Below are 57,671 nucleotides of genomic sequence, written 5' to 3'. Positions count from 1 at the left end.
GAAAGTATACGAGAGCCACATCAGATTACAGATTATCATGCGCTGAATGCAATGCTTAATCTGTATGATGAAAGTGGACAGATTCAATTTGATATGGATCGCCTTGCTGCGCGGCAATATTTTCTGCAGCATGTGAACCAAAATACGGTTTTTTTTCACAATCTAAAAGAAAAAATAGATTACTTGATAGAGGAATGCTATTACGAAAAAGAACTCTTTGAGCTTTATGATTTTTCTTTCGTCAAGAAGCTTTTTAAGCGCGCTTACGCATACAAGTTTCGCTTTCCTACTTTTTTGGGTGCGTTCAAATATTACACCAGTTATACATTGAAAACTTTTGATGGAAAACGCTATCTTGAACGTTATGAAGACCGTGTTTGCCTTGTGGCTTTATACTTAGCACAAGGAGATAAGGTTCTTGCTGAGAGTCTTGTTGATGAAATTATAACAGGACGGTTTCAACCTGCAACGCCGACATTCTTGAATGCAGGAAAAAAACAACGCGGTGAATTGGTTTCATGTTTCTTATTGCGCGTTGAAGATAGTATGGAATCGATAGGTCGTTCGATTAATTCTGCTTTGCAACTTTCGAAACGTGGTGGCGGTGTAGCGCTTTGTTTGACAAATTTGCGGGAGGCAGGAGCGCCAATCAAGCGCATAGAAAACCAGTCATCTGGTGTTTTGCCTGTGATGAAGCTGTTGGAAGATTCGTTTTCTTATGCAAACCAGCTTGGCGCGCGGCAAGGCGCTGGTGCTGTTTATTTACATGCACATCATTTAGATATTATGACGTTTTTAGATACAAAGCGTGAAAATGCTGACGAAAAGATCAGAATCAAAACGCTGTCACTTGGGGTGGTTATTCCTGATATTACTTTTGAGCTTGCGCGTAATAATGAGGATATGTATCTGTTTTCGCCTTATGATATTGAGCGAGTGATGGGCAAGCCTTTTAGCGATATTTCTGTAACAGAACATTATCGGTCTTTTGTTGATAATCCAAAGATTCGCAAAAAGAAAATAAGTGCCCGTGTTTTTTTCCAAACATTAGCAGAAATTCAGTTTGAATCAGGTTATCCATACATCTTATTTGAGGATACGGCGAATCGAGCTAATCCGATAGCTGGTCGCATTAGCATGAGCAATTTGTGTTCTGAGATTTTGCAGGTCAGCGAAGCGAGTGAACTAAAAACGGATTTAACATATCGTTCAATTGGAAATGATATCTCTTGTAATCTTGGTTCAATGAATATTGCCAAGGCGATGGAAAGTAGTGATTTTGGGCAGACAGTGGAAACAGCTGTTCGTGCTCTTACTGCTGTTTCTGATATGAGTGATATTGCTTGCGTTCCCTCTATTGCCAAAGGCAATTCTGAAAGTCATGCGATTGGTTTAGGGCAAATGAATTTGCACGGTTTTTTAGCGCGTGAACAGATCTACTATGGGTCTCCAGAGGCAATTGATTTTACCAATATTTATTTTTACACAGTGGCATATCATGCATTGCGTGCTTCCAATTTGATTGCACGTGAACGTCAGAAAACGTTTGTAGGGTTTGAGAATTCCGCTTATGCAGATGGTCGTTTTTTTGAAAAATATATTGAGAAAGAATGGAAACCACAATTCGCATGTGTACAAGAGCTTTTTGCACGGAATAACATCGTTATACCGGATCAAAAAGACTGGCAAGAACTTAAGCAATCGGTTATCCAGTATGGGCTTTATAACCGCAATCTTCAAGCTGTACCACCGACTGGGTCTATTTCCTATATTAATTACGCGACCTCCTCTATTCACCCGATTGCTTCAAAGATTGAGATTCGCAAAGAAGGAAAAATTGGGCGCGTCTATTATCCCGCTCCATATATGAATAATACAAATTTGGATTTCTATCAGGATGCTTATGAAGTCGGACCTGAAAAAATTATTGATACTTATGCCGCTGCGACACAGCATGTCGATCAAGGTCTTTCCTTAACGTTGTTTTTTCCTGATACAGCTACAACACGTGATATTAACCGCGCGCAAATTTATGCTTGGAAAAAGGGCATAAAGAGTATTTACTATATACGGCTGCGGCAAATGGCGTTGAGTGGAACGGAAGTTGATGGCTGTGTTTCGTGTAGTCTTTAAGGAGACGATTAGTAGCTGGTAGGGAGAAGATTATATGACAAAGATTACAACTAAGAATCCTGTTGTGAGTGCTGTCAATTGGAATCGGTTGCATGATGAAAAAGATCTTGAAGTTTGGAATCGTTTAACTGGAAATTTTTGGTTGCCTGAAAAGGTGCCGCTTTCTAATGATATTCCTTCATGGGCAAGCTTGACGGAAGAAGAGCGACAACTGACAATTCGTGTTTTTACAGGGCTAACTCTACTGGATACGGTTCAAAATACTGTAGGGGCTATTTCACTGATGGCTGATGCAGTGACAGAGCATGAAGAGGCTGTTTTGACGAATATTGCCTTTATGGAAGCGGTGCACGCACGTTCTTATTCCTCTATTTTTTCAACATTATGTTCGACGGCAGAGGTTGATGATGCCTTTAGATGGTCGGAAGAAAATGTTCATTTGCAGAAAAAGGCGCGATTAGTTCTTGAGCGTTATGAAGCAAATGATCCACTTAAGAAAAAAGTTGCTTCAACTTTACTTGAAAGCTTTTTGTTTTATTCTGGATTTTATTTGCCCATGTATTGGTCTAGTCGTGCTAAATTGACCAATACAGCTGATTTAATTCGGCTTATTATCCGTGATGAAGCTGTACATGGTTATTATATTGGCTATAAATTTCAATTAGGATTTGCAAAACTTGATGAAGAGAACCAGAAAGAAATAAAGGATTTTGCCTTTAACCTATTGTTTGATCTTTATAACATTGAATGTAAATATACTGAAGATCTTTATGATGCTCTTAGACTGACAGAAGATGTTAAAGTTTTTCTTCATTATAATGCAAATAAAGCGTTAATGAATTTGGGTTTTGAGCCTCTTTTCCCACCGGAAGTTTGTCGGGTTAATCCTGCCATTTTGGCATCTTTGTCGCCGAGTGCTGACGAAAATCATGACTTTTTCTCAGGGTCTGGTTCATCTTATGTGATTGGTAAGGCTGTGGCAACTACGGATGACGATTGGACATTTTAATTGTTGCGTGCAAAGAGAAGTGCGCGAGGTATACCATTTAAATCTTCGCACATTTTTAAACACTTAAATCCACTTTTTTCAAACAAATTGCAAACTTCTTTTTCTTGAGAGTAACCGATCTCAACGGCTATATATCCTTCTTCTTTTAAATAGTTTGCTGATTCACAAGCGAGTTTGCGGTAGAAATCAAGACCATCTTTTCCACCAACCAGAGCGCGCAGCGGATCATGCAGGCGCACTTCTTTTGCAAGGTTTTTGATATCCTTTTCTGGAATATAGGGTGGATTAGAAATAATAAGGTCAAATTGACCTGTAACAGAAGTAAACCAATCACTGTGCAAGGGAGTAAAACGATGTGCAACATTGGCATGTGTTGCGTTTTGTGTTGCTGTATTTAGAGCATCTTCAGAAATGTCGACAGCTATTGCGTGCGTTTGAGGAATTTGTTTGAGAATTGCAATCGCAATGGCGCCGCTTCCTGTTCCCATATCAAGAAATGTTGCTTGTTTTGATTTTTCTATCTGTTTTGTGAGAATTGGTAAAACAAGATCAACGAGTGTTTCTGTATCAGGGCGTGGTTCTAGCGTATCTTGGGATAAAGCGAATGATATGCCATAAAATTCTCGCATCCCAATAATACGATAGACGGGTTCGCCAGCAACACGCCGTTTTATAACTTTTTCTAACTGTATGATTTGTTCAGCAGACAGGCAAATATCTGGCCGAAGAATTCTGTCAATTGAATTCGTTCCTGTTATCCACTCTATGAGTTGCTTTGCATCAAGATTGGCTTCAGAAATTCCTTGAGAACGCAGTTCTTCTTGTGTTTTCTGAATCATATAATTGAGAGAATAATTACTCATCCGTTATTATTGATTTCGGTAAGGAGAGTTGTTTGGTGATCGGAAATAAGAGCATTAATAAGTTCGTCAAGATCTCCTTCCATGACACGATCTAGCTTATACAAAGTGAGATTAATACGATGATCAGTAACTCGTCCTTGTGGAAAGTTATATGTGCGAATACGTTCTGAGCGATCTCCGGAGCCAATTTGCGTTTTACGGGATGTTGAGCGTTCACTTTCTGCTTTTTGCCGTTCGATATCGAATAGACGCGCGCGTAAAATTTGAAGCGCACGGGCTCGATTTTGATGTTGCGATTTTTCTGCTTGTACGACCATAATTCCTGTTGGAATATGCGTGATACGAACAGCTGAATCGGTTGTGTTTACATGCTGTCCACCTGCACCAGAAGCACGCATTGTATCGATACGAATATCTTCTGGTTTAATTTCGATGTCGATTTCTTCGGCTTCTGGAAGGACTGCAACGGTCGCAGCTGATGTATGGATACGTCCACCTGCTTCTGTTTCAGGGATACGTTGCACACGGTGGACACCTGATTCAAATTTGAGTTTAGAGAACACGCCTTTTCCTGAAATGCTCGCAATAATTTCTTTATATCCTCCAACTTCACCATCACTCAGTGAAACAATTTCAACTTTCCATTTATGAGCACTTGCATAGCGTTCATACATGCGGAAAAGATCACCAGCAAAAAGCGCTGCTTCTGATCCACCAGTTCCTGCCCGAATTTCAACGATAGCACTTTTTTCATCAGCTATATCTTTGGGTAAAAGAAGAATTTGGAGTTCTTGTTTAAGTTGTTCAATTTTTTGACATAATAACGGCAACTCTTCCTGAACAAGATTACGCATTTCTATATCTATTTGCGTGTCACTGATGATGATTTCGAGCTCTTCACTTTCTTTATAGAGTGCATTGAGTTTTCGTATAGAGGTGATGATTGGCTGCAATGCTGCATATTCAGAAGCTAGTTTGACATAAGTTTCAGCATTGGGGTTTCCAACCATTTGACTTTCAATTATTTCAAAGCGTTTTTCAAGTTGTTTTATACGATTTTGTGGTAAAGAAACCATGGCGATATCAGCCTAATTATTATAATGTTAACAACTGATGGCATTATACCATCGCATATAATACACGGTGATAAAACAGAAAAGCGTTCTTGCCAATGGAAACTATGGATTTTTAATGCAAATTTGTGCAGGAATTTGGCTTACCTAAAGTAATTTTTTCATTACACGCGAAATCATCAATTTATGAATTGCATTTTTTTCCATAAAGTTCAAGACGGTGATGGATAATATCATAGCCGAGGGAACTCGCAATTTCTTCTTGTATTTTTTCAATGATATCGCATTGGAATTCAATAACTTGTCCCGTTTCTATATCAATAAGGTGGTCATGGTGTTCTCCATCTGCTTGCTCGAAACGGGATGGGCCTCCACTAAAGGCATGGCGATGAATTGTTCCATTTTCTTCCAATGTTTTCATGGTACGGTAAACAGTTGATAGCGAAATATTGGGATCTATTTCGTTGACACGTTGAAAAATTTCAAATGCATTTGGATGATCGTCTGTATCAGTCAAAACATCAAGAATAATACGCCTTTGGCGTGTTACTCTTAAACCCGCCGCGCGCAATTCTTGATCATAATTTTGTTTTTTATCCATCTTGACTGTTTGCTTTATGAAACGAAAGATCCATGACAATGTTTGTATTTTTTTTCTGAGCCGCAAGGACAAAGTTCATTCCGTCCAATTTTTCCCCATGTGGTTGGATCATTTGGATTCCGCTCTGCTGGATGAACAAACCTATTTTCGCGTGTTCGTGTCCATAATGTAGTACTATTTTTTTCATTTTGGTTGTTTTCGAGGTTCTCAGCATTGTTGTTAAAGGCAGGATGCTCAGCTGTAGCTTGTATAGGCGTGGTTTGTATAGGCATTGGTGGTTCTGCGGTATGCTGAATAAGTTCAAAACATAAAATTTTAGAAGAGACATTTCTACGTAGATTTCTAAGCATAGATTGAAAGAGTTCAAATGCTTCTGTTTTATACTCATTCAGTGGATCACGTTGACCATAACCACGGAAACCAACAATAGAACGTAAATGATCTAAATTAACCAGATGCTCACGCCATAACAGGTCAATAGTTTCAAGCAGTAAAGCTTTATGAAAATAAATCATAACCTCTGGAGTATAACGCTCAGTACGTTCATTTTCAAGCTTGGTTACAGCATCTGAAATACGCTCTAAGAATTGTTCTTCAGCAATTCCATCTTCTTTTACCCACTCTTCTAATGGAAGCTTAAGATTGAAAAGCTGGTTCAGTTCTTCTTGTAGAGATTTTACATCCCATTTTTCTGAATATGTTCCGGATGGAATATAGGTTTCTACTAAATCCTCAATGACTTCATTGCGCATATCGATGATTGTTTCCGTTAGATCTTCTGCATTCATCACTTCCATACGCTGTTCAAAAATAACTTTGCGTTGATCATTCATCACATCGTCATATTTTAATAAATTTTTACGAATTTCAAAATTTCGTGCTTCGACCTTTTTTTGAGCTTTTTCGAGTGCTTTATTAATCCATGGATGGGTAATGGCTTCATCTTCCTTTAATCCAAGTTTCTGCAGTATGGTATCCATACGATCGGAGCCGAAGATCCGCATAAGATCGTCTTGAAGAGAAAGAAAGAATTTTGAACGACCAGGATCACCTTGTCGTCCAGAACGTCCACGGAGCTGATTATCAATGCGACGGCTCTCATGGCGCTCAGTGGCAATAACATAAAGACCCCCAGCAGATAATGCTTTTTCTTTCAATTGTTTGACATTTTTCTTAATATCTTCAATTTTAGCGATGCGTTCTGGCCCTTCAGGAACGTTCTTTAATTCCTGTTGAATGCGCATTTCGACATTACCGCCGAGCTGTATATCAGTACCGCGACCTGCCATATTGGTTGCGATGGTCAATGCCCCAGGAACACCTGCTTGTGCAATAATATACGCTTCTTGTTCATGATAGCGAGCATTTAAGACTTTGAAATTAGTAATTCCCTCTTTTCGTAAGCGTTCTGCGAGTTGTTCTGACTTTTCAATAGAAGTTGTACCAACAAGAATAGGCTGTCCTTTTTCGTGTGCTTGACGAATATCACGCACGATGGCACGATATTTTTCTTCTGCTGTTCGATAAACTTCATCATCTTCATCAAGACGTTTCACAGGCAGATTTGTGGGGATCTCAACAACTTCAAGATCGTAGATATTTCCGAATTCTTCAGCTTCTGTTGATGCGGTTCCGGTCATACCGGATAGTTTTTTATACATCCGGAAATAATTTTGGAAAGTAATGGAAGCTAATGTTTGATTTTCTGGTTGAATATTGACTTTCTCTTTGGCTTCTAATGCTTGATGCAATCCTTCAGAATATCGCCGTCCTGGCATCATACGACCAGTAAATTCATCAATAATAACAACTTCACCATTACGAACAATGTAATCTTTATCACGGATAAACAGCTTATGTGCTTTTAAAGCATTATTGATATGATGGACAATTGCAACATTTTCTATATCATAGAGGTTTTCACCTTTAAGGTTTCCAACCTGTTTAAGCATTTCTTCAACTTTTTCGGTACCTATTTCCGTAAAGGTTGTTGATTTTTGTTTTTCATCTATCTCGTAGTCTTCTGGAGTTAGACGAGGGATTAATTGATCAATCAGGTTATAGAAGTCAGTACGATCTTCTAGAGGACCGGAGATAATGAGAGGGGTACGTGCTTCGTCGATAAGAATTGAATCAACTTCATCAACAATGGCATAATAATGTCCTCGTTGAACCATTTGGCTACGGTCAAATACCATATTATCGCGTAGATAATCAAAACCCAATTCATTGTTTGTTGCATAAGTGATGTCACAGGCATAGGCTGCTCTGCGGGCATCACTATCGAGATCGTGTAGAATGACGCCTGTCGTTAACCCCAAAAAGCTATAAATTTTACCCATTGTTTCAGCATCACGACTAGCAAGATAATCGTTTACTGTAACAACATGAACGCCTTTTCCTTCTAATGCATTGAGATAAACTGGCAGAGTTGCCATGAGTGTTTTACCTTCACCGGTACGCATTTCAGCAATGCCTCTACTATGTAGAACCATTCCACCAATGAGCTGTACATCAAAGGGACGCATATCGTAAACACGCTTTGCTGCTTCACGGACAGTCGCAAAAGCTTCTGGCAACAGCGAATCAACGGTTTCCCCTTCGGTTAATCGTTTACGAAATTCATTGGTTTTTTGGCAAAGCTGTGTATCGCTCAATTTTTGGAATTGTTCTTCCAATGCGTTAATTTGTATGATTTTTTGGCGAAGAGCTTTGATACGGCGTTCTTGAGCCGAACCAAACAATTTACGCGCAAAGACGCCTAAACTGACCATTCCTGGTCCTTTCTTTATTATTTGTTGTCACCACTATTGGGTGCTTCATATATTATACCCATTCCTGCATCTTTTATATTTGATACAATAAGATATGGGCGATATCATTACATTTAAGTGCATTCTAAAGTAGAGATAAGAGCCTAAGTTCATCGTGTCAACTTTAGTAATGTTCGTTTGTTGATAAAATATGGAGTCATTGAGAAAATGTCTTTCTATATTATCATGTTCTGTAGCTTTCAAGTGAAATGATGTGTATTAAAAGGGGAAGATCAATTTTATGCCTTTTAAAACGCAAAATTAATTTATTTATTATGTTTAGAGATTAAAATGTTATGATATAAAGAATTTGAGCGTTGAGCACGCATTCAATTCTTAAGGAGTATATATTTATGAAATTCAACTTTATCACGCTGGTTTTGGCATCAACTTTATTGGCAAGCACAAATTTGAGTGCGATTGCACAAGAAAGTGTGAAATCTGCACCAAATGATTTGAAGACTTTAGACAAAGTTGCTGAAAAGTCAGTTGCACCTTCTCACGTTATGGCAGTTATTGATGGGAAGGAGATTACAGCGGGGCAATTGGATGAGATGGCGCTTGAAATCAATCCTAATTTTGCGCGTTTCCCTGAAGAACAACGTCGTATAACGGTCTTAAAAATCTATTTGGATACGCAAGCGTTTGTTAAAGCAGCGGTTGAGAATGGCGTTGATAAGACAGCAGATTATGAGAAACGTATGACTGTAATGCGTGATGTTGCTCTTCAGCAGCTTTATTTTAAAAAAACGGTCGTTGATCAGATTAAGGATGCTGATTTGACAGACCTTTATAAGAAAGAAATTGCTGCTTTGCCTAAAGAGGATGAGGTTAAAGCGCGTCATATTTTGGTAAAAACAAAAGCAGAAGCAGAAGCCATTATTAAGCGTTTGAAAAAGGGTGGAAATTTTGAAGAGATTGCAAAAAAAGATTCAACAGATGGTTCTGCTACTGTTGGTGGGGATCTCGGTTATTTCAGTCAAGGTCAAATGGTTAAACCTTTCGAAGAGGCTGCGTTTGCTTTGAAAGTTGGTGAATACACTAAAAAACCCGTTGAAAGCCCATTTGGTTGGCATATTATTAAAGTAGAAGACCGTCGCGTGAAACAACCTCCTGCATTTGATGATGTTAAAGAAGTATTGCGTACGCAGATTATGAGAGATCGTTATCAAACGCTTCTCAATGATTTACGTGGCAAGATGGATGTGCAATATCCTGATTCTAATGTCGCAAAACTTATGCAATCGCTCAATAATAATGAGCTACCGCTTCCGGATGAAGGATCCACAGGCGGAGAGGGGGAATAATATCTTTTCAAGCTGAGCTATTTGATATATTCATCTTTTCAAAAAGCTCAGTAATAATTTGTTGCATTAAACTTCGTTTATTTTGATAGAAGAACATGGAATGGTTGTAAGGATATCGCCTTTGTCTCCTAAAACGATACAAGGGCTTCCTCCGTTATCTGGAGTGCGGCTGGCTACAGCTAAGGCTGGGATTAAATATAAAAATCGATTAGATCTTCTTTTTATTGTATTTGATGAGCCGGTCAATGTCGCTGGTGTTTTTACACGCTCAAGATGCCCATCTTCTCCTGTAGATCATTGTCGCGCATCATTGTCTCATGGAATTGCTAGGGGCGTTGTTGTTAATTCTGGAAATGCAAATGCTTTTACGGGACATAAAGGCAAACAGACAACAGAGGCAGTAGTTCGTTCTGCAGCAAGCATTTTGAAAGTTCCTGAAAATGAAATTTTTATAGCCTCTACAGGGGTTATTGGTGAACCAATGGAGGAGTCTTGTATCTTAAGGCTTTTACCAGATATGGCAGCTACAGCAGAAGAAGGAAATTGGTTGGAAGCTGCTAAAGCTATTATGACGACGGATACATTTCCTAAATTGGCGACGCGTAGCTTTGATTTGGGGGGAGAAACTGTTACCATTAATGGGATCGCAAAAGGCGCTGGTATGATTGCGCCAGATATGGCTACGATGCTTTCCTTTGTGGTGACTAATGCAGCGATTGCTTCGGATATACTGCAATCGATGTTGTCGGATGCGGTTCAAGGATCTTTCAATTCGATTACTGTTGATAGTGATACTTCGACCTCAGATACATTAATGATGTTTGCGACAGGAAAAGCAAAGGGAAGTTTGTCATGTCTGACGAATAAATCCGATCCACGTTATGAGGTATTTGCAAAGCAGTTGAGAGAGCTTTTACATGAGCTTGCATTGCAGGTTGTTTGTGATGGTGAAGGCGCTCGTCATTTGATTGAGGTGCAGGTGACTGGTGCTACAACGGATCGTGCAGCTAAGATAATTGCTCTGTCCATTGCAAACTCACCCCTTGTGAAAACGGCTATCGCAGGTAAAGATGCCAATTGGGGGCGGGTCGTTATGGCTGTTGGTAAGGCAGGTGTTGAAGCAGATCGTGATCTGTTGGCGATTTGGTTTGGTGAACATCGTGTAGCGATCAATGGAGAGCGTGATCCTTCTTATAATGAAGAAGTTGTTAGCGCTTATATGCAAGGTCAACATATTATGATTCGTGTTGATATTGGTCTTGGGAGTGGTCGGGCGAAAGTTTGGTCTTGCGATTTAACGAAAGAGTATGTTGCAATTAATGGGGATTATAGAAGCTAACGGATGCAGTATAAACGCAGATATTGGGTCTCACTTTTTTGAAGTTCTAAAAGTTCGGATTTCTTCGTTTTTTGGTGGAGGAGTATGATAGAAGAAGTGATTATTGTCATTCTTCCTATTGGAGATCGGTATGCTTATGAAAAATTCACTTCTTCTTGTTGTTGCGTGTGCATTGTTAGATCGAGATAACCGAGTTCTGCTTACAGAACGGCCCCAAGGAAAATCATTGGCTGGTTTATGGGAATTTCCGGGTGGAAAGATTGAACAAGGTGAAACGCCAGAGGTATCCTTGATTCGTGAGTTAGAGGAAGAGCTTGGAATTCATGTCCAGCCAAACCATTTATTGCCTTTAACATTTGCGAGTCATAGTTATGAAACATTTCATCTACTCATGCCATTTTATCTTTGTCGCGATTATGAAGGTATGCCGCAGGGGCGGGAAGGACAAAATTTAAAATGGGTGTTTATCGGTGACCTTGATAAATATTCTATGCCTGATGCTGATAAACCATTGGTTCAAGTATTGAAAAATTTTCTTTTTTAATATGTTTGTAAGAAGAAAAATTATCTGCAAATGATAGATATTTTAGTTTGTTCAATATTTCTGTTAAAGTAATTTGTAGATGGATTTGTTTTCCAAGAAGGGACTTCGTACCTACTACAAGGGTATTTCCATATTTTTGTGCAATCAATCGCTTAATCATTACTGGGAGTGCATTTTTCCATCGTTTTGTATTGCAGGTGCAAGGGGGATGGTTTGTTCCTCGTTAAAAAATATTTTATTTATATGTAGATAATTATTAACCGATGAAAATTATTATATTTTATAGTTATTTCAAGTAATAATTTTGTAAAATTGTAGTAAGATTTATATTCTATTTTAATATATTACCAATTGAATGTGCATTATGCGTTATTTTTATAATATAAATTTCAATAATATTAGGAACAAATAATGACATTTGGATTTTTGACTAATCTGTTTATATTTATTCTCTTTTTGTTAGGTCTGGCTCAAAGTAAGAAAATCAAATTGAGTGTTTCTTTGCGTGTTATGCTGGGGCTTGCTTTTGGTTTAATTTTTGGAAGTATTTTACAAGTTATTTACGGAAAAGATGCACCTACTCTGTTAAAGTCTGTTGAATGGTTTAACATTGTTGGAGATGGTTATATAGCATTACTGAAAATGATTGTTATGCCATTGGTTATTATCTCCATTGTGTCGGCAGTCGCGCATTTGAATTCTGTTTATGCTGTTGGCAGAGTGAGTATAATAACAATCTCAATACTGCTTTTTACAACCTTTCTTTCAGCATTGGTTGGTGTTTTGGTGGTTAATTTCTTCGGATTAACGGCAAGTGGTTTTTTGCATGGAGGATCAGATGTGTCCGCTGTTATGCAAAACTATACTTTTCCACTTGAGGATATGAATGTACCAGAGATGATTTTATCCTTTATCCCTCAAAATCCGTTTGCTGCATTAAGTGGATTTAAGCGTACATCAATTATTAGTGTTGTTATTTTTGCGGCATTTTTAGGAGCTGCGGTTACTCTTTTAAAGAATGATGATCCAGATAAAGGAGAGCAAGTTCTTTCATTGATTCAGGTTGTACAATCTTGGGTCATGCGGTTAGTGCGTATCGTGATTACTTTAACACCTTATGGTATTTTTGCACTTATGACTAAGGTAGGTGCAACTTCAAATGTTGCAGATATTTTAAATTTATTGGTTTTTATTGTTGCTTCTTATGTTGCTATTATCCTTATGTTTGGAGTTCATGGCATATTGCTTGGCATATCAGGTATTAATCCGTTTCGCTTTTTTAAAAAAGTTTTGCCTGTTTTGATATTTGCTTTTAGTAGCCGTTCGAGTGCGGCGAGTATTCCTTTAAATATTGAAGCACAAACACAAGAGATTGGTGTTCCACAATCAATAGCAAGTTTTGCAGCTTCTTTTGGTGCTACGATTGGGCAAAATGGTTGTGCAGGTATTTATCCGGCAATGCTAGCAGCTATGATCGCGCAATCTGTTGATATTAATCTTCTTGATCCTATCTGGATTGCAACCCTTGTTGGCGTCGTAACTTTGAGTTCCATTGGTGTTGCTGGTGTTGGCGGTGGTGCTATTTTTTCCGCATTGATTGTATTGCCAATCATGGGTTTTCCCGTTTCTTTGGTGGCTGTATTTATCTCTATTGAACCTCTCATTGATATGGGGCGTACAGCTCTGAACGTAAATGGTTCAATGTTGGCGGGAACAATAACAAGTCAGATATTACGTGAAACGGATAAAAGTATTTTTGAAAAATAATTTTTATGTTGAAACGATAAATTGTTCTATTTTTGTTTTGGTTGTTTTTCTAAAATATCGACAAGAGATATTTGAGCTGAACCCGGTCGCATGGGTTTTTGTTGATTTTGATGCGGAGCCCAACCAGATAGCCAGATGAAGGAAAAATGTGCACGAATACGACCATCAGGATCACTAAATTGTTGCGCGTATATTTCGGCAGCACGGAGGAAGAAACGCTTTGATAAGGGGCGTCGTGAGCGGTTGATGAGTGCATTTTGCATCCCCATCGCTTTAAGGTCACGCATGAGGTCAAATAGTGTATCGTAGCGTATAGTGATATCTTCAACATCTGCTACAGGTATCGCAAAACCGACGCGCTGCAAAATAGCGCCTGCATCACGAATATCAGCAAAGGGATAAACCCTTGGACTAGCGCCGCCATAAATTTCGATTTCGGCTTGAAGAAGGCTTTCACGCAATTCTCTTAATGTTCCAACTCCGACCATAGCGGCAAGAAATAAGCCGTCAGGTTTAAGAATATTTTTTATTTGACTGAGTACTCCAGGGGTATCATTCGTTAACTGTAGTGAGAGAAGCGAAATAATAAGATCACAATAGTGTTGAGGAAAATCAAGAACTTCGCGATGACGTAAATGGAATTTTTTTTGATGACTCTGGTAAAGTGTATCGGTTTCAACGCGTTCTATAGAATGGACTTTTCCTGATTTTTCTAAAACTGGAACTGCCAGACCCGTATGTCCGTGTAAATCTAGGGCTAATGTGAACTGACGATCAACGGCACTTAGACGTTTGTAGAGATCACTAGCCACATAAGATAGTAAAAAGTCATAACCCTCTTTTGCGTTTTTGAAAGCGCGTTTACGGAAGTGTTCTATCTGTGTATGGTCGAAAATTAAAGGATGCGACATGTCATTAAGCTCTGCCGGCCTATTATAAACATTAAGTTTTTTTGGTCTATTATAAAATTGTATGCTTTGAATGGAGGCATGTTAATCAAGTCTATGATGATGTAACAGAATTTATAAGAGGTGAGCATTTTCGCATGAATTCAATTCTATAGGTTTTTTAGGTGCAAAAGATATTATTTTGCGCCATGAGTCTTATAACCATAAGTCTTATAAAAGACTAAATTTGCGAAGTGATATTTGGGGGGAAAGTGCTTTGAATGGTAAGAATATATTAAGTCAAGGCATTGAGCACTTGATGGCAGTTTTGTATCCACCAGCTTGCCTTGGATGTAAAAAAATAGTTTCTGCTTATGGTACGATGTGTTCTGATTGTTGGAAAGATCTTCAATTTATCACGAAACCTTATTGCCCCATTATGGGGATTCCTTTTTCTTGTGATATGGGCGATGGTTTCCTGAGTGGTGAAGCTCTTCAGACATCACCTCCTTTTTTGCGTGCTCGTTCAGCTGTTATTCATAAGGGGTTAGCGCGAACTTTAACAATAGGATTGAAATATGGTGATCGGATAGAATTGGCGCGTTTTATGGCCAATTGGATGGTATTTGCAGGACGCGAGATTATTCAGGATTGCGATATCATTATTCCTGTACCACTGCATTTTTATCGTTTTTGGGGGCGGCGTTATAACCAGTCTGCTGAGCTTGCGCGTTATATTGCAGCCACACAGAAAAAACCTTTCAAGCCTGGTTGGCTTGTGCGGTGTCGGTATACACGTCCACAGGTTGGTTTGTCTGCTAAGGAACGCAAGCATAACGTACAGGGTGCTTTTAAGGTGCCTGATAAAGTAAAAAAACATATAGATGGATGTTCTATTTTGCTGATTGATGATGTTTTAACAACAGGTGTAACAATTACCGCAGCAGCAGCGGCATTAAAAGATGCAGGTGCGCGACAGGTTGATGTGTTAACATTTTCTCGTGTATTAAAAAATGGCCCTGTTGAGCCTAATTCTTGAGAGGCAATTAAAAATTGATTATGTCCATTAAAATGCATTGGAGAATATTATGAAAGAGATCACACTTTATACACGTCCCAACTGTCCCTATTGCGCAAAAGCGCGTGTTTTGTTTGATGAAAAGGGTGTAAAATATACAGATATTGATGCATCAACTTCTCTTAGACAACAAATGGTGCAGCGAGCGAATGGGCGTAATACTTTTCCGCAGATTTTTATAGGAGATTACCATGTTGGGGGATGTGATGATCTGTATGCTTTGGATGCTGAAGGTAAGCTCGATTCTTTGCTGAAAGAAGCTCAATAGCGTGTTTCATTAAGGTAATTTATTTAAGCCGTTTTGCAAGGAGGATGTAGTTAACATCCATATCTTGTGAGCGATTCCAGCTGTCATTGAATGGATTATAAGTAATACCGGTCTCATCAATGACAGTTATGGCATCTTTGAATAGCCGATTTTTAAGTTCTTGAGGTTTCAGAAATTTTTTATAGTCATGCGTTCCTTTGGGAAGCCAGCGTAAAATATATTCAGCACCTATAATGGCTAGACCCCATGCTTTCCAAGTACGATTGAGTGTTGAAACAAACATCAGCCCTTGGGGTTTGAGCATTTTAGCTGTAGCTGATAAGAAAAGATTAACATCAGCAACATGCTCAACAACTTCCATATTGAGAATTACATCAAATTGTTCGCCTTCCTCTGCAAGTGTTTCTGCGGTAGTGGTGCGATAATCAATTGAAAGACCACTTTGGATTGCATGCATTTTTGCGACTTCAATATTGGTCTGCGCAGCATCTGCTCCTACGACGATTGCTCCAAGACGCGCCATCGGTTCGCATAACAAACCACCTCCACAGCCGATATCAAGAAGCTTTAAATTTTTAAAAGGCGTGAGTGAGTGAGGATCACGATCAAATGCGAGGCAGATTTTTTCTTTAATATAGGCAAGACGTATTGGATTGAATTTATGAAGCGGACGAAACTTTCCTTGTGGATCCCACCATTCAGCAGCAATACGCGAAAAATGATCAATTTCTTTTTGATCAATTGTTGTGTGCGTTTCATCTATCATGACGCCCTCCTTTTATTGTCAACTCTATCAAGTCAAATGGATTCCTTTTAAAGTCAAGTATAAATTAACGTGCATATGCTAGACTTGCGAAAATGATTGATATTCGTTATGTCAAAAGGCAATTTTATATGCTGGGAAACCTTATTCTCACTGTTGTTTGAAATAAAAAATGTAAGAGTGTCATAAATGGCGCGTATTGTTATGAAGTTTGGTGGAACATCTGTCGCAAATATTGAACGCATTCGTAATGTTGCACGGCATGTTAAAAAAGAAGTTGATGCAGGCAATGAAGTTGCTGTGGTGGTGTCGGCCATGGCTGGAAAAACCAATGAGTTGGTTCAATGGGCGCGTGATGCTTCACCAATGCATGATGCTTATGAATATGATGTGATTGTTTCTTCTGGTGAACAGGTAACAGCAGGTTTACTGGCTATTGCACTCCAGGAAATGGGGGTGAATGCTCGCTCATGGCTCGGTTGGCAAATTCCTATTTATACGGATAACGCGCATAGTGGTGCGCGAATTACAGATATTGATGGCTCTTTTTTGATACAGCGTTTTCGAGAAGGGCAGGTTGCGGTTATAGCTGGTTTTCAGGGGTTAGCTCCAGGTAATCGGGTTTCTACTTTAGGACGCGGTGGATCAGATACAAGTGCTGTTGCAGTGGCAGAAGCGATTCAAGCTGATCGCTGTGATATTTATACAGATGTAGACGGTGTTTATACAACTGATCCGCGCGTAGAACCTAAAGCACGTCGTTTATCGAAAGTAGCTTTTGAGGAAATGCTTGAAATGGCTTCTCTTGGAGCTAAAGTCTTGCAGGTTCGTTCTGTTGAATTGGCTATGGTTCATAAAGTTCGAACTTTCGTGCGATCAAGTTTTGAGGATCCCGATGCTTTGAGTATGGAGGATGGAACACTTATTTGTGATGAGGATGAAATTGTGGAACAACAGAATGTTACTGGTATTGCTTTTGCTAAAGATGAAGCTCAAATTTCACTCCGTCGGCTTGCAGATCGTCCGGGTATTTCAGCAGCAATTTTTGGCCCTTTAGCTGAAAAACGCATTAATGTTGATATGATTGTGCAGAATATCTCTGAAGATGGTTCAAAGACCGATATGACTTTTACTGTACCATCAGTTGATGTTGATAAGGCTGTTGCACTTCTTGAGAAAAATCGTAAAGAAATTGGTTTTGACGTTCTTCAGTCTGAGAGTGATCTTGCCAAGATTTCTATTATTGGTATTGGAATGCGCAGCCATGCGGGCGTTGCTGCTACAGCATTTAAAGCTTTGGCTGAAAAAGGTATTAATATTCGGGCAATCACTACTTCAGAGATTAAGATTTCTGTTCTGATTGATAGTGTTTATACTGAACTTGCAGTTAGGACATTACATGCTGTTTATGGCCTTGATAGAGGGTAAGCGTTTTTTATTTTAACACAGCTTCCAAATAAAAATAGTTTACTCTAGAGCCCGTGGATTGCGTAGTTTGTTTTGGTGATTTATAGATTCTATAGTCTATTCTAATGTGCAGAGTTGTTAAAAGCTTTTAAGTCTTTTTAAAGAAAGAGCGCACACATGCTCATTATCTGTTTCGATGCATACGCATATGCTGAATGAAAGACATGATATTAGGTTGAGAGTCAAGGTTTTGCAAGAACGGTTGTTGGCTGCATTTGAGAAACCTAAAATGGAAAGATTGTGCTCTTAAGTGTTAAAATTCTCATTCGATGATCATATATCTTTTTGAATAAAATAAATGAGATGGTGCTTACAAGAATATTTTTTATCTTATTTTTTGATGTGATTGTAAGAAAATCTATACTGAAATGACTAAGCGAAACTTTTAAAAGTTCCGCTCAAAGGATTTAGTTATCATTGGGGTTTAATTAGCGTTGGATTCATTAAGATTTATTTTGTGCTTTTTTATTGCTTTTGATGTAAATAAATCCATATCCAAGGCCGAAAAGGGCAGATAAACCGGATCCACAAAGTACGCCAATTTTTGCAGAATCAAGCTGGACAATGTCTTTAAAAGCCAACATTGAAACAAAAATTGACATTGTAAAGCCAATCCCTGCTAAAAATCCAATAAGTAATATGCCTGCCCATGTTGCATTGGAAGGAAGGCGGCATAGGCCTGATTTGACTGCCAGATAGCTAGCGGCTATAATACCAAGCGGTTTACCAACACATAAACCAATGATAATACCGAGAACGATCAAGAATGATGTATCGGAAGAAAGGTCAAAATTTTCAAAACTGACGCCCGCATTTGCAAAGGCAAAAATTGGCATAATGCCATATGCCACCCATGGATGTAATGCTTTTTGAACACGTATTACAGGTGCCATGAGATCGCGTTGTCCTTTGCGCATTGTTTTCAATGTTTTTGCGATATGATGCAGATCTGTACTCGTATTTTTTTCTTGGAGTGTTTTGACTGCATTGCTGAGCATTGTGATTGGAGACACAAGATGACGTGTTGGCAAAACCGGCGTCATCATACCTAAAATGACACCAGCGAGTGATGGATGAACACCTGTTATTAATAATCCCCACCAGATGATGGTACCAGGCAGAACGTATAACCATGCTGATGCGAACCCAATCCATTGAAAGAATAACACTAAGGCGATGCCTGCTGCAGCAATGGTCAAGCCACTAGGATCAATATTGGTTGAATAGAAAAATGCAATAATCAGAACGGCAATGATATCGTCAATAATTGCTAATGATAAAAGAATAATATGAAGATTGGCAGGAATTGCTTTTCCAAGAAGAGCAAGGATGCCTAAGGCAAAGGCAATATCAGTAGCCGTAGGCACAGCCCAACCATAGATAAGACCACCATTTAAGTTAAAGCCGAAGTAAATAATAGCAGGAAGACAAACACCACCTATTGCAGCGACAATTGGTAGAGTTGCTTGTCTAAAGTCAGCAAGAGCGCCTTCGTAAATTTCTCGTCGAATTTCCATTCCTGCAACAAGAAAAAATACGGTCATAAGAGCATCATTGACCCAAAAATGTAAATCTCGTGATAAAGTGAAATTGCCAAAGTTAAAACCAAGAGATGTATGCCAGAAGGCTTTATAAAAAGAAGAATATTCAGAATTTGCAAGAATAAGTGCAGAAGCTGCTGTTAATAAAAGAACGATACCACTAAGAGCTTCGATATGGAGAAAACGTTCGATAGCAGAGAGCGCTCGCTTCGTAACACGAGAAGCACGATTTGGTAAGCGATTTGAGGATAAATCAGGCATAAAGTAACTCCAAATATCGACTTTTGCTCAATATATACTTGTTATGGGGATTATCATGTATGACCTTATGGTATCATATAAAAGAACAAAATAGGAATAATAATTTTTAATGATATGTAATGAGTTATCGCTTTAAAAAACAGCCGTGTTTTTTAGTTAGATGTTTCATTTGTTACGGTTATATTTACTTTATTCAGAACGGTTGATAAATCATTTTGCAGGGCAGTTTCGAGGTCATTTTTTGTCAGTCCTTTGTTATCTTTTGCTTTTATTTTAATTATTAATGTTTTTGGATTTTTAGCAAAATCCCCGAAATATTTTGAAATATTTTTTGCTTCTTTATGATCTTTGAGCAACAATTCGATACTTCGTGTCATAATGAGATATAAATCGTCATAAAGCTCTTGTTTGAGATCGTGTGTATCATCGTTAAAACTCTGCGCAAGATAAGAAAAGAGTTTATCAATAAAGCCAGCGTCAGTATAATGCATATCAATTTCGGTTACGCCAAGGTCTTGAGAGGCAACAATCATTGCATCTTTTTGACCAGAAAACAATGCTTTATCAACATTAATAATTTTCGCGGATATTTTCCCAGAGCCGATATTTTCTATGTTGAAAGATATGGCATTAAGAAGCAGTGTTTGTTTTTTTTCATTGTAAGAAGCATCAAGTTCTCCTGACAAATAAAGACGTTCAAAGTCCATATTTTTGAAGAAATCTATGTCTTGTTTTTCTATTTTCGTAGGGAATATTGAAAGTCCCTTGAGTGAAAGAACAAGTTTTTGTGGTATGTGTTGTTGCCATTGGCTTGGTTTTAATTGAAATGTTTCGAGAGTTGCTTTTATCTGTGGAATATCAATAGCTGCTTTATCAATTTGGGCATTAACTGAGGTAATGGCTGAGAGGCTGGCTATGAGAAGTGCATTTTGTGCTGATTTTTTAGCAACATGATCGTTTGTTTTGATTGCGTTAAGATAGTCTTGGACAAGTTTCTTAGACGCTTGTTCGAGCGGTGCCATTTTTAGACCCGATGTTTGAAATTTGCCAAACGAGAAAGAAGATTTTTTTTCTTTTTCCGTGAAAAGATCAATGATCATATTTTCGAGTACGATGGAGCCAGTAACGGTTTTGCTTTGATTCGTCTGTTTATTTTCACCAAAGAGGATAGAATAAGCATAGCTGATGTTAATATCATGTGCTTGCATTGCGTCGCTTTGAGCAATCAGACGTACCAGTTTTGGATCATCTGTATTTGTCGTTGCTAGATTTGTCTTGGTGATTATATTTTTGATTCCAACAGAACGAATGAGACCATTTTTAAAATTAGAGAGCTGAAAATTCTTGATGTTGAATGTTTCTGTATTCTTGTGTCCTATGGAAATTTGTACATCTGGCGCAATAATTGATGCGATATCAATCCGCATAAGTGATTGCAAAAAACGAGATGTAATCGTTTTATCTTTTCCTTTTAAGGATACATTATTGATAGAAATTTTGGGGATTTGTACATGAATGTTTTTATACTTCAAATCAACATCATAAAGTGTGAAAACACCAGGAATGAAGGCAATAGGAGGACGGCCTGAAACGGATTTAATTTTAAGTGACATATCTGCTGGAACCGGTACAGTGACATTTGTCAAGTTAACTCGTCCTATGATGCTCACTTCAGATGTCTCTGCGTTGATAGAGCGGCGGGCTATTTCCTGTTGTACAAAACTATCGAGATAAGGTTTTACCATATAAAAACCACCGACAATTATGATTATCGAAATAGCGATAAATCCAACAATATAGGTTAGCCAGTACCTGTTGTTCTTTTGAACTCTATCATGAAGATTGACCATCATTTTTTCTTTCGATTTTATCACTATATACGAGTGTGTAGATAAGCTTTTTAAGCAACCATAAAAGTTCAGAGATAGTATACACGAATTCGATATCTCTCCCATTTTATTTCTTTTTGCATGTAAGACAATTCTAATCTTTTTTTCAATAGGCTTTTATAAACTGCCATTAATTTCCTTTGGTTTCAGTATTCTGCAAAAGCTATGATAAAAGGAGCATGTGCTGTTCATGATCTTTTGCATTATTTAGATCATTTTGAGGCAGAGGCTATATTTGATCTTATCTTGTCACTAAAGAGTGAAACAATTAAAAAATAAAGTTTGCTATTGTCACATCAGCTAACAAAGAGAGGAGGGTATTATGACAGGAAATCAAATAATGGCGTTTTCTATTATTGGTATCATGATGATCGTTTTTATTTGGGATCGATTTCGTTATGATATCGTTGCTATTTGTACATTATTGATTTCTTGTATTGTTGGTCTTGTTAGCCCGAAGGAAGCTTTTAGCGGTTTTAGTAATGATATTGTCATTATTGTGGGGAGTGTGTTTGTGGTGAGTGCGGCTGTGTCGCGCTCAGGTGTGATGGAATTTATTATTCAACGGCTATGGCCAGATGTGAAGTCAATCCGGCTTCAATTGGTTTTTTTGGTTATTTCTGTTACGATTTTGTCAGCTTTTGTTAAAAATATTGGTGCTTTGGCTATTATGCTTCCAATAGCTTTTCAGTTTTCTCGTCGTTCTCAGGTTTCACCATCTGTATTTCTAATGCCCATGTCATTTGCTGCTTTGTTGGGTGGTCTTATGACACAAATAGGTACATCACCAAACGTTGTTGTTTCGGCTATGCGAGAACGCTTGGTCGGGACATCTTTTACCATGTTTGATTTTACGCCAGTTGGCGCAACAGTTGCTGCTGTTGGTGTATTGTATTTGGTGTTTTTTTATTGGCTTTTGCCTATTCGTACGCGTTCAGGTGTATCATTTAACGAGGCTATTGATATTCGTAATTATATTTTGGAAGTCCACATTCCAGTTAATTCTCCGATTGTGGGAAAAACTATTATGGATCTTGTTAAGCCATCGGGCGGTGATGTTATGGTTATCCAAGTCATTAGAAACAAAGTGTCTATTTCACCATTTCCGGATTTTGTTTTTTCTGAGAAGGATATTGTTTTGTTGGAGGGGTCGCATAAGGGGCTAGATAGTGTGATTAATTCAGCTCGTTTAGAATTTTCGACCGGTCGTAGCATTCCCACAGTCGATAAGGATAGTAATATTGATATTATTGAGGCGGTTATCACACATGATTCACCTCTTATTGGTATCAGTGCTAAAAAGCTTTCTCTCTTTGAACGCTATGATGTGAACTTACTTGCGTTAAGTCGTCAGCAGGAAAGAGTGCGGGAAAAATTGGGTGATATTGTTTTCCGTCTTGGGGATGTTATTGTTTTGCAGGCACAGGATACAGTTATTCCAAATGTATTACGAGAATTGAAATGTCTTCCCTTAGCAAAACGCAATATTGTGTTCGGTAATTTACGGCATGGTCTTGTATCTTTATCGATTTTGTTCGTAGCAATTATTTTGACAGCTCTTCAGATCATTCCAGTTGCGTTTGCTTTTTTTTCTGCAGCTGCTGCGATGGTTGTTTGTCGGGTTCTTCCGGTGCGTGACGTGTATCAGGCTTTAGATGGTCAAATTCTGATATTATTAGCGGCTCTTATTCCGGTGAGTGAAGCGTTAGAGAAAACAGGATGTACGGATCTCATCGGTTATTGGCTTAGTCAAGTAGCAGTGTTCCTGCCGCCTTCTGGGGCATTGGCGCTTATGTTGGTTACAGCAATGCTTGTGACACCGTTTTTGAATAATGCAGCAACAGTGATGATGGTGGCACCAATCGCATCCAGTTTTGCTCATTCTCTTCATTATAAGCCCGAAGCTTTTCTGATGGCTGTTGCCATTGGTGCTGGGTGCGAGTTCCTCACGCCTATTGGACATCAATGTAATATGTTGGTGATGGGGCCGGGTGGTTATCGTTTTAATGATTATCCGCGTTTGGGGGCGCCGTTAGCAGTATTAGTCGCAATTGTTGCAGTTCCAATGTTAATGTGGATTTGGCCATTACAATAAAACATTTTTTGCTGTTTTAATGGTATTTGTGTGTGGAGAAAACAGTCGCCAAAATGATTATATGATGTTCTGCCTCTTGCTATTATGCAGTGTTGCGTGTTGAGATAAGGCAGAATGCAACAGGTGGCTCATCGTTTTGGGGCTTTTTGATGAGCTGACGTAAATTTGTGTTATTATCTATAAGGTATATAGGTTAGGTTAGGTAAAGTTTGTTATATCAATTAAGAGGCAGTTCCAGAGTTTTTAATTGGTGCAAGTATTTGTTATTTTCAGTTAATCAATGGATCATTGTGAGATTTTTAGTTGATTAGGACTACCATCTTTGTTCATTTATGCGTAAAATACGGAGATTAAACTTTTTTCTAAGGTCGTATATATGTCTTATGATAGTTTTATTACTGAAGTTAATACAGAGTTCCGCCAAGAAAAGTTTTTTTCTTTTTGGAAACGTTATGGTTTGTGGGTTATTGTTGCGGCTATTGTTTTAGTGCTCTCAGTGACTGTGTATCAAATTTATCATTATAAGCAAATGAATAAGGCAAGCGCTCTTGGTGATGCATTTATAAAAAGCCTTGATTTAGCGGGTTCACATGATTTTGATGAGGCTATGGGGCAATTGGAAAAGGTTAAAGCGTCTGATTTTGGGGCATATCCTTTTCTTGCTCGTTTACGTGAGGCATCTTTACTGATGGAGCAAGGTGATGCTGTTAAATCAGTGGAGACATTTGACGCGGTTGCAGCTGATGAAAAAGCGCCGTTAATCTTGCGGAAAGTTGCAAAAATTCGAGCGGCTTATATTCTCGTTGATACAGGAACATTGGATGATGTGAAAAAACGCGTCGAAGATATGGCAAATGATAGTGATCCTATGCACCTATCTGCAAGAGAAGCTTTGGGCTTAGCTGCTTATAAAGCTAATCAGATGGATGATGCGGTCTCTTATTTTCAGAAAATTTTTGAAGAAGGTTCTTTAGGGATAAAAATAACAGAGCGGGCAAAAATTATGCTGGAGCTTCTTCAATCTATGGGGAAGGCAAATAAGAGGTAAATTAATGAGCCTTACCATTGCTATAGTTGGTCGCCCCAATGTTGGAAAGTCAACCCTGTTTAATCGTCTGGTTGGGCAAAAATTGGCTTTGGTTGATGATAAGCCGGGTGTCACGCGTGATCGGCGTGTTCATGCTGCAAGGCTTCAAGATCTACGTTTTGATGTGATTGATACGGCGGGTTTGGAAGAAGCAGGTGACTATACACTTGAAGGTCGTATGCGTTTTCAGACAAAGATTGCTATCGATGAAGCAGATCTCATTTTGTTTATGCTTGATGCGAAGAGCGGGATTACGCCAAGTGATTTAGAATTTGCTTCTTTAGTTCGCAAATCAGGAAAACCAATTGTGCTTGTTGCCAATAAATCTGAGTCGAAAGCGGCAGTAGGAGGGGCGTATGAGGCATGGTCTTTGGGATTAGGTGAGCCTTGTTCCATATCTGCTGAACATGGTTTGGGTCTTTCGGATCTTCGTGATGCAATTGCAGATGCTGTTGGTCAAGAGAAAGCTTTTGAAAAAAGCATAAAAGAAGAACGCGTTACTGCACAGCCCGCATCTGTTGGTGATGATATTAATGATTTGGAAGCAGAAGATCCTATTTACGATGAAAACAAGCCCATTCGGATAGCAGTTGCTGGTCGTCCAAATACAGGAAAGTCAACGCTTATCAATAGTATGTTGGGGCAAGATCGTTTGTTGACTGGACCTGAAGCCGGTATTACGCGTGATTCTATCTCTGTGGATTGGGAATGGCGTAATCGTCATATTAAGCTTTTTGATACTGCGGGTTTGCGTCGCAAATCAAAAATTCAAGAAAAGTTAGAAAAACTTTCTGTTGCAGATACTTTACGTGCGATCCGTTTTGCGGAAGTTGTGGTGATTGTTTTTGATGTAACGATGCCTTTTGAAAAGCAAGATTTACAAATTGTTGATCTTGTGATTCGTGAGGGACGTGTTCCCATTATTGCTTTCAATAAATGGGATCTTGTTCAGAACCGTCAGGAGACATTGGCTGATTTGCACGAAAAATGTGCGCGCCTTCTTCCTCAAGTTTGTGGTTTAAGAGCTGTTCCTTTATCCGGTCAATATGGCCAAGGAATTGATAAGCTCATGGAAAATATAACGATGGTTCATCGTGTCTGGAATCGTCGTATTTCGACGGGAAAACTTAATCGTTGGCTGGAAACTGTCGTGGCACACCATCCACCGCCGGCAATTTCTGGGCGTCGACTTAAGGTTAAATATATAACACAGATTAAAACACGTCCTCCTGGGTTTATGATTTCTTGTTCACGTCCGGGAGCTATGCCTCAATCATATGTACGTTATCTTTCTAATGGATTGCGCGATACATTTAATATGCTTGGTGTCCCAATTCGGATATCGCTACGAGCATCGGATAATCCTTTCGCAGAATGTGCGAAAAAGAGGTGATGTTTTTTATTTGTGAGCGATGTTTTGGGGCTTTATAAAAGTAAAGAGATTTGTATTTCATAACGTTTTTAAGAAAATAACTTTCTTTTTAGAAGCTATTGAGTTTTTTAAACCAAACATACAATCAGCTATGTATTGTTTGGTAAGGTCGTTCCAGAACGTATCATTATGCAATTGTATACTTATCTTAGCCTCATTTAATGGTTAAGTTAGATAGAATGGGGATACATAATTTTGCGATCAATGATGATCGTTTGTTTATTGATAAAATCCTTGTGGTAGATTTTTTTTGATGACTTGACGAATAAATTTGATCGCAATATGTTGCACCCAATTTTGTGGTGTGTGTTTTGACTTTGCTTTTTGATTGAGGAGCCAATTATGGCTAAAGGCAATGAACCTATTATATCACAAAGAGAAGCTGAAGGGCAGAAGCAAGAAAAAGGGTTTCATTCGGAGGATTTAAAAGGTCGTAGTCAGAATTTAGGGTTAGCTTTAATGCGTAAGAAAGCATTAGAGAAACAAGAATCCGAAAGTAAGAGAAAAGAGTCGATAAAAGGTATGGCTGGTGCCATTAAATTGTCCAGCGAATTCTTGGCAAGCGTTGTTGTTGGCGTTGTTTTAGGATTGGGTTTTGATCAATTAGCAGGTTCATTGCCATGGGGACTGATATTTTTTCTTTTTCTTGGATTTGCTGCTGGTATATTGAATATTCTTCGGTCTGTGGGGTATATTGCTCCCAGTCGGTTAGGGCAACACGGCGCATTGCGTCAAGATAAAGAGGTCGATAGACCCAATCAGTGAGGTTAAAGTGACATCACACGCTCCAGATCCCGTTCATCAGTTCGAGATTTCACGGCTGATTAATATTTCCATAGGGAATATAGATTTGTCGTTTACGAATGTATCATTTTTTATCGTCGCTACTGTCGTTTTATCTTCAGTATTTCTTTTCGTTTCATCATCAAGTCGCGGTTTGGTTCCAACACGGATGCAGTCCATTTCTGAAATGGCGTATGAATTTGTAGCATCAACTTTGCGTGAATCATCTGGTGTGCAAGGGATGCGGTTTTTCCCTCTCGTTTTTTCGTTATTTATTTTTATTCTGGTTGCTAATTTTATCGGGCTTTTCCCTTATTTTTATACCATTACCTCTCAAATTATGATTACTTTTTCGTTGGCGATGTTGGTCATTTTAACGGTAATAGGTTATGGTTTTTATAAGCATGGGCTTGGTTTTTTAAAACTGTTTGTTCCTAGTGGTGTGCCAGTTATAATTTTGCCTTTGGTCACGATGATTGAAGTTATTTCTTTCTTCTCTCGTCCAATCAGTCTATCACTTCGCCTTTTTGCTAATATGCTTGCTGGTCACATTACACTCAAAGTATTTTCTGGTTTTATTGTTTCAATGATTGGGGTAGGAGTTGTAGGTATTGGCGGATCGGTTTTGCCACTTATTATGACTGTGGCAATTACCGCCCTTGAGTTTTTGGTGGCGTTTCTTCAAGCTTATGTCTTTACGGTTTTAACGTGTATGTATCTCAATGATGCCGTTCATCCGGGACATTAATAGGATTGACGGGTTTCCGTCAGACAGTGCAATTTCGCTTTAAAGGAGAATAATATGGAATTGGTACTTGCAGCAAAATATATTGGTGCTGGTCTTGCTTGCTTTGGTATGGCTGGAACGGCTTTGGGTCTTGGAAATATTTTTGGTAGCTATCTTTCTGGTGCGCTACGGAATCCATCAGCTGCGGATAGTCAGTTTGGCCGTCTCGTTTTTGGTTTTGCTGTAACGGAAGCTTTGGGTATTTTCTCATTACTTATTGCTCTTTTGCTTCTTTTTGCAGTTTAATAATTACCTTCAACAGGGAATGTCTGTTTCTCCCGCAAGGGCAGACATTCTCTTATGCCTCCTAAGAAAACTCTTATGGTTTCTAATGGGAGAAAAACGAATCAATGGCTATAGGTTTTGTGTACAGAATCTTGGTTAAGTTGTTTGAAGGATAAATAGGATGTTTGTTTCTAGCGCCTCTGCACAGACTGCTGAAATGCTGAGAGAACGTGTTGAAAATGCGGCAGAACATGCAGATCGTGTGTTTCCACCTTTTGATTTTTCACATTTTTTTTCACACTTTTTTTGGTTAGCGGTTTCCTTTGGATTTTTCTATTTCTTTATCTCTCGTGTGATTGTGCCACGTATTGGTGGTGTTATAGAAACACGCCGGGATCGAATCGCGGCTGATTTGGATCAAGCAATGCGCATGAAGCAGGAAGCGGATGCTGTGGTTGAAGCTTATGAAAAGGAATTAGCAGAATCCCGTTTACGGGCACATGCTATAACGCAAAAAGCCCATGATGAAATCAAAGAAAAGTCTGAACTTGAACGAAAAGAAATTGAAGAGAAGTTAGAGAAAAAGCTTGCAGATGCTGAAAGTCAAATAACAAAAATTCGAGACAAAGCTATGCAGAATGTTGGTTCTATTTCTGAAGAAATAGCTCTTGAAATTGTTAAGAAATTGATTGATGTTGATGTTAGTAAGGAATCTGTTAGCTCAGCTGTTGAAACTGCGGGCTATAAAGGATAATAGAAATGACAGATACATTTTGGGCCTTTGTTGGATTAGTTTTTTTTCTTGCTCTTTTGTTTTATTTCAAAATCCCAGATATAGTCATACGAAATCTTGATGCTAGAGCAAAGCGTATAAAGGACGAGATGGATGAGGCGCTTCGTTTGCGTGAGGAAGCTCAGGAAGTTCTGGCTGAATATCAGCGCAAGCGTGCAGATGCAGAGAAAGATGCTCAAGAAATTGTTGCTGCTGCTAAGCATGAGGTTGAGGCTATCCTTGCTGAGGCGCGTGCGAAAGCGGAAAAGTATGTACAAAATCGCAATAAGTTAGCGGATCAAAAAATTGCTCAAGCAGAAGCTGAAGCAATACGGATGGTTTCTTTATCTTCTATTGACTTGGCTGTTTCTGCTGCACGTGAGCTTATTGCTAAGGAATTAGACCCTAAGAAAGCTGATGATCTTATTAAAGAGTCTCTCACGAAGGTGAAGGCCTACCTCAATTGATGCTGCTTGGAGCTTTGAATATTGCAAGGCTGCTCTGCTTGAAACGTTTAAAGAGCTTGTTTTTGAAAATATAGTTTTTAAGGAGCTTATCTTTTAAGAGGTAAGCTTTTTTTATTTTGATTGGTAAGATTCATAACCTGCTAAAATGCATAAGCTTTCGAAATAGTGTGCATTTATAGCTCTGGAAATGATCTGCGCGATGTGGAGTAGAAAATTTTAATTGTACTTTCTCTCAGTTTTTATCTTCGATCATGTGCTTAGTCGTTTCGGCGATTAATTATAAATCTTCATTTGTACAGATATACAGCAATCCTGTACGGTTTTAAGAAAACCATACAATTTTAACACTTCTGAAAACGCTATTGAAGAATTAAATGAATATTTTAAACTGCTAGTTTTGAGAAGTCAGCAACCTGTAGCGTTAATGTGCGGATACATTCAAGAAGAGCAAGACGATTAGCCCGAATATCGGGATTTTTATCATTCACCAGTACATTTTCGAAAAATATATCAATAGGTTCTACAAGTCGCACTAAAATATTAAGATAATCTGAATAATTAGATGTCATGAATATTCTACCGTCTACATCGAGGTACGCACAGTTTAGATATTTTTCAGCTTGGTGAACAAAAAGGTCAGGATTAACTTTCTTTGTTATTTCTGTGCCTTTTTTTCTTTCATTTTCAAGAATGTTGACGATACGTTTTACAGCAACTACAAGTTTGTTACCATCATCTGTGTTGATAAAGGCTGTGAGTAATTTAACACGATGTACAACTAATCTAAAATCATCAGCACCTTTTGTTAAAACAGCTTCAATAGCATCATGACGTGCTCCTTCATCTTTAAGTTGGACTTTCAAGCGTTCATGAAAGAAGGACAATAGATCTAATGCAACCTTTTTTGTCTCTTCTGAAACCATAGATTCTGGTATTGTATTATTTATTGCTTCGCTTGCATGTAAAAGTTCACTTCGTGTCAAAGAAGTAATAGAGGATATGAACTTTTTGAACTCAGGATGCCCAAAACCTTTACGCCAATCGTTTAGACTAGCAAAAGAGGCGAGTTCAAATTTTTTGAGTGCATTATGCCAGTTATGTGTGATTATTGTACATATGTCGTAGTGAGGATTGCCATGTGAGTTAGCAAATGCATTGAGAAATGAATGACCAATTGTCTCTTTGAGTTTTTGTATCAAATGATTAACTTTCTCTTCGATCTTTTCGAAATCAGAGCTAGCCCTATCATTCTCATGTGCTGCAAACAGCTTCTGAATTTCGTCGATGAAATTACGTAGTTGCAAAAAAGAATATAACTGTACAGGATTCGCAACTCTTATGATGGATATTGCATCTTGGAGTTTCTGTTTTAAACAGTCATCAATAGTGTGTATTGATGGTATAGTGTCCTCTTTATATCTTATATATTTTGCTCTTTGCAATACCAAAAGTTTCATTGCATGATAGAAGAGATCCATTAGGTTAATTTTCAAGTTATGCGAAAGTATAATCCTTATAATTCCAAGAGCAGCTCGTCTCAATGCGTAGGGATCTTTTGAACCTGTAGGTTTTTCATTAATAAGCCAAAAACCAACCAGCGTATCAATCTTATCTGCTAATGCAACGGCTATAGCAACAGGTTCTTGTGGAACACGATCTGTTGGTCCCAGAGGCTTATAGTGATCTTCAATTGCTTCAGCAACACGGGGATTTTCTTTTTGGATAAGTGCATATTCTTTCCCTATAAGCCCTTGTAGTTCTGGAAATTCATCAACCATTTGTGTTTGTAAATCAGCTTTTGCAAGAAATGCTGCACGTTTTGCTAAGGTGGTGGGAGCATTCAAACCACTCGCAATCTTTTCTACTAAAGAAGCTATCCGCTTTACTCTATCGCTTTGTGTTCCTAATTTAACATGAAAAATGACATCAAAATGGTCAAGCTGTGCCATTCTCTGATCGAGAGGTTTATCTACATAAAGCGAAAACTCTCTAGCATAATAATCATAATGATCTTGTAAGTCTGCAATGTTAGGCAAATCACGCTGATCTATTTTCCAGAAATGGAGTGCATCGGAGAGACGAGCATTGACAACTTTGCTATTGCCTTTAGCAATTTCTTGGCCTTCATCACTTGCAAGCATATTTGAGACGAGAATAAAATGATTAGATAATTTTTCTTTTTCATCTTGTTTGCGAGTTACAAAGCATTTTTGATGGGTTCGAATGGTGAGGCGAATAACTTCTGAAGGCATCTCAAGAAAAGCTTTGTCAAAATCGCTCATGAGAACGACAGGCCATTCAACAAGTCCTGCAACTTCTTCTATGAGGGCATTATCTTCAACCAATTCCAAACCATTTGCAAAGCAAAGATTTTGTGCATCTGTTAAAATAATATTTTTTCGCTGCTCTGCATCCAAAATGACTTTATGTTCTTCAAGTTGGGCAACATAGTCATCAAAGCGGCGTACCTTGATCGGTTTTTCATTCCTTAAGAAGCGATGACCATAGGTTAAATCATTGCTTTGGAGAGAACCAACAGCAAATGGAACAACCTTTGTCTCACCGGTTTCTGGTCCAAAAACGCAAAGAATATTTTGCAAAGGCCGAATCCATTTCAATGCTCCATTTTCGGCTGAATCTTTCCCCCAACGCATCGATTTGGGCCATGGAAAATTACGAATAACATTAGGCATAATATCGGCAATAATGTCTTCTGCTGCACGACCTTTTTTGATGATTTCAGCAACATAAAAATCACCCTTTTTGTTATCATGCGTAATTTTTGCTTGAGAAACATCATCAAGACCTACTGCACGTAAAAAGCCATCAATCGCTTTTTGTGGTGCTTGTATGCTGGGGCCTTTGCGTTCTTCTCGGATATCTTTTGAACGCGTAGAGAGAGCGCGTATGTCTAATGTAAGCCGACGAGGTGTCCAATATTCACAGGCGGCTTTATAGGTTAAACCTGCATCAACAAGTTTGTTTGTAACGCACTTCTTAAAGTCAGCAGCAGCTTTGCGTTGTAGGCGTGCAGGGATTTCTTCGCTGAAAAGTTCAATGAGAAGATCAGGCATTAAACTTCTCCCTTAGCATGTTTGTTATTGGCTTTTTCTGTAGCATGTGCGTTACCAGCTTCAGTGGATAAAAAAGCTTTACCACAGCGGCGAGCAAGATCGCGAACGCGAAGAATATAATTTTGCCGCTCGGTTACAGAGATAACACCACGTGCTTGCAAAAGATTAAAGATATGGCTGGCTTTGATACATTGATCATAAGCAGGTAAAACACAGAGATGTAAGCCGCCATCCTCTTTTGGTTTTCCAGCTTCCAAAAGTGCATTACATTCATTTTCTGCGTCGATAAAATGTTGATGCAGGATTTTAGTGTCCGCAAACTCAAAATTATGGCGTGAATATTCTTGTTCTGCTTGCAGGAAAATGTCACCATAACTTATTCGGTCTGCACCATCTAAGCCATTAAAGTTAAGATCATAGACATTATCGACATTTTGAATATACATCGCTAAACGCTCAAGTCCGTAAGTGAGTTCTCCTGAAACTGGGGAACATTCAAAGCCACAGACTTGTTGAAAATAAGTGAATTGTGTGACTTCCATTCCATCGCACCAGCATTCCCATCCAAGCCCCCAAGCGCCAAGTGTTGGGCTTTCCCAATCATCTTCAACAAAGCGGATATCGTGAAGTTTTGTATTAAGGCCGATAGCTTGTAGTGAATTGATATAAAGCTCTTGTAAATTCTGTGGGGAGGGTTTGATAAGAACTTGAAATTGATAATAATGCTGTAAACGATTTGGATTTTCACCGTATCGGCCATCTGTTGGGCGCCGGCAAGGTTGGACATAGGCCACTTTCCAAGGGCGTGGCCCCAATGAACGCAACGTTGTTGCGGGATGAAAAGTTCCAGCACCAACTTCCATATCGTAGGGTTGCAGAATTGCGCACCCCTGTTCAGCCCAGTAATTTTGTAAGGTTAAAATAAGCCCTTGAAAAGAACGCGTAGGATTTAGATGTTCAGGCAGATTCACGCTTTATACTCTTTAATATTTAACCAACAGATGATTTGTGCATAGAATCAACAAATGATTAATATTTAACCAACAGATAAAGACTAAAGGAATCTTAGCCTTTGAGGTTATCTATTAATTTATAGGCTTGAGGTCAAGTTATTCGTTGTTTACGATCTTTAAGCATTGTCATTTATACATTGCTGTTTCTTTTAAACCGAATTTCATCTTTTCTTTGATTTTTTCTGGATTTTTGTGTTCTCCATCGAGCGCATGATTCCATTGGAAGACTGCTTCACGTTTGCGCCCAACTTGCCAATAAGCATCGCCCAAATGGTCGTTAAACGTTGGATCTTCGGGCTTCAATCTGACAGCAGATTCCAACATTTGAATAGCTTTATCGTATTGTTTCAATTTATAATGAGCCCACCCTAAAGAATCGAGAATATAACCGTCTGGTGGGTCTAATTCAGAGGCTTTTTGAAGTATTTGAAGCGATTCTTCAAGATTTTGATTCCGCTCAATAAGTGAATAGCCCAGATAATTAAGTACTTGTGGTTGATTAGGGAATAATTCAAGCGCTTTTCGTAAATCAATTTCAGCTTTTGGCCATTGTTGTAAACGTTCGAATGCGATACCCCGTTGATAAAAAAGCTTCCAATCTTCTTTTTGAAAATCTGTTATTTGCGCAATGGCATAATCTATAATTTTGATAGACTCAGAAAAGTTATTTTTTTGCATATGTATATTGGCTAAGGCTGTAAGAATGTAACGATCATTGGGGAACTTTTCTTTTAATGATGTAAGCAATTGAATGGCTTCATCCCGATTGTTGTTATTTGCAAGGGTTAATGCAAGTCTTAGCTGTCCATCTTTGTGATAAGGCGATTTTAGCGGTAAGGCGCGATAAAGTTTAATGGCTTGATCGAAATCTTTAAGTTTGGCAGAGATATTTGCCAATTGGAATAGTATTGCATCATTTTGAGGGTATAAGGTTAAAGATAATTGTTCGAAAATACGTGCAACCCGTTCTGAATTTTTTTGATTGAGGAATGCTCCAAAACTATATAATACTTCACCAGCTCCTTGTTGAGAAGTTTCAACGAGTTTTTTTAGGTTAGCACCTTTTTCAATTCTTTTTCGGATATTTTTAAGAGATTCTCGACCTAACAATATTTGTTCGCCATGTCGGAGGGTTTCAATAGCTTGGCTACGCATTTTATGACGTACCTGAAATGAGGCATAGGCTATAATAATGCGTTCATAAGTATCAGGGGCGATAATGGCGGCTTGTTGGTTGGTAAGCGCTTGAATAAAATGCTTCTTTGCATTTTGTGTATGTCCTGCCAAGTCATTCATGAGAGCGAGATGGTAATGTATAAAAAGATCGTACCAGATGGGTCCTAAACGTTTTTCAAGATCTTTAATAGCTTTAGATTGATTGCCTGATCCGAATATGGCCCAAGCACCTATAAGCTCAGATATTGGGTTGTTAATAGGAGGAGATGCTTCAAATTTTAGAAGAGATTGAACATTCTTATAGTCTTTTTTGATGAGATTTTCTATTGATAATGTTAATGAAATAAAGGGCGTTACAATACCTTGTTTTTTAAGCTTTTTAGCTTGTTTAACAGCCTCTTTAAATGCACCTACGGATAGCATAGCTTCGAAGATCTCTTTTTGTATTTCAACATTGTTCGGTTGATAGACGAGTGCTTGTTTAAAATAATCGATTGCGAGATTTGTTTTGTTCTCATAATTTGCAAGTCGCCCAGCTAGATAGGATCCTGTAAATGAGCGTGTATCAATAGCCGTATTCATCTTACTGTAGGCGTGTGATAACATTACTATGCTTCCTGCTATAAAGAGCGTAAAAAAGCAGGATATTGTTGCATTTCGCATAGAGTTAATCCTCATTAAGATAACCAATAAACTCTACAATTCAATTTATAAACTATATCTGTTTTTTTTTAGATATGTTATGATTCTTACTAAATAATCAGTTTATGCGTTCGATACAAAAGTCAATAGTTTCAATGAGTGCATTTTTGGCAGGAGTGTCTTTCATTGAAGAAAGAGCATCTATTGCGTGTTTTCCATAAATACGTGCTTGTTCTATAGTATCGGTTAGGCTGTCATACTTTTCCATTAAGTATTGAGCATGCATTAAAGCTTCATTACTATTATGGCCGTTTTCAAGAGCCTGCTTCCAAAATGCTTTTTCTTCCGGATTGCCACGTGTATATGAAAGGATAACAGGCATAGTAATTTTGCCTTCTCTGAAATCATCGCCTATATTTTTTCCTAAGTCCTTGGCATTTCCACTGTAATCAAGAGCATCATCAATTAATTGGAAAGTTAGTCCTAATGATGTACCATATTTTCGTAAGGCAGAACGTTCTTCATGTCCATGACCAGCAATGATTGGGCCGGATTCGGCAGCAGCTGAGAAAAGTGCAGCTGTTTTTGCATTGATAATTTTGATATAGTCTGAAACATTGGTTTCTATATTTTTTGCAGCGGCAAGTTGCATGACTTCTCCTTCAGCGATAATTGCTGCTGCATTTGCCAAGACTGAGAGTGCTTCCATAGAGTTAACATCGACCATCATTTTAAAGGCTTGTCCTAATAAAAAGTCTCCGACAAGTATACTTGCTTGATTTCCCCAAATCATGCGTACTGTGGATTTTCCACGCCGTAAATCACTTTCATCAACAACATCATCGTGTAATAATGTTGCTGTATGCATAAATTCAACTGCTGTTGCTAGTTTGATATGTCCATCACCTCGGTAGTCAAACATATGAGCAGATGCCAATGTGATCATTGGACGTAATCGCTTTCCACCCGATGAAACAAGATGATTGGTTATTTCAGGGATCATTTCGACATGTGATTTCGCCATGGAAATGATCAATTGGTTTGTCAGCTCCATATCATCTTTTGTGAGATTAAGCAGAGGTTGAAGGGACATCTGCTTGTTTCTTGCATCATTGAGTTTTGAGATGGCATTCAATGTGTTTACTCCCGGAATATTGAAAATGGACATATAGAAATCCTATTTGTACTTATAACATAAAGGGAGTTTTGTTTTGACACAAGTTTTTATCCTGCTCATTAAAGTGTAACTTTAGGGTATTTACAAAGAATGTTTTTTCATTTGGGTGGTATAGTTTTTTGTAAAGAGAGATTAAAATTTAAAACGGGTTTTGATGAACGATTAGCAGAAATGTGGTTATGAGCGGTGATATTAGGTTTGCGGGTGGGTGAAATAATGCATTATAATGACGAAACAATAGATGGATTTCATCGTGGTAATTTTTATGTTGTTCAACCACGTTTACGTGGCCATCGTTCTGGCATGGATGCTATGTTATTAGCTGGTTTGGTTCCTGATAACTTTAAAGGAAGGCTTGTTGACTTAGGTGCAGGTGCAGGTGCAGCTGGATTAGCAGTTGCATCGCGTTGTTTTGAGGCGCATATTACATTGGTCGAACGGTCATCTTTTATGGTATACTATGCGAAAAAAACGCTTATGCTAAAGCAGAATGAGAAATTGGCTGATCGAGTTTGCTTGTTAGAAGCAGATATTACCTTAAAAGGCAAAGCACGCTCAGAGGTAGGTTTAATGGATAATGCTTTTGATTTTGCGATTATGAATCCACCTTTTAACAGTCCAGAAGATCGTAAAACGCCTGATGAACAAAAGTATGAGGCACATGTTATGTCTGAGACTATGTTCGATGATTGGTTGCGAAGTGCAGCGGCAATTGTGAAGCCTGGTGGATATTTAGGATTAATTGCACGTCCACAATCTCTTACTGATATACTGCATGCTTTGGAGGGACGCTTTGGTAGTGTATGCGTAATTCCTATTCACTCTCGCGTCAAAATGGCGGCGATTCGGATTTTAATTTATGCAAAACGGGGAAGCCGAGCGGCTTTGTCTGTATTGCCAGCATTGGTTATGCATGAAGGTGACGATCATACTTTTTCACCACGGGTTGATGCAATTAATAATGGACGTATAAGTTTTTGGGAAATTTTCACATAATATTTTAAAATATAGTATACTGTATTTTAAAAATTCATACTGAGCTTTTGATTTATTTTGTTAATTTTTATAGGGAGATTTTGATTTGATTGACTGTATTAAAAATATTGTTCCACGTCGTTTTCGTTCTAGTACGCTAGAAATCCCTGTCGTACGCCTTCATGGGGCTATTATAGATTCAACTTCATTGATGGCGCGTACGCTTTCATTAAGCAGATATGCAAATCTTTTAGACAAAGCTTTTGCTTATAAGGAAGCTCCAGCTGTTGCTGTGGTTATCAATTCTCCAGGTGGTTCGCCTGTGCAATCACATCTTATCTTTCAACGTATCCGCGATTTGGCAGATGAACATAATAAACAAGTGCTCATGTTTGCTGAGGATGTGGCAGCTTCAGGTGGTTATATGATCGCTTGTGCTGGAGATGAAATTTTTGCTGATCCTTCCTCTATTATTGGATCTATAGGGGTTGTTTCGGCTTCTTTTGGTTTTCCGGAACTGTTGAAAAAAATTGGTGTGGAACGTCGTGTTTATACTGCAGGAAAAAACAAAGTTGCGTTGGACCCATTTCAACCAGAAAAGAAAACAGATATTGACCATTTGAAATCTCTGCAACTTGAAGTGCACCAAACTTTTATCGATTTGGTTAAAGAACGGCGTGCAGAGAGGTTATCGGATGATCCAGATATTTTTACGGGAATGTTTTGGAGTGGAATGAAAAGCATTGAACTTGGCTTGATTGATGGATTAGGTGATGTACGTTCTGTCGTTAAAAAACGGTTTGGCCCTGATACAAAACTTCGGTTAATTTCTCATTCCAAAAATCTTTTGGGACTTAAGATGCCTTCGGGGATTTCTGCTAATATGGTTTATACAGCGGTTGATGGTGCGTTAATGGCAGCAGAAGAGCGGGCGCTTTGGCAACGATATGGTTTGTGATTAGAGGAGTATTTTGATATATGCTTAATGTGGTTTATTATTTTTCTTAGAATTATTGTCAGAAGAAACAAAAACTAAAAATGATGCGACTTATTGTATTTGGTTTGATTTGTGCTGTAATGTTTTGTATTCATCGTTTATTAAAACTTCGATTACAGCGGAAGTTGCGGCATGTTTGTAATGCAGAAGTTAAACCACACACAAGCATACAAGGAACACTGGTGCAAGATCCTCACACGGGTGAATATTACGTTAAATGATATTGGATGTGCAAACTGCGCTTAAAAGGTATTCTTATATGCTTAATGGGTGTTCTTATATATTAACACCCATTAAGCTGAACTTAGCGTTGCATGTTGTAGGGCAGCGTGCTGATGGTTATCATTTTCTAGAAAGTTTGGTTTATTTTAGTCTCAGTGGTGATTATTTAAGTTATACGTCTTTTGAAAGGGATCGCTTTATTGTAACAGGCCCTTTTGCCGATGAATTAGATTCGGATAATTTGGTTATTCATGCGCGTGACTTCATGTGCAATGCATTTCCTGAGAGTGCTCAACCCGCCTTTTTTCGACTTATTAAGACATTGCCTGTCGCTTCTGGTATTGGTGGTGGATCGGGTGATGCTGCGGGTGTTCTAAATATACTGCGTCAGCAATGGAACCTTGATTGTTCTTGTGAAAAACTAGCAGAAATGAGCTTAGTTCTTGGTGCTGATGTACCGATGTGTCTTTTTGCTTTGGAATATAAGAAGCCGCTTTTTGTAAAAGGGATTGGCGGTGATATCACACGACTAGAAAAGGCTTGTTCTCTTGCAATGGTATTGGTTAACCATGGTCAACACATTGCAACACAGACTGTTTTTGAGAATTTGGAGAAGCATGATCATCCTCCTTTGAACATTGATCCAGCTGCTTTAAAGTCGGTTTATTCATTGGTTGAAGTTTTACAAGAAACCCGCAACGATCTTTTTGCTCCTGCGTTAAAAATTGCACCTAAAATGGCTGAAGTTTTACATGAATTAGATAAGAGTGGAGCTCTTTTTTCTCGTATGTCTGGTTCAGGTGCAACTTGCTTTGGTATTTTTAAAGATCAAAAAGCGGCGCAGAAAGCGGCTTTTCTCATTAAATCGCTGCATCCAAATTGGTTTGTTAAATCTATCGTGACCGTAGGAACATTTAGACAAGAAACATAAGGGTTGCTGTTTATAGCTAATAATGCATTGAATAATAATATTGAGAAAGGAAATTGGATAGCTGTCAAATAATTAATTCATAATGCGTATTTTTGTTTCTCTGTTTATAGTAGAGTTAATCGAGATATTGGAGCAATCTATTTTTTGTAGGACTTGCAGAAAATGAGTTGTGATGCGAAAATGAATGTATGTCTCGTCTTATGTGTAATTCAACAGCTATGTTTAATGTACCCAAACAGCCCGATTTTTTATGCGAATTGGATTTGCAGAAACAGGGTTTCTTTTACATAGCGGGTGTTGATGAGGTTGGGCGTGGACCTCTCGCTGGACCCGTGGTAGCAGCAGCAGTTATTTTGGATCAAAATCATATTCCTGAAGGAGTGAATGATTCCAAGAAAATTTCTGCTCGACAGCGCAATAGACTTTATGATGAAATTATGCAAAGTGCATTGACGATTTCGATTGCTAGTCTTTGCGCTCGCGCAATTGATAAGTCTAACATTAGAAAAGCAACCTTAGAGGCAATGCAACGTTGTATTACAGGGCTTGCAGTGCCAGCACATTATGCATTGATTGATGGACGTGATATTCCTTCTCGCTTACCGTGTCCAGCAATGGCTTTGATTAAGGGTGATCAGCGTTCGGTTTCAATTGCTGCAGCATCTATTGTTGCTAAAGTGACGCGTGATCGAATGATGCAACATGTTGGACAGCTTTATAAAGGCTATGGTTTTGAGAGGCATGTCGGTTATGCAACGGTAGCACATCGTGTGGCTATTGGTGAATATGGACCGATTGCAGGATTACACCGGTATAGTTTTGCACCGATCAAAGAGCACTATAAAGATGATATTTCATGACGATTCTTCCTCTTAATAGGACTTCAATACAAGAAGCAGTTACGATTCTTAAGCAAGGTCAATTAGTGGCTTTACCGACAGAGACTGTTTACGGGTTGGCAGGTGATGCAACCAATGGAAAGGCAGTGGCTTCTATTTTTGCGACAAAGGGACGACCGCGCTTTAACCCTCTTATTGCTCATGTGAGTGGTATTGCTATGGCAGAACGCTATGTAGAGATTGACTTGCTTTCACGTCGGTTCATGGAAGCATTTTGGCCAGGTCCTTTAACCTTTGTTTTGCCTTTAAAAGCGCATCATGACATTCATCCTTTAACCACGGCTGGTCTTGATACATTGGCTGTTCGTTTTCCAAAGGGCGGTTTTGCAGAAGTTGTTCAACATTTCGGCCGACCTTTGGCTGCGCCTAGCGCAAATCAATCAGGGCGCCTTAGTCCTACTTCAGCTGCATCTGTATTTGCATCTTTAGGGGCATCAGTGCCTTTGATTATTGATGGTGGATTTTCCAAAATAGGGCTTGAATCAACAATTATTAAGGTTTGTGATGATAGTATTTATCTCTTGCGTCCGGGAGGGATAGCTGCTGAAGAAATAGAAAAAGTTGCAGGACAATCTTTAAAGCGGCTCAATCAGCAGGCCGCAATTGAGGCACCAGGTATGTTAAAGTCGCATTATGCGCCCAATGCTTTGATGCGTTTGAATGCACAAAAGGTCACAAGTGGTGAAGCGCTTTTGGCGTTTGGTCCAAAGCGCATTATAGGTGTTGAAAATGCTGTTTCTGTTTTAAATCTCAGTGAAAGTGGCCAGTTAAAAGAAGCTGCATACCATTTGTTTCAATATATGAAGCAATTAGATTCACTTGAGGTAAGGTGTATTGCAGTGGAACCTATTCCATCTTACGGATTAGGTGAAGCGATTAATGACCGTTTAATCCGTGCTGCAGCGCCGAAAGGGGAGTGAGAATGAAGCAGGATTTAATTGAGCGTTTTAGAGAAATTGTTGGTTCTGCGCATGCATTAACAGATCAGGAACTTATTGCACCTTATTTGTTTGAAGACCGTAAACTTTTTCATGGGAAAACACCATTGCTTTTACGGCCATCTTCCACGGCAGAGGTGTCATCGATCATGCATTTGGCCAGTCAGACGCGTACTCCTATTGTTCCTCAGGGGGGAAATACTGGTCTTGTCGGTGCTCAGCAGCCAGATGATAGTGGACGTAGTGTTGTTTTGTCTATGGAGCGTTTGAACAGGATTCGATCTGTTAATCGAGAGGGTAATTTTGCTGTGGTAGAGGCAGGTGTTATTTTACGTACTTTGCAGCAAAAAGCAGATGAATGGAACCGTTTTTTCCCTCTTTCTTTGGGCTCAGAAGGATCCTGTCAGATAGGGGGAAACCTTTCATCTAATGCTGGAGGAACAGCTGTTTTGGCTTATGGTAATATGCGAGATCTTTGTCTTGGTTTGGAAGTTGTTTTGCCTGATGGCCGTATTTTGGATGATTTGCGGTTTGTTAAGAAAGACAATAGTGGCTATGATTTGAAAGATCTTTTCATCGGTGCAGAAGGTACTTTGGGAGTTATTACGGCAGCAGTTTTAAAGCTTTTTCCAAAACAAAAAGGAAAAGCTGTTGCTTTTGTGGGATTACGTAGTCCAGCGAAGGCTCTTGCATTTTTATTTCTTGCTCAATGTCATGGAGGAGCAATGTTGACTGGTTTTGAGCTTATGGGAGAGCTCAGTTTACAAATGGCCTTAAATTATAGGAAGCAAATGAGATCTCCTTTAGCTCATACACATGACTGGTATGTCTTAATTGATATTTCATCATCGCGGAGCAATGATGAGGCGTTATCGGTTCTAACCATTATTTTAGAGGCAGCTTTAAAGGATTCTCTTATAGAAGATGCGGTTATTGCACAATCGTTAAACCAGCAAGATCTTTTTTGGCAATTGCGTGAAAGTATGTCCCCTGCTCAGAAGTTGGAAGGGGGATCTATTAAGCATGATATTGCAGTGCCTGTTGCATCCATTCCTGACTTTATTTCTGAGGCTGCTCTTATTGTTGAAGATATAGCGCCGGGTGCACGGGTGGTGTGTTTTGGTCATATGGGTGATGGCAATCTTCATTATAATGTTACGCAGCCCATTGGGGCTGATTCTGCAGAGTTTTTGCAATTATGGTCGACAATGAACCATCGCATTCACTGTTTGGTGATGAACTATCAGGGCACTTTTTCTGCAGAGCATGGAATTGGGCAGCTCAAACGGAAAGAACTTCGCACTTTTAAATCACCTGTTGCATTGGACATTATGCAGGCGATTAAGAAAGTATTCGATCCTTTAGGGATTATGAATCCAGGAAAAATATTATAATTTAAAAACAATCAATTCTCATTTGGTGCCAGTTTATCTTTTTAAAGGGCACCAGTGCACAATTTCTAGTATTTTATAATATCATTGACAGCTTTATAAAAAGCAGGATCAAGAGATCTAGCTTTTGCGTGTAATGGCACGCCATCCAATATCGCGACGGAAAAAACCTTGTGGCCAATCAATGCAATCGACAGCTTCATAGGCTCGTTTTTGTGCGTGTGCGACAGTGTCTCCAATGGCTGTTACATTCAAAACACGTCCGCCATTGGCAATGACTTCTCCATTTCGTAAGGCTGTACCGGCTTGAAAAATTTTAACATCAGGGAAAGCCGTACAGACTTTATCAAGATTGCGTATAACACTGCCTTTTTGAGGCGCATTTGGGTAACCATTCGCAGCCATAACAACTGTTAGAGCGGTTTTTTCAGACCACTGAAGAGCTCTATTTTCAAGATTTCCTTGAGCCGCTGCAAGAAAAAGAGGGAGAATATCCTCTTGTAGACGCATCATTAAAACTTGACATTCTGGATCGCCAAATCGTACATTGAACTCAATTAGTTCTGGCCCTTTTGAGGTTATCATCAATCCGGCAAAGAGAATACCTTTAAAGGGAGAACCCATTTCAGCCATACCGTATAGAGCTGGTTCGATAATTTCTTTAAGGGTACGGTTAACCATTTCTGCGGTCATAACAGGGGCCGGTGAATAAGCTCCCATGCCACCAGTATTGGCTCCGGTATCGCCGTCGCCAACACGTTTGTGATCTTGTGCTGACCCAAAGGGAATGGCGGTTTTGCCATCACAAAGACAGAAGAAGCTCGCCTCTTCTCCTTCCAAAAAGGCTTCGATAACAATTGTCTGGCCTGCATTCCCGAAAGTTCCTTCGAAGCAGGCATCAACGGCAGAAAATGCTTCTTCCATTGTCATAGCAACAACAACGCCTTTACCAGCAGCTAAGCCATCAGCTTTAACAACGATAGGAATACCTTGTTGACGGATATAGGATTTTGCTTTTTGAGCATTGTTAAAGCATTGATAGATCCCTGTAGAGATGTTATTTTTACGGCACAAGTCTTTTGTGAAGCTTTTAGAACCTTCTAACTGAGCCGCTTTTTGACTCGGTCCAAATACACAGATACCAGCGGCATTCAGGGAATCAGTTATACCTGAAACTAATGGTGCTTCTGGTCCAATAATCACGAGGTTAATGGAATGTGTTTGACAAAAATTAATGACAAGGGAATGATTGTCGATGTTCAAATCAATATTTTTGCCGAATTCCATTGTTGCAGGATTACCAGGAGCACAATATAATGTTGTGAGCAGAGGTGATGCTGCTATTTTCCATGCTAAAGCATGTTCTCGTCCGCCTGAACCGATAAGAAGAACGTTCATTGCGTGCTCCTATTGTAGAATATGATTAGGTCAATGTTATTGTCATAAGAATGAAATACCTCTATCGCAAGACTAAAGGTAAAATTATTTATGAAAAAGAGTAATGATATTTCACATATTCAATCCTGTGAGCAGCAGGGAAGGGTTATGGATGCATCCGCTAAACAATGGGTCTATAGCTTTCTGCCTTGTTCTTTATGGTTTTATGCGCAATTAGCACGTTGGGATAGACCTGTTGGATGGCAATTATTGATGTGGCCTTGTTTCTGGTCAACGACAATGGCTTTTTTCCCCTATGCTCAGCTCCAACGACCCTTTTCATCAATTGTGGTTTGTTGGATGTGGTATATCTTTCTTTTCTTTTTAGGTTCCGTAGCGATGCGGGGTGCAGGTTGTACTTGGAATGATCTTGTGGATCAAAGAATTGATTCTCAAGTAGAACGAACGCGCTCTCGTCCATTGCCAACAGGTCAAGTGAGTCGATTACAGGCAAAAATTTTTATATTAGTGCAATGTTTGATAGGCTTGGGTGTTTTGTTACAGTTTAATATGTTTAGCTTTTTTTTAGGGATTTCATCATTGGTGGCAGTTGCATTTTATCCTTTTATGAAACGTATAACATATTGGCCTCAGTTTTTTTTAGGCATTGCATTTAATTGGGGTGCATTAATGGGGTGGGCAGCTGTACATGGGAGTCTGGGTTGGGCGCCGATAGTGCTCTATATGGGATCGATTTTGTGGACGATAGGATATGATACAATTTACGCTCATCAGGATAAGGAAGATGATGTTATTGTTGGCGTACGTTCCACAGCGCTTCTCTTTGGAAAAGGCACAAAACGCGCTTTGGTGTTTTTGTATGGTGGCTTTGTACTTCTGGTTAGTCTAGCATTTTATTTAGCACAGGTCCCCATGGTTAGCTTTCTAGGGCTTTTTATAGCAGGCATTCATATGTTTCTTCAAATTAAAGACATTGATATAGATAATAGCTCACAATGTTTAAAACTTTTCAAATCCAACTCGTTTGTTGGCTTTTTGATCTTTGCTGGTTTGGTATGTGGTAGCATTTGGATGATATTGCAACCTGTAGTTTAGCTAAAATATGGAAAAAATAAAATCACATCTTATAGGTTATAGGTAGTGAAGCAAGAAGTTTACATTATAGAGAATAATGCTTAAAAATGGGTAATTATGGATAGAGCTGTTGTTTTTGCCAGTCGTTTTGTTCAGTAGAATTGCGTGTAAAGAGCAAGCGATCATGTAAACGAAATGGGCGATCGCACCAGAATTCGATAAAAAGGGGTTTGACACAGAAGCCGGACCAATAGGATGGACGTGGAACCTTGCCTGTTCCATAACGTTTTGTATATTCAGCAATTGCTTGTTTTAAAACAGAACGGTTTTCCAATGGTTGAGATTGTTTGGAGGCCCATGCACCAATTTGACTTTCATGTGGTCGTGAGTGGAAGTATGCGTCTGCTTCCTCAGTACTAACTTTTTCAACAATTCCTCTAATTCTCACCTGACGACGAAGTGACTTCCAATGAAAGACTAAAGATGCTTTCATGGATCTTAAAATTTCCTGTCCTTTGCAACTTGAATAATTGGTATAGAACACAAACCCTTCGGAACTAAAGTTCTTGAGCAGAACCATACGGACATTGGGTAATCCTGTTTCATCGACTGTTGCCAATGCCATGGCATTGGGATCATTTATTTCGCTTTTTTCCGCCTCTTCAAGCCAACTTGCAAAAAGAGCGAAAGGCTCTAGTGTCTGCATAAAATCATCATTTTGTGGTGTTTCACTATTCATAATACATCCGAATGTTTGTTGGTATGCGTGAGTCATTATTTAATTTATTTGTACTATAAAAAAGTAAAGTTTTTGTCTTCTTCTGGAAAATGGAAGATGTTGTATATTTTTTAAGATGTTTTCATTATGCTTTTCGTTAATATCAGGTGCAATGCGCTATATTAGATGTAAAATGTTTATTTCATTTGGTATTTTGTTTTTTTATAAACATATAGATAAAGTAAAAATTATTCTATTTATGAGATTAATGGAGTAATAGAAAATATTTAACAATATGTCCGTTGATATTTGAGAAATAAAAAGTTGGAAAGAGGACGATATGCGTGATCCCTATACGGTTCTGGGTGTGGCGCGCACCGCAAAACCGCAAGAGATTAAATCTGCATTCAGAAAATTAGCAAAGAAATATCATCCAGATCATAATATGGATGATGCAAAGGCTAAAGAAAAGTTTTCTGAAATTAATCAAGCTTATGAAATTATAGGTGATGAATATAAAAAGGCACAATTTGATCGCGGTGAAATTGATTCAGAAGGAAAACCACTACATCAAGCTTATGGCGTTGGAGGAAATTTTAAAAGCAGACAAAATCCTTTTTCAGAAGGAACAAGAGGATTCGATTTTTCTTCTTCAGGCGGTACAGGTTTTGATGCGAGCGATATTTTTCGCGATTTATTTAGAAGAGGAGGCGGATTTTCAAATTCTGCACAATATAATCAGCCTCAACAAGGATCTCATATTCGTGTTAGTCTTTCTGTTACATTGGAACAAATGGTCGGTGTAGAGAAAGTAGAAGCGATCTTTCCAAATGGTAAAAAGTTAAAAATCAAATTACCATCCTATGTTGAAGATGGGCAAATTATTCGTTTAAAAGGTCAGGGAGAAGAGGTCATACATGGGAAAGCGGGTGATGCTTTAGTGACTATTCACATTCAGAAGCATCCTCGTTTTCGGGTTGAAGGACGGGCGCTGCATCTTGATTTGCCAGTTTCTCTTAAGCATGCTGTTTTGGGAGCAAAAGAAGAAGTCGAAACTTTGGAGGGGCGTGTTGTTTTGACAATTCCCGCATGGTCAAGCTCTGATCGCGTCTTACGACTCAAAGGGAAGGGGCTTCGTCTAAAAAACGGAGAAAGAGATGATCTTTATGTACATGTTCGCATCATGCTGCCGGAAGGTGAAAATGCTGCATTAAAACAATTTTTGCAAATGCAGGAAGGCTGACATTGCAGAAAGGTTAATTCTTTTTGACTATGTAACATAGTTTTAGTCTAATTTGAAAGCAATTGCTTGAAGAAAATGTTGACCTATGTCATAGGCAAATAAATAATATTGATTTCAAGTAGAGTGGGGCAGTGCTAATGGCTAAGAATAATGGTTTATTGTGCGGTAAGCGTGGTTTGGTTTTAGGATTAGCTAATAATCGCTCTATCGCTTGGGGGATAGCTCAAGCAGCTAGTGCGGCAGGGGCTGAGCTTGCTTTTACCTATCAAGGTGAGGCAATGAAGAAACGCGTTGAGCCTTTGGCTAAGGAAGTGAATGGGTTCATTTGTGGTCATTGTGATGTTTCCGATCGCGCATCTATTGATGCAGTATTTCGTGAAATAGAGAAAAAATGGGGAAAACTGGATTTCTTAGTTCATGCGATTGGTTTTTCTGATAAAGATGAATTAAGTGGTCGCTATGTTGATATTAGCGAGTCAAATTTTATGATGACGATGAATATTTCTGTTTATTCATTGACAGCTATTACACAGCGTGCAGAAAAATTGATGCCAGATGGTGGTTCTATTCTAACTTTGACCTATTATGGTGCAGAAAAGGTTGTTCCTAATTATAATGTAATGGGAGTTGCTAAGGCTGCACTTGAGGCTAGTGTAAAATATTTAGCTGTGGATTTAGGTCCCAAAAATATTCGTGTTAACGCTGTTTCTGCAGGGCCAATCAAAACATTAGCTGCTTCTGGTATTGGTGATTTTCGTTATATTCTGAAATGGAATGAGTATAATGCTCCTTTACGTCGTACAGTTACAATCGAAGAAGTAGGCGATTCTGCCCTTTACTTTCTTTCAGATTTATCTCGTTCTGTTACAGGTGAGATACATCATGTAGATTCTGGGTATAATATTATTGGTATGAAGGCTGTTGATGCACCGGATATTTCGGTTGTCAAAGAATAGGTCTGTTTCATGAAGGTTTTGTTTGTGGCAATTGGATTGAAGTTGGAACAGTCAAGAGTTGACCTTGGATAGAATTGTATTACGCGCGACTATACATGCGTATTGTAGTTGCGTTTATTTTAAGAAGAAACAGGTCTTGTTTCCATGTCACATAATACATTTGGTCATTTGTTTCGTGTAACAACGTGGGGTGAGAGTCATGGTGCTGCTCTTGGTTGCGTCATTGATGGTTGTCCACCGGGGATTGTTTTTACTCTTTCAGAAATCCAATTGTATCTTGATAAGCGTAGACCAGGACAATCAAAATATACGACACCACGTCGAGAGTTGGATCAAGTAGAAGTGCTTTCAGGGGTCGTTACTCAGAATGATGGTGTGACATTGGTGACAACAGGTACGCCAATTTCAATGTTGATTCGAAATGTGGATCACTGTTCTAAGGATTATGATACAATTATTCATAAATATCGTCCTGGTCATGCGGATTATACCTATGATGTGAAATATGGAGTGCGTGATTATCGTGGTGGAGGGCGTGCTTCTGCGCGTGAAACAGCTGTCCGTGTTGCAGCAGGAGCTCTTGCACGTAAAATTGTTCCTGGTTTAATTGTGCGGGGAGCTGTAACGGCGATTGGTCCTCATAACATTAATCGTGATTGTTGGGATTGGTCGGAGGTTGATAAAAATTCTTTTTTTACACCTGATGTAGAAGCGGTGCGTGTTTTTTCTGATTATATGGATATATTGTGTGAAACTGGTTCATCGGCTGGTGCTATTATTGAGATTGTTGCAGAAAATGTTCCAGCAGGTTTAGGAGCACCTATTTACGCAAAACTAGATCAGGATATTGCATCATTTTTAATGTCGATCAATGCGGTTAAGGGTGTCGAGATTGGTGATGGCTTTGCTGCAGCTCGTCTGACTGGTGAGGAAAATACAGATGAAATGCGAATAGGAAGCGATGGGAAGCCGTTGTTTTTATCCAATCATGCTGGAGGTATTTTAGGCGGGATATCAAGCGGGCAGCCAATTATCGCGCGTTTTGCTGTTAAGCCCACTTCGTCAATTTTAACGCCTCGTCGTTCAATTGATATTGATGGTAACAATGTGGATATTATGACAAAGGGACGCCATGATCCGTGTGTTGGGATTCGTGCTGTTCCTGTTGGTGAGGCGATGGTTGCTTGCGCTATTGCTGACCATTATCTAAGGCATCGCGGTCAAGTCGGCTGTGTTTGAAAGGTGAATGATGACTTATGATCAGAGAAAAGTTGTTTCAGCTATTCAAGCTTTTGAACGCGGCGAAATTGTTGTGGTGACAGATGATGATGGTCGTGAAAATGAAGGTGATTTGGTTGTTGCTGCTGTCCATTGCACAGAAGAAAAAATGGCATTTATCATTCGTCATACATCGGGTATTGTTTGTGCCCCTATGTTGAAGGAAGAAGCGCAACGGTTTAATCTTACGCCTATGGTGTCGGATAATAATGCAAAGCACTGTACCCAATTTACTGTGACAGTTGATTTTAAATATGGAATAACGACGGGAATTTCTGCGCACGATCGTGCGTTGGCTGTTCGTAATCTTGCTAATCCAAAAGCTGGCGCTCATGATTTTGTTCGTCCAGGGCATATTTTCCCTTTGATTGCGCATGAAGCTGGTGTTCTCTTGCGTTCAGGTCATACTGAGGCAGCTGTTGATTTATGTAAATTAGCTGGTTTACCGCCAGTTGGTGTAATCGGTGAGTTGGTCAATGATGATGGTAGTGTTAAACATGGAGATGAGGTTATACAATTCGCGCAAGATAATCGATTGCATATCATAACGGTTGCTGATCTTATTGCTTATCGCCAGCGTAAGGAGATTTTCATCAAACATGTTGGAGAAATGCATACTGAAACATTCGTGGGATCAGCTGTGGTTCATCGTTATCAACTGCCCTGGGAGACTATTCAGCATGTTGCAGTTGTTTTTGGTGATATTAGAGATGGTGAAGATATTCCAGTACATTTTCACCGCGAAAACATTATGAACGATGTTTTTGGACAGTCATCGGATATTGTTGTTATCATGCGGCGCATGGTGGAAGAGAAAAAACGCGGTGTATTTGTTTATCTCCGTGAAGGACCTGTTAATGTTAGATTGCAATCATCTTTTTGCGGTCAGATAATGGCAATGGAAGGTTTAGAAAGTCATGCACAGGCGATTGAGCGTGAAGAGGAATGGCGCAACATTGGTTTAGGGATGCAAATTATAAAACATTTAGGGATTCGTTCTGTTCTTGTTTACTCTTCTAAAGAGCGCCATTATGCTGATTTAGAAAGTTTTGGGATTCGCATATCTAGAATAGATGTTTTGTGAGGATGAGAGGATTATATGAAAAAAGAAGAGATTGAAACGGGAGAGATTAAAACCTTAAGCTTTGAGGTAGCACTTAAACAGCTTGAAAAGATTGTCGAAGACTTGGAACGCGGGGATGTTCCTTTAGAGCAATCAATTACTATTTATGAGCGCGGTGAGGCTTTAAAAAAGCATTGCGATAAATTATTGAAGATGGCTGAAGCCAAAGTTGAAAAAATTCGTCTTTCAGATGAAGGTCGTCCGGAAGGTATAGAGCCACTTGATCCTGAATAGTGCCAAGTAACTTTTCTTTATTTATTGATTAGTAAGAGGCGAAACAACCTAGTTTATATTTATATCAAACAGTTTTTATCAGTTTATTTCTTATAAAATAAATGAGCAACGATAAAAATTGTAGATAATCTCAGATAGGTAAAGTATTTCAATAGGACATGCTCCACACTATGAATAAAGTGAAGTGTGTTTGTCATCTAACTATATTAATAATATAAGGAGTTTTATTTGAATATAAGGAGTTTTATTTGTCTCGGCCATTAACGCCACTGCTTGATCGTATTCATTTGCCACAAGATTTGCGGGCATTGCCTCAATCTGCTTTAGTGCAGTTGGCTGATGAGTTGCGCGCCGAAACAATTGATGCCGTTTCTGTAACAGGTGGTCATCTTGGCGCAGGGCTTGGTGTTGTTGAACTCACGATTGCATTGCATTATGTTTTTAATACACCTAATGATAGGATTATTTGGGATGTTGGTCATCAGACCTATCCTCATAAAATTTTGACTGGTCGTAGAAACAGAATTCGCACCTTGCGCAAGGAGGGTGGGTTATCCGGTTTTACGAAACGTTCAGAAAGCGTATATGATCCGTTTGGCGCAGGTCACTCTTCTACCTCTATTTCCGCGGGTCTTGGTATGGCGGTGGCCAGCGCTTTGGGCGTGGAAGAAAGACGGAACGTCATTTCTGTAATTGGTGATGGTGCTATGTCTGCTGGTATGGCCTATGAAGCGATGAACAATGCTGGTGCTTTGGATGCGCGTTTGATTGTTATCCTTAATGATAACGATATGTCCATTGCTCCTCCTACTGGTGCTATGAGTGCGCATCTGGCGCGGTTGGTTTCCCATCCTTCTTATCGCAGTTTGCGTGAGCGCGTAAAAGTGTTAAGTGAGAAGTTGCCAAAATTCCTTTCAGATAAAGCGTGTTGTTCAGAAGAATTTGCGCGTGGTTTTTTGGTTGGGGGAACCTTATTTGATGAGCTTGGATTTTACTATGTTGGGCCGATAGATGGCCATAATCTAGAGCACTTATTACCAATTCTGAGAAATGTACGTGAATATCAAAATGGCCCTGTTTTGGTACATGTGGTTACGCATAAGGGGAAAGGATATGCACCTGCCGAAGCATCATCTGATAAATATCATGGTGTTAATCGTTTTGATGTTATGACAGGCCAACAAGTTAAAGCACAGAGCGGTGCTCTTTCTTATACCAAAGTATTTTCTAAAGCTTTAATAGAAGAGGCTTTTCACGATAATAAAATTGTGGGCATAACAGCAGCAATGCCAGCAGGAACAGGTCTTGATTCTTTTGCTGAGAATTTTCCCCAGAGGATGTTTGATGTTGGTATTGCTGAACAGCATGCTGTAACTTTTGCTGCGGGTCTTGCTTGTGAAGGGTATAAACCCTTTGTTGCAATTTATTCTACCTTTTTACAACGTGCTTATGATCAAATTGTTCATGATGTATCTATTCAAAAATTGCCGGTGCGTTTTGCAATTGACCGAGCAGGGTTTGTTGGTGCAGATGGAGCAACGCATGCTGGGAGTTTTGATGTTTCTTTTTTGACAGCTCTTCCTGAGTTTGTTGTGATGGCTCCTTCTGATGAAGTTGAACTTATGCATATGGTGCGTACAGCGGCAGCATACGATCAAGGGCCTATTTCCTTTCGTTATCCGCGTGGTGAAGGTGTCGGTATTGATCTGCCACAGCGGGGTAAGATCCTTGAGATTGGTAAAGGACGCGTTTTGTGTGAGGGGAATAGGATAGCTCTGGTTTGTTTTGGAACCCGCTTATCTGAAGTTCTGAAAGCAGCCGATGAGTTGGCAGCAGAAGGGTTGTCTACAACTGTTGCAGATGCACGATTTGCGAAGCCTTTGGATAAGGATTTGATGAGTCGTTTAGCACGTGAGCATGAAGTGTTGGTGACAGTTGAAGAGGGAGCAATGGGGGGATTTGGAGCACACTTGCTACAATTTTTGGCGCAAGAGGGGCTATTAGATCATGGTTTGAAGGTTCGTACATTAACATTTCCGGATGAATATTTAAGCCATGGTTCACCGGACAAAGTTCTTTCGCGTATTGGACTTGATGCAACTGGTATCGTTAATACTGTTTTTACTGTTTTAGGACGCGACATTCGGACAATACAGCGAGTTCGAGTATGATATGGTAGGTACGAAAAGGCTGGACGTTCTTTTAGTTGAAAAAAACTTTTTTACGACGCGTTCGCGGGCGCGTGATGCAGTTGTGCGTCAAACGGTTAAGGTTGATGGAACAATAGCTGTTAAAGCTGGGCAAATGATTTCTGAGGATGCAGAAATTGTTGTGTGCGATCCTGCACAGAATTATGTTTCGCGTGCAGCCCTAAAATTACTTGGAGCACTTGATGCGTTTCCGGTCAGAACAAATAAAGTTACTGCGCTTGATATTGGAGCATCAACAGGTGGTTTTACGCAGGTTCTTTTAGAGCGTGGAGCATCTCATGTTATAGCTATTGATGTTGGTCACAATCAACTTGATACTCGTTTATTTGGTAGCAGTGCGATAACAGTATTAGAAGGCTTAAATGTTAGAGATTTGACGCAGAAACATTTGGGAGGCCGTGAAATTGATCTCATTGTATCGGATGTTAGTTTTATTTCTCTTAAGCTTGCATTGCCCCCTGCTTTGTCTTTAACCAAGAAGAAGGCTCAAGCGGTTTTGTTGATCAAACCCCAATTTGAGGTCGGTCGAGAAGGAATTGGGAAGGGTGGATTATTGAAAGATCCATCAATGGCACAAAAAACTGCTGAAGCACTTTTTGATTGGCTGAACACGCAAAAGGGGTGGATTGCAAAGGGTTTACTTCCTTCATCCATTGCAGGTGGTGATGGTAATTTAGAATATTTGTTATTTGGGGAAAAACAAGAGTGAGTAGCGATGTTACAATCGACCGTATTGGAATAAGCGGTTATGGTATTAGTAAAACACCGCATGGTTCGGTTTATGTTCCTTTTACTTTACCAGGAGAGGTTGTTAAAGTTGCCATTCATGGGCAATATGGAACACGCATCGTATTACAAAAGAAGTCATCAGAGCGCATAGATGCTCTTTGTCGGCATTTTGAGGAATGTGGAGGGTGTATGCTTCAGCATTGGCATGCTGAAGCTTATCGCTCTTGGAAGCGACAATTGGTTGTTGATATGCTCAAGAAACACGGGATTGATGTTGCCGTTTCTCCGTTGATTGAATGTGCACACTATAGCCGTCGGCGAATTACCCTGACGGCGTTTATGACAAAACAAGGTGATATCGTTGTCGGTTTTAATCGTTATTTGTCTCATGATATTGTGGCGATTGAGGAATGTCCAGTTGTGCGTCCAGAGATTATATCTAAACTTCATGATATCCGATTGATCTGTGTTCTTTTAGGCAATCATGCCAAACGGTTTCATGTGACGGTAACATTTGTCGCAAATGGCATTGATGTTGCTTTAAGCGGTTGTGTTGTACCAAATGAGCTTGTTCGTCAAAAAATGATACATACAGCTCTTTCGCGTGGAATTACGCGTTTGTCTGTCGAAGGTGAAGTTTTGATTGAGCAAGAAAAGCCGTTAATTTACTTTGGAGATGTGTGCGTTCAATTTCCCTCTGGTGGTTTTCTTCAAGCCACTTGTGAAGCAGAAAATATCATGGGAAATATTATTTTGTCTCATTTGCAAAAAGCAAAAAATGCTGCCGATTTATTTTCAGGCTTAGGAACTTTTACTTTGCGTATGGCTAAAAAGATGAACGTTCATGCCGTAGAGAATGATGAGACAGCATTAGTCAATTTAGATTCGGCAGCGCGCTTTGCTCTTGGCTTAAAAACTGTGACTTGTGAAAAACGCGATTTATTCCGTCGTCCTCTTTCCGCAAAGGAACTTGAATGTTTTGATAGTATTGTATTTGATCCGCCACGCGCTGGTGCAGAAGCGCAGGTGCGTGAATTGGCAAAGACAACAATACCGCGTATAGTGGCTATTTCGTGCAATCCTGTTACACTTGCTCGTGATTTAGCACTTCTTGTTTCAGGTGGTTATACAATAGATAAAGTAATTCCGATTGATCAATTTTTATGGTCGCCTCACGTTGAAATCGTTGTGCTTTTGAGTAAACGCAGAGCAAAAGCAGGCTGGAAGCTTTAACATAAGCTGAAAAGCTACTTTATAATTAAGCTTAGAAATCTTTAAATAAAATCTATTCGCTTCATGTTACGAAAGTGCTGTTCCACCAAGTGTCATGTTATTAATTCGTAGATGTGGTTGTCCTACACCAACAGGGACATTTTGCCCAGCTTTTCCACACATGCCTATACCATTATCCAGTTTGCTATCATTGCCAATCATTGTGATCCGTTTCATAGCATCTGGTCCGTTACCGATCAGGGTTGCTCCTTTGATTGGTGCTATGATTTTTCCATTTTCAATCCGATAAGCTTCGGTACATTCGAATACAAATTTGCCAGAAGTAATATCTACCTGTCCTCCTCCAAATGAAACAGCATAGATACCATTTTTTAGTGAAGATAGAATTTCTTCGGGAGTTTTGTCACCCCCTAGCATCATCGTATTGGTCATCCGTGGTATTGGTGTGTGTGCATAAGATTCACGGCGTCCATTCCCTGTGGGATGAACGCCCATGAGTCGAGCATTCAATCTATCTTGCATGAAACCAACGAGTTTTCCATCCTCAATCAGAACATTACGACCTGATGGTGTTCCTTCATCATCTATAGTGAGTGAGCCACGGCATTGAGGGATTGTACCATCATCAATGACAGTAACACCTTTGGCTGCAACCTGCTGACCCAAAAGTCCAGCAAAAGCAGATGTCTTTTTGCGGTTGAAATCACCTTCCAAACCATGTCCGACAGCTTCATGAAGCATGACACCGGGCCATCCATTGGCCAAAACAACATCAAATGTTCCTGCTGGTGCTGCTTCAGCCTCTAAGTTTATTAAGGCCATACGTAGAGCTTCATCAGCGGCCATTTTCCAATTTTCTTCATTAATAAAATGGCTAAACGCTTGTCTTCCACCACATCCATAAAAGCCATTTTCACGTCGATTACCATCAGCTACAACGACAGATATAGAAAGCCGTACAAGGGGGCGAATGTCGCGAACAAAATATCCATCAGCGCGTAAAATCTCAACATGTTGCAATGAGCCAGAAAGAGCAACGGTGACTTGATGCAATTTATCATTTTTTTCACGCAAATATGCATCAATTTTTTGCAAAACTATGCTTTTCTCTTCAAATGAAGGAGCATCAAGAGGGTTGTTGGGCTGATAGAGTCTTTTGTTTGTTTGTTGAGGGGCCGCGCTGTAGGATCCTGCGTGATTACTATTATAGGCAATAGCTTTAGCTGCTTCACTGGCGCGTTTGAGGGCAGCTGCTGATAATTCACCAGAATGGGCATATCCCGTAGCTTCTTCAGAAACAACGCGCAGACCAAATCCTATATCTTGCTGAAATGAACCATTTTTGAGCTGACCATTATCGAACAAAAGTGCTTCACTTTCTTTATATTCAAGATAAAGCTCACCATCATCAGCATTGTGAAGTGCTTCTTGTACAAGTGATTGCACTTTGGATGAAGCAATATCAAATTGGTCAATCAGCGATTTCATAGTGATGATCCTATTTTCATTTTTACCAGGAAGTTTTTTATTTTCTTTATTTGAGAAATCATAAAAAAAGAGGTCGTTGTTTGTGCTGATCGATGAATATCTGCGAATAGTTTTTTATTATGTTGATAGAGCGGCATAAGCAGTACTAAAATCATTGAGATCAACAATAGCTCCGACTCCTTGCTCGGGTGTTATGAAGATAAAGTAGGTTGCTTCTTTTCCTTTGAAAAAGGGTTTAAGCATATCTTCTGTAAGAAGAGTTTCCGCAATACAAGTGTCACTCAAACAACGACGATATTCTATTTTTCCTATATCTTTATTGTCAACTTTAATGCCAATACCGGGGCGCAATTCAACTCTAATAGGAACAGAGACACGCATCAAAACCCCTTGATTTTTAGGCAGTTTATAAAATGCAACACGGAAAGTAATATCACGACGATTTTGTGCTTGCACATTTTGTACAATTTCACACTGTAAATTAGGTGTACCAGGTGGTAGGGAGCAGACTTTTGTCCACGCTCCGTAGGTTTGTGGTGCAGGAATATTGTGCGCATTAGATGTTTGTGCAATAGTGTGATGAGCAAAAATACTATAAAGTACGTAAATAATAACACCAGTAAAATAGGTTCTTTTAAGAAATTGGTGAAGCGTTACGGAAGGTTTTATCCAAATCATCATGATACTATTACGCGTAGGTTTTTATAAAAAGCAAATTCTTAAATTGTCAATCTAACATAAAAAGAGTGTCTTCCCAAGCATATTAATTCTATATTCATAGAATAGAAAAAAGTGAAAATACTTTATGTCACGAAAGTAAAAATTTTTAGCTCTGTATTTCGATGTTTGGTAGGGGATATGTTATTTTTGTGGTGCACTATTTTAATAAAGGAATAATAATATCAATTGAAAAAGTGTGTTGTTGTTATGAAGGCTTTACTTTGTGTTTCGGATACGAATAAAGGGGTTAAATAGATATCCTTATGCTCTCAAACATACGATGATATAATTTGTCATTTGCATATGCCAAATAGTGTCTGCTTGTGGATGACATAGATGGAAAGGGTTTTTTAGCGGAATGTCTATTTCAAGAGAATTATCGATTAAGAATGGTCAATCGATTCCTCCAGCGGTTGGTATTTATGACTATATCACATTGATGAAACCACGAGTTATGTCGCTCGTTGTGTTTACGGCTGTGGTCGGATTGGTAGTGTCGCCTGTTTCTATGAATCTATTTCATGGTTTTTTGGCTATTTTGTGTATTGCTGTGGGTGGCGGTGGTGCAGGGGTGCTTAATA

49 protein-coding genes (1 of these 49 running past the window's edge) are annotated in these 57,671 nt (G+C 39.1%); 33 read left to right on the top strand and 16 right to left on the bottom strand.

Features of this window, described 5'->3' with window-relative positions; genetic code table 11:
- Window positions 1–51: 51 nt before the first annotated feature.
- Both nrdE and nrdF read left to right on the top strand, forming a co-directional pair.
- Window positions 52–2,133: a class 1b ribonucleoside-diphosphate reductase subunit alpha gene (nrdE, locus tag NPX98_RS03370; protein ID WP_442864456.1), complete on the top strand. Its 2,082-nt coding sequence runs from the start codon at window positions 52–54 to the stop codon at window positions 2,131–2,133.
- 34 nt (window positions 2,134–2,167) lie between these two features.
- Window positions 2,168–3,142 (top strand): class 1b ribonucleoside-diphosphate reductase subunit beta, encoded by a 975-nt coding sequence (nrdF, locus tag NPX98_RS03365; RefSeq protein ID WP_269022653.1) that lies wholly within the window; start codon window positions 2,168–2,170, stop codon window positions 3,140–3,142.
- Here nrdF and prmC read toward each other — a convergent pair.
- The 4 genes from prmC to secA all read right to left on the bottom strand — a co-directional run bounded on the left by prmC (window position 3,139) and on the right by secA (window position 8,453).
- On the bottom strand, window positions 3,139–4,005 hold the full coding sequence (prmC, locus tag NPX98_RS03360; protein WP_269022652.1) for a peptide chain release factor N(5)-glutamine methyltransferase: 867 nt from the start codon (window positions 4,003–4,005) through the stop codon (window positions 3,139–3,141). The two genes, nrdF and prmC, sit on opposite strands and share 4 nt — an antisense overlap.
- Window positions 4,002–5,081, bottom strand: a complete 1,080-nt coding sequence (gene prfA, locus NPX98_RS03355) for a peptide chain release factor 1 (protein WP_269022651.1) — start codon at window positions 5,079–5,081, stop codon at window positions 4,002–4,004. Before prfA ends, prmC begins: the two co-directional genes overlap by 4 nt.
- A gap of 181 nt (window positions 5,082–5,262) precedes the next feature.
- The gene (locus NPX98_RS03350; protein WP_269022649.1) at window positions 5,263–5,679 is read right to left on the bottom strand and encodes a Fur family transcriptional regulator; all 417 of its coding nucleotides are present in this window, start codon (window positions 5,677–5,679) and stop codon (window positions 5,263–5,265) included.
- Between the two features lie 14 nt (window positions 5,680–5,693).
- On the bottom strand, window positions 5,694–8,453 hold the full coding sequence (gene secA / locus NPX98_RS03345; RefSeq protein WP_269022648.1) for a preprotein translocase subunit SecA: 2,760 nt from the start codon (window positions 8,451–8,453) through the stop codon (window positions 5,694–5,696).
- Window positions 8,454–8,845: 392 nt separating this feature from the next.
- Here secA and NPX98_RS03340 point away from each other — a divergent pair, with 392 nt between their 5' ends.
- From NPX98_RS03340 to NPX98_RS03325, 4 genes are all read left to right on the top strand, one after another.
- Window positions 8,846–9,799: a peptidylprolyl isomerase gene (locus NPX98_RS03340; protein WP_269022647.1), complete on the top strand. Its 954-nt coding sequence runs from the start codon at window positions 8,846–8,848 to the stop codon at window positions 9,797–9,799.
- A gap of 100 nt (window positions 9,800–9,899) precedes the next feature.
- Window positions 9,900–11,138 (top strand): bifunctional glutamate N-acetyltransferase/amino-acid acetyltransferase ArgJ, encoded by a 1,239-nt coding sequence (argJ, locus tag NPX98_RS03335; protein WP_269022645.1) that lies wholly within the window; start codon window positions 9,900–9,902, stop codon window positions 11,136–11,138.
- 130 nt (window positions 11,139–11,268) lie between these two features.
- Entirely contained in the window at window positions 11,269–11,682 is a 414-nt protein-coding gene (gene mutT, locus NPX98_RS03330; RefSeq protein ID WP_269022644.1) for an 8-oxo-dGTP diphosphatase MutT, read from the top strand.
- A gap of 411 nt (window positions 11,683–12,093) precedes the next feature.
- Window positions 12,094–13,449 (top strand): L-cystine transporter, encoded by a 1,356-nt coding sequence (locus NPX98_RS03325; protein ID WP_269022643.1) that lies wholly within the window; start codon window positions 12,094–12,096, stop codon window positions 13,447–13,449.
- Between the two features lie 26 nt (window positions 13,450–13,475).
- On the opposite strand, the gene NPX98_RS03320 is transcribed toward NPX98_RS03325, so the two are convergent.
- Window positions 13,476–14,360: a methyltransferase domain-containing protein gene (locus tag NPX98_RS03320; RefSeq protein WP_269022642.1), complete on the bottom strand. Its 885-nt coding sequence runs from the start codon at window positions 14,358–14,360 to the stop codon at window positions 13,476–13,478.
- A gap of 295 nt (window positions 14,361–14,655) precedes the next feature.
- Between NPX98_RS03320 and NPX98_RS03315 the strand changes: the two genes are divergently transcribed.
- Together NPX98_RS03315 and grxC are read left to right on the top strand one after the other, a co-directional pair.
- A complete protein-coding gene (locus NPX98_RS03315; protein ID WP_269022718.1) occupies window positions 14,656–15,375 on the top strand; it encodes a ComF family protein in 720 nt (239 codons plus the stop codon).
- Window positions 15,376–15,424: 49 nt separating this feature from the next.
- Entirely contained in the window at window positions 15,425–15,682 is a 258-nt protein-coding gene (gene grxC / locus NPX98_RS03310; RefSeq protein WP_269022641.1) for a glutaredoxin 3, read from the top strand.
- Window positions 15,683–15,701: 19 nt separating this feature from the next.
- Here grxC and ubiG read toward each other — a convergent pair whose 3' ends face one another.
- The gene (ubiG, locus tag NPX98_RS03305; RefSeq protein WP_269022640.1) at window positions 15,702–16,448 is read right to left on the bottom strand and encodes a bifunctional 2-polyprenyl-6-hydroxyphenol methylase/3-demethylubiquinol 3-O-methyltransferase UbiG; all 747 of its coding nucleotides are present in this window, start codon (window positions 16,446–16,448) and stop codon (window positions 15,702–15,704) included.
- A 186-nt stretch (window positions 16,449–16,634) separates the two neighbouring features.
- Here ubiG and NPX98_RS03300 point away from each other — a divergent pair, with 186 nt between their 5' ends.
- Window positions 16,635–17,873, top strand: a complete 1,239-nt coding sequence (locus tag NPX98_RS03300; RefSeq protein WP_269022639.1) for an aspartate kinase — start codon at window positions 16,635–16,637, stop codon at window positions 17,871–17,873.
- Between the two features lie 482 nt (window positions 17,874–18,355).
- On the opposite strand, the gene nhaA is transcribed toward NPX98_RS03300, so the two are convergent.
- Together nhaA and NPX98_RS03290 are read right to left on the bottom strand one after the other, a co-directional pair.
- Window positions 18,356–19,714, bottom strand: a complete 1,359-nt coding sequence (gene nhaA, locus NPX98_RS03295; protein WP_269022637.1) for a Na+/H+ antiporter NhaA — start codon at window positions 19,712–19,714, stop codon at window positions 18,356–18,358.
- 152 nt (window positions 19,715–19,866) lie between these two features.
- Window positions 19,867–21,564 (bottom strand): hypothetical protein, encoded by a 1,698-nt coding sequence (locus NPX98_RS03290; RefSeq protein WP_269022717.1) that lies wholly within the window; start codon window positions 21,562–21,564, stop codon window positions 19,867–19,869.
- A 361-nt stretch (window positions 21,565–21,925) separates the two neighbouring features.
- On the opposite strand from NPX98_RS03290, the gene NPX98_RS03285 reads away from it, so the two are divergent.
- From NPX98_RS03285 to NPX98_RS03250, 8 genes are all read left to right on the top strand, one after another.
- Window positions 21,926–23,698: an SLC13 family permease gene (locus NPX98_RS03285; RefSeq protein WP_269022636.1), complete on the top strand. Its 1,773-nt coding sequence runs from the start codon at window positions 21,926–21,928 to the stop codon at window positions 23,696–23,698.
- Window positions 23,699–24,074: 376 nt separating this feature from the next.
- Entirely contained in the window at window positions 24,075–24,746 is a 672-nt protein-coding gene (locus NPX98_RS03280) for a DUF2659 family protein (protein WP_269022635.1), read from the top strand.
- A 4-nt stretch (window positions 24,747–24,750) separates the two neighbouring features.
- A complete protein-coding gene (gene der / locus NPX98_RS03275; protein WP_269022634.1) occupies window positions 24,751–26,178 on the top strand; it encodes a ribosome biogenesis GTPase Der in 1,428 nt (475 codons plus the stop codon).
- A gap of 381 nt (window positions 26,179–26,559) precedes the next feature.
- Window positions 26,560–26,982 (top strand): AtpZ/AtpI family protein, encoded by a 423-nt coding sequence (locus NPX98_RS03270; RefSeq protein ID WP_269022633.1) that lies wholly within the window; start codon window positions 26,560–26,562, stop codon window positions 26,980–26,982.
- Between the two features lie 7 nt (window positions 26,983–26,989).
- Window positions 26,990–27,748, top strand: a complete 759-nt coding sequence (locus NPX98_RS03265) for a F0F1 ATP synthase subunit A (RefSeq protein WP_269022631.1) — start codon at window positions 26,990–26,992, stop codon at window positions 27,746–27,748.
- Window positions 27,749–27,802: 54 nt separating this feature from the next.
- On the top strand, window positions 27,803–28,033 hold the full coding sequence (locus NPX98_RS03260) for a F0F1 ATP synthase subunit C (protein WP_006589457.1): 231 nt from the start codon (window positions 27,803–27,805) through the stop codon (window positions 28,031–28,033).
- Window positions 28,034–28,193: 160 nt separating this feature from the next.
- The gene (locus tag NPX98_RS03255) at window positions 28,194–28,766 is read left to right on the top strand and encodes a F0F1 ATP synthase subunit B (RefSeq protein ID WP_269022625.1); all 573 of its coding nucleotides are present in this window, start codon (window positions 28,194–28,196) and stop codon (window positions 28,764–28,766) included.
- Window positions 28,767–28,771: 5 nt separating this feature from the next.
- Window positions 28,772–29,251 (top strand): F0F1 ATP synthase subunit B, encoded by a 480-nt coding sequence (locus NPX98_RS03250; protein WP_269022624.1) that lies wholly within the window; start codon window positions 28,772–28,774, stop codon window positions 29,249–29,251.
- A 383-nt stretch (window positions 29,252–29,634) separates the two neighbouring features.
- Here NPX98_RS03250 and glyS read toward each other — a convergent pair whose 3' ends face one another.
- The 4 genes from glyS to NPX98_RS03230 form a co-directional block, all read right to left on the bottom strand.
- Entirely contained in the window at window positions 29,635–32,325 is a 2,691-nt protein-coding gene (glyS, locus tag NPX98_RS03245) for a glycine--tRNA ligase subunit beta (RefSeq protein ID WP_269022623.1), read from the bottom strand.
- Window positions 32,325–33,296: a glycine--tRNA ligase subunit alpha gene (locus tag NPX98_RS03240; protein ID WP_269022622.1), complete on the bottom strand. Its 972-nt coding sequence runs from the start codon at window positions 33,294–33,296 to the stop codon at window positions 32,325–32,327. The genes glyS and NPX98_RS03240 overlap by 1 nt, the downstream gene beginning before the upstream one ends.
- 168 nt (window positions 33,297–33,464) lie before the next feature.
- Window positions 33,465–35,177: a tetratricopeptide repeat protein gene (locus NPX98_RS03235; RefSeq protein ID WP_269022621.1), complete on the bottom strand. Its 1,713-nt coding sequence runs from the start codon at window positions 35,175–35,177 to the stop codon at window positions 33,465–33,467.
- A 97-nt stretch (window positions 35,178–35,274) separates the two neighbouring features.
- On the bottom strand, window positions 35,275–36,324 hold the full coding sequence (locus NPX98_RS03230) for a polyprenyl synthetase family protein (protein WP_442864452.1): 1,050 nt from the start codon (window positions 36,322–36,324) through the stop codon (window positions 35,275–35,277).
- A 225-nt stretch (window positions 36,325–36,549) separates the two neighbouring features.
- On the opposite strand from NPX98_RS03230, the gene NPX98_RS03225 reads away from it, so the two are divergent.
- The 6 genes from NPX98_RS03225 (at window position 36,550) to NPX98_RS03200 (ending at window position 42,689) form a co-directional block, all read left to right on the top strand.
- A complete protein-coding gene (locus NPX98_RS03225) occupies window positions 36,550–37,329 on the top strand; it encodes a tRNA1(Val) (adenine(37)-N6)-methyltransferase (RefSeq protein WP_442864455.1) in 780 nt (259 codons plus the stop codon).
- A gap of 85 nt (window positions 37,330–37,414) precedes the next feature.
- Window positions 37,415–38,266, top strand: coding sequence for a S49 family peptidase (locus tag NPX98_RS03220; RefSeq protein WP_269022618.1), 852 nt, complete (start codon window positions 37,415–37,417; stop codon window positions 38,264–38,266).
- A gap of 256 nt (window positions 38,267–38,522) precedes the next feature.
- Window positions 38,523–39,458 (top strand): 4-(cytidine 5'-diphospho)-2-C-methyl-D-erythritol kinase, encoded by a 936-nt coding sequence (locus tag NPX98_RS03215; RefSeq protein ID WP_269022617.1) that lies wholly within the window; start codon window positions 38,523–38,525, stop codon window positions 39,456–39,458.
- A gap of 188 nt (window positions 39,459–39,646) precedes the next feature.
- Window positions 39,647–40,318, top strand: a complete 672-nt coding sequence (locus NPX98_RS03210; RefSeq protein ID WP_269022616.1) for a ribonuclease HII — start codon at window positions 39,647–39,649, stop codon at window positions 40,316–40,318.
- On the top strand, window positions 40,315–41,277 hold the full coding sequence (locus tag NPX98_RS03205) for an L-threonylcarbamoyladenylate synthase (RefSeq protein ID WP_269022615.1): 963 nt from the start codon (window positions 40,315–40,317) through the stop codon (window positions 41,275–41,277). Before NPX98_RS03210 ends, NPX98_RS03205 begins: the two co-directional genes overlap by 4 nt.
- A 2-nt stretch (window positions 41,278–41,279) precedes the next feature.
- Complete coding sequence (locus NPX98_RS03200) at window positions 41,280–42,689, top strand: FAD-binding oxidoreductase (RefSeq protein WP_269022613.1); 1,410 nt, start codon at window positions 41,280–41,282, stop codon at window positions 42,687–42,689.
- Window positions 42,690–42,806: 117 nt separating this feature from the next.
- Here the strand turns inward: NPX98_RS03200 and purD are convergent, their stop codons facing one another.
- Complete coding sequence (gene purD, locus NPX98_RS03195; protein WP_269022611.1) at window positions 42,807–44,084, bottom strand: phosphoribosylamine--glycine ligase; 1,278 nt, start codon at window positions 44,082–44,084, stop codon at window positions 42,807–42,809.
- A 90-nt stretch (window positions 44,085–44,174) separates the two neighbouring features.
- Here purD and ubiA point away from each other — a divergent pair, with 90 nt between their 5' ends.
- The gene (gene ubiA, locus NPX98_RS03190) at window positions 44,175–45,179 is read left to right on the top strand and encodes a 4-hydroxybenzoate octaprenyltransferase (protein ID WP_269022610.1); all 1,005 of its coding nucleotides are present in this window, start codon (window positions 44,175–44,177) and stop codon (window positions 45,177–45,179) included.
- Window positions 45,180–45,273: 94 nt separating this feature from the next.
- Here ubiA and pdxH read toward each other — a convergent pair whose 3' ends face one another.
- Window positions 45,274–45,897: a pyridoxamine 5'-phosphate oxidase gene (pdxH, locus tag NPX98_RS03185; RefSeq protein WP_269022608.1), complete on the bottom strand. Its 624-nt coding sequence runs from the start codon at window positions 45,895–45,897 to the stop codon at window positions 45,274–45,276.
- Window positions 45,898–46,216: 319 nt separating this feature from the next.
- Between pdxH and NPX98_RS03180 the strand changes: the two genes are divergently transcribed.
- The 8 genes from NPX98_RS03180 to NPX98_RS03145 all read left to right on the top strand — a co-directional run bounded on the left by NPX98_RS03180 (window position 46,217) and on the right by NPX98_RS03145 (window position 54,882).
- Complete coding sequence (locus NPX98_RS03180) at window positions 46,217–47,119, top strand: J domain-containing protein (protein ID WP_269022607.1); 903 nt, start codon at window positions 46,217–46,219, stop codon at window positions 47,117–47,119.
- A gap of 137 nt (window positions 47,120–47,256) precedes the next feature.
- Window positions 47,257–48,075 carry an enoyl-ACP reductase FabI gene (gene fabI / locus NPX98_RS03175; RefSeq protein ID WP_269022606.1) on the top strand — a complete coding sequence of 273 codons (819 nt, stop codon included), beginning with the start codon at window positions 47,257–47,259 and terminating at the stop codon, window positions 48,073–48,075.
- A 144-nt stretch (window positions 48,076–48,219) separates the two neighbouring features.
- Window positions 48,220–49,314 (top strand): chorismate synthase, encoded by a 1,095-nt coding sequence (gene aroC / locus NPX98_RS03170; protein WP_269022605.1) that lies wholly within the window; start codon window positions 48,220–48,222, stop codon window positions 49,312–49,314.
- 10 nt (window positions 49,315–49,324) lie between these two features.
- On the top strand, window positions 49,325–50,437 hold the full coding sequence (gene ribB, locus NPX98_RS03165) for a 3,4-dihydroxy-2-butanone-4-phosphate synthase (RefSeq protein ID WP_269022715.1): 1,113 nt from the start codon (window positions 49,325–49,327) through the stop codon (window positions 50,435–50,437).
- 15 nt (window positions 50,438–50,452) lie between these two features.
- Window positions 50,453–50,710, top strand: a complete 258-nt coding sequence (locus tag NPX98_RS03160) for an exodeoxyribonuclease VII small subunit (RefSeq protein ID WP_269022604.1) — start codon at window positions 50,453–50,455, stop codon at window positions 50,708–50,710.
- A gap of 248 nt (window positions 50,711–50,958) precedes the next feature.
- Entirely contained in the window at window positions 50,959–52,881 is a 1,923-nt protein-coding gene (gene dxs / locus NPX98_RS03155; RefSeq protein WP_269022602.1) for a 1-deoxy-D-xylulose-5-phosphate synthase, read from the top strand.
- Window position 52,882: 1 nt separating this feature from the next.
- Window positions 52,883–53,629 (top strand): TlyA family RNA methyltransferase, encoded by a 747-nt coding sequence (locus NPX98_RS03150; RefSeq protein WP_269022600.1) that lies wholly within the window; start codon window positions 52,883–52,885, stop codon window positions 53,627–53,629.
- Entirely contained in the window at window positions 53,626–54,882 is a 1,257-nt protein-coding gene (locus NPX98_RS03145) for a class I SAM-dependent RNA methyltransferase (RefSeq protein ID WP_269022599.1), read from the top strand. Before NPX98_RS03150 ends, NPX98_RS03145 begins: the two co-directional genes overlap by 4 nt.
- 66 nt (window positions 54,883–54,948) lie before the next feature.
- Here the strand turns inward: NPX98_RS03145 and tldD are convergent, their stop codons facing one another.
- The gene (tldD, locus tag NPX98_RS03140) at window positions 54,949–56,370 is read right to left on the bottom strand and encodes a metalloprotease TldD (RefSeq protein ID WP_269022598.1); all 1,422 of its coding nucleotides are present in this window, start codon (window positions 56,368–56,370) and stop codon (window positions 54,949–54,951) included.
- Window positions 56,371–56,487: 117 nt separating this feature from the next.
- Window positions 56,488–57,051 carry an invasion associated locus B family protein gene (locus tag NPX98_RS03135; RefSeq protein ID WP_269022597.1) on the bottom strand — a complete coding sequence of 188 codons (564 nt, stop codon included), beginning with the start codon at window positions 57,049–57,051 and terminating at the stop codon, window positions 56,488–56,490.
- A gap of 397 nt (window positions 57,052–57,448) precedes the next feature.
- On the opposite strand from NPX98_RS03135, the gene cyoE reads away from it, so the two are divergent.
- Window positions 57,449–57,671, top strand: the 5' end (the start) of a protein-coding gene (cyoE, locus tag NPX98_RS03130; protein WP_269022596.1) for a heme o synthase. It continues 713 nt past the right edge of the window; only the first 223 of its 936 coding nucleotides appear in the window; its start codon is at window positions 57,449–57,451; its stop codon lies off the right edge, out of view.

The organism is Bartonella sp. A05, assembly GCF_026930145.1.
GTDB lineage: Bacteria > Pseudomonadota > Alphaproteobacteria > Rhizobiales > Rhizobiaceae > Bartonella.
This window is presented reverse-complemented; position numbering and strand designations above follow the sequence as displayed.

Coding starts and splice junctions, on each gene's coding strand:
- NPX98_RS03280 (WP_269022635.1), top strand. CDS start 24,075: ATGTCTTATGATAGTTTTATTACTGAAGTTAATACAGAGTTCCGCCAA.
- fabI (WP_269022606.1), top strand. CDS start 47,257: ATGGCTAAGAATAATGGTTTATTGTGCGGTAAGCGTGGTTTGGTTTTA.
- prmC (WP_269022652.1), bottom strand. CDS start 4,005: ATGAGTAATTATTCTCTCAATTATATGATTCAGAAAACACAAGAAGAA.
- NPX98_RS03205 (WP_269022615.1), top strand. CDS start 40,315: ATGACGATTCTTCCTCTTAATAGGACTTCAATACAAGAAGCAGTTACG.
- der (WP_269022634.1), top strand. CDS start 24,751: ATGAGCCTTACCATTGCTATAGTTGGTCGCCCCAATGTTGGAAAGTCA.
- mutT (WP_269022644.1), top strand. CDS start 11,269: ATGCTTATGAAAAATTCACTTCTTCTTGTTGTTGCGTGTGCATTGTTA.
- argJ (WP_269022645.1), top strand. CDS start 9,900: ATGGTTGTAAGGATATCGCCTTTGTCTCCTAAAACGATACAAGGGCTT.
- NPX98_RS03270 (WP_269022633.1), top strand. CDS start 26,560: ATGGCTAAAGGCAATGAACCTATTATATCACAAAGAGAAGCTGAAGGG.
- NPX98_RS03160 (WP_269022604.1), top strand. CDS start 50,453: ATGAAAAAAGAAGAGATTGAAACGGGAGAGATTAAAACCTTAAGCTTT.
- NPX98_RS03210 (WP_269022616.1), top strand. CDS start 39,647: ATGTCTCGTCTTATGTGTAATTCAACAGCTATGTTTAATGTACCCAAA.
- NPX98_RS03300 (WP_269022639.1), top strand. CDS start 16,635: ATGGCGCGTATTGTTATGAAGTTTGGTGGAACATCTGTCGCAAATATT.
- purD (WP_269022611.1), bottom strand. CDS start 44,084: ATGAACGTTCTTCTTATCGGTTCAGGCGGACGAGAACATGCTTTAGCA.
- NPX98_RS03230 (WP_442864452.1), bottom strand. CDS start 36,324: ATGTCCATTTTCAATATTCCGGGAGTAAACACATTGAATGCCATCTCA.
- ribB (WP_269022715.1), top strand. CDS start 49,325: ATGACTTATGATCAGAGAAAAGTTGTTTCAGCTATTCAAGCTTTTGAA.
- secA (WP_269022648.1), bottom strand. CDS start 8,453: ATGGTCAGTTTAGGCGTCTTTGCGCGTAAATTGTTTGGTTCGGCTCAA.
- NPX98_RS03325 (WP_269022643.1), top strand. CDS start 12,094: ATGACATTTGGATTTTTGACTAATCTGTTTATATTTATTCTCTTTTTG.
- pdxH (WP_269022608.1), bottom strand. CDS start 45,897: ATGAATAGTGAAACACCACAAAATGATGATTTTATGCAGACACTAGAG.
- NPX98_RS03215 (WP_269022617.1), top strand. CDS start 38,523: ATGATATTGGATGTGCAAACTGCGCTTAAAAGGTATTCTTATATGCTT.
- glyS (WP_269022623.1), bottom strand. CDS start 32,325: ATGCCTGATCTTCTCATTGAACTTTTCAGCGAAGAAATCCCTGCACGC.
- tldD (WP_269022598.1), bottom strand. CDS start 56,370: ATGAAATCGCTGATTGACCAATTTGATATTGCTTCATCCAAAGTGCAA.
- nrdE (WP_442864456.1), top strand. CDS start 52: ATGCTTAATCTGTATGATGAAAGTGGACAGATTCAATTTGATATGGAT.
- NPX98_RS03290 (WP_269022717.1), bottom strand. CDS start 21,564: ATGGTCAATCTTCATGATAGAGTTCAAAAGAACAACAGGTACTGGCTA.
- NPX98_RS03225 (WP_442864455.1), top strand. CDS start 36,550: ATGCATTATAATGACGAAACAATAGATGGATTTCATCGTGGTAATTTT.
- ubiG (WP_269022640.1), bottom strand. CDS start 16,448: ATGATAGATGAAACGCACACAACAATTGATCAAAAAGAAATTGATCAT.
- NPX98_RS03135 (WP_269022597.1), bottom strand. CDS start 57,051: ATGATGATTTGGATAAAACCTTCCGTAACGCTTCACCAATTTCTTAAA.
- aroC (WP_269022605.1), top strand. CDS start 48,220: ATGTCACATAATACATTTGGTCATTTGTTTCGTGTAACAACGTGGGGT.
- NPX98_RS03150 (WP_269022600.1), top strand. CDS start 52,883: ATGGTAGGTACGAAAAGGCTGGACGTTCTTTTAGTTGAAAAAAACTTT.
- NPX98_RS03260 (WP_006589457.1), top strand. CDS start 27,803: ATGGAATTGGTACTTGCAGCAAAATATATTGGTGCTGGTCTTGCTTGC.
- NPX98_RS03340 (WP_269022647.1), top strand. CDS start 8,846: ATGAAATTCAACTTTATCACGCTGGTTTTGGCATCAACTTTATTGGCA.
- NPX98_RS03235 (WP_269022621.1), bottom strand. CDS start 35,177: ATGCGAAATGCAACAATATCCTGCTTTTTTACGCTCTTTATAGCAGGA.
- NPX98_RS03285 (WP_269022636.1), top strand. CDS start 21,926: ATGACAGGAAATCAAATAATGGCGTTTTCTATTATTGGTATCATGATG.
- NPX98_RS03350 (WP_269022649.1), bottom strand. CDS start 5,679: ATGGATAAAAAACAAAATTATGATCAAGAATTGCGCGCGGCGGGTTTA.
- NPX98_RS03315 (WP_269022718.1), top strand. CDS start 14,656: ATGGCAGTTTTGTATCCACCAGCTTGCCTTGGATGTAAAAAAATAGTT.
- NPX98_RS03180 (WP_269022607.1), top strand. CDS start 46,217: ATGCGTGATCCCTATACGGTTCTGGGTGTGGCGCGCACCGCAAAACCG.
- nrdF (WP_269022653.1), top strand. CDS start 2,168: ATGACAAAGATTACAACTAAGAATCCTGTTGTGAGTGCTGTCAATTGG.
- prfA (WP_269022651.1), bottom strand. CDS start 5,081: ATGGTTTCTTTACCACAAAATCGTATAAAACAACTTGAAAAACGCTTT.
- ubiA (WP_269022610.1), top strand. CDS start 44,175: ATGAAAAAGAGTAATGATATTTCACATATTCAATCCTGTGAGCAGCAG.
- NPX98_RS03255 (WP_269022625.1), top strand. CDS start 28,194: ATGTTTGTTTCTAGCGCCTCTGCACAGACTGCTGAAATGCTGAGAGAA.
- NPX98_RS03250 (WP_269022624.1), top strand. CDS start 28,772: ATGACAGATACATTTTGGGCCTTTGTTGGATTAGTTTTTTTTCTTGCT.
- nhaA (WP_269022637.1), bottom strand. CDS start 19,714: ATGCCTGATTTATCCTCAAATCGCTTACCAAATCGTGCTTCTCGTGTT.
- NPX98_RS03200 (WP_269022613.1), top strand. CDS start 41,280: ATGAAGCAGGATTTAATTGAGCGTTTTAGAGAAATTGTTGGTTCTGCG.
- grxC (WP_269022641.1), top strand. CDS start 15,425: ATGAAAGAGATCACACTTTATACACGTCCCAACTGTCCCTATTGCGCA.
- NPX98_RS03320 (WP_269022642.1), bottom strand. CDS start 14,360: ATGTCGCATCCTTTAATTTTCGACCATACACAGATAGAACACTTCCGT.